This window comes from Bartonella florencae, from assembly GCF_000312525.1.
Classification (GTDB): domain Bacteria; phylum Pseudomonadota; class Alphaproteobacteria; order Rhizobiales; family Rhizobiaceae; genus Bartonella; species Bartonella florencae.
Window position 1 is genome coordinate 92,764 of the sequence record NZ_HE997455.1, and the last position, 57,671, is coordinate 150,434.

A 57,671-nucleotide genomic window follows, 5' to 3' on the forward strand; every position below is an offset into this window, starting at 1 on the left:
AACGTAATGGCACTGTTATTGTGAGAAGTTACTGTTACATTTTTTGAATTAAATGACCCTCCAGAGACTGTTACTATAGAGTGATCATCTGCACCTATAGCGATTTCTGCTTGTTTTACGGTGACATTTTTTAACGTGACTTGACTGTTATTGATGGCATTTACTCCCAAAAATGAGGATGTATCACCTTCTTTTTTTGATATTGTCACACCTTCCAGTTTGTTTTCTTTACTGTTGTTTAAAAAGTTCGCACCAATTGCAATATCACCCGCTACTGTGATAGAACCACCGCTCATTTTGATTGTACCGCCATCTTGTGCAAAAAGCCCGATTGCAGCATCATCAACTGTTGTGCTTTCGTGCAATTCAATCATGCTGTTAGGACCGATAGATCGTGCACCAAATCCTTCTATATTTGTTTTTAGAGAAACATCTGTGACCTCGATGTGTCCACCCTGTACTGCAGATAATGCTGCTTGATTTCCTGTTACTGTTCCTCCAGTCATCTCGACTTTGCCGCCATCTGCTGCACCAAGGCCAACAAAAGTACTTTCAACTGTTGTATTTCCACTTAGTTTAATTACGCTATCAGAATCGCTAGCACCTGCACCGGTTCCTCCGTCTCCTGTCGCTTTTAAAGTAGTATCTTTTATCTCGATATATCCTTTATTTTTTGCAAGAGATGCCGCTTGATTTCCGGTTACATTTCCCCCCGTTATTTTAATTGTGGAGTTTTTACCTTCTACAAGAAGCCCTGTTCCATCAGTTGATGTAATTGCAGCACCACCTTTTTCACCTTTATTTAAAATAACAGAGCCACCGTTTAAACTATGCACGCCTTGGTTTTTTCCATTAAATTTTCCCCCAAAAACTTCTAGTTTAGAATTATTCGCAAATATGCCTGTTTCTGCTTTAGTGACAATTACATTTTTTAATGTGACTATGCTGTCATTTGCGCCGATTCCAAATAGCAGTGATTCTTCATTATTACTACTGGATATCGTCACTCCATCCAGTTCGTTTGCATCACTCTTACTGTTTAAGAAAGCAGCCCCACCTCCAGAAGCTGTAATAGATCCTCCGGTCATTTTGATTGTGCTATCGTTGTTTGCAGTTAGTCCGACTACAGCATTTTCAATCTTTGTATTTCCTTGCAGTTCAATCGTGCTTTTATCTCCAGCAGTGACGACTACACCAAAACCTTCGTCATTTTTCGCTGACAGAACGACATTTTTGACCGTAATATGTCCGCCATTACCTGCAAATAATGCCATTTCTTTTGCATTTACTTTTCCACCGGTTATATTGATTATGCCATTGTCTTTTGCTTCAAGACCAAGATTAATGTCAAAATCAGTTCCTTGGATGGTTGTTTTATCCCCCGTTAATGTGATTATACTATCCTTGCCTTCAGCTGTTACAGCTGCTGGTGATTCTAGAGAAGGTACGCCTAGAGAAGAAGTGGCCGATCCTTCGCTGGTATTTTTATTTCCGGTTACTGTTAAATTTTCACCAGTGATTTTTCCACCTTTTTCTGCGTGAATAATTTCATAGGCTTTTCCGGTTTCTCCAGTGACTACTTGCCCTTCTCCAGAAACTTCAAGAGTTTCAGCATGGACATTGAATTGGATATTCAACAGCACAATAGCTGCTGTCGCCATAGATGACAGAAGGAATCTTTTATACACGAATACTCTCCTTTTAAAGCCCCTAATATTTACTTCCCCGCAGTCTTCAAAAGAAGAACAGAAATAGATATTGCTTTTCGTTAATTACTCATAGCTTTGATAATTTATTTTGTTTTCTCTGTCAAAGTTAAAGTTGAATTTATCGTTAAATACGCAATATTTAATTTAGCAAATAATGTATTTTTATTATACTTAAAAATAAGTTTTTATTTTTAAGCGGAGACAATCTTCCCCTCCAGACAATTCATCAACATGAGTGTTCACATTGGGAATTTACACTAGAGCCTCGCAGCCAATATGGCATGATAGAAGCACGGTATTTTGATTGCGCAAAAGGACAACAAGCACGTCGTTACGCATCGCACAGGGTATACGGGCCCCATTCGCCGTTTGCGGACGTGTGCTACCCCTGTGAGGTCGAAGCACAAGCTGCTTGCTCCTTCCCAGAGTCGGATAGGCTTTGCCGTGCGATGGGTAGTGGTTCTTTAAGCCTCGAGGGATACGCCCTGAAATCATGGCGGATCAACCGCTTCTCCTGCAAGGGTTTCGCAGAGAAATCAATGGCCCATGGAAAGCCGCAACCGTGACCCACCGCTATGAAAAGCAAAGCGGATACACCACAGAAATAACCTTAGAGGCACCAGATAAGGGAAAAGAGGCTTGAAAAATTAAACATGTTAGAAACAGAAAATCAAAGGTGCAACCTGCTCCTTTGATCGGTCGTGATGTTTCTCTCACTCAAAGTGCAATGTTTGCACTTTGAGTGAGAGAGAGCAGTAGGATCAAGTTGATCTAATTGCATGAGGCCAGCAATAGGGTAATGTCTACCCAATTCCTCAAAGCTTCTTTTGTTTTAATAATGCCTCAGAAATCCGAAAAGCTATCACGCATTTTATGCTAAAAGGAACTATACCATTTTATGCATGCTGCTTCTTAAATCATACGATTCTTTATAATACGATTCCTGCTCATGATTGATCATCAAAAATTGCGATCTTTAAGAGAGAAAAATAAAGACTCATTAAAGAGGCCTTAAATGATCTTTGAAAGGTCTTTGAAGACCCTTTGAGAACCCCTTAAAAATCATGTGAAACAAAATAAATTGCTACAAAACCTAGTGGAAAAATATACAAAACCTGCTGGCAAGCTACACAGTGAATTTGGCTGGGGAACTTGGATTCGAACCAAGATTGACGGAGTCAGAGTCCGCTGTTCTACCATTAAACTATTCCCCAATAAGATAATTTTATCATCTCTAGCAGATTCTACAATGTAGGCAAGCGCAAAAAATCTTTATGATTATTGATAATAAAGAGCGATAGGAATATCATTGATTGTTTTGATCTGAACATCCATATCGTAAATATCTTTAAGAATTTCTGGCCGCATAATTTCTTTGGGAGTCCCACAATAGGCTGCTTTCCCATTTTTTAGTGCAACAATCATATCTGAATAAGAGGAAGCAAAATTAATATCATGCATCACAATCAGAATGGTTTTTTTCAGTTCATCAGCTGTGCGGCGTAGCTGCTTCATCATAGAAACGGCATGTTTCATATCCAGATTGTTTAATGGTTCATCTAAGAGAAGATAATCAGTATCTTGGCAGATAACCATGGCAATAAAAGCGCGTTGACGCTGCCCCCCAGAAAGCTCATCTAAAAAATAGTCTTTTAAATCTTGTAAGCCGAGATAGCGTAGCGCACTGTCGATAAACTGCTTATCTTCTTTATTATACCAACCTTTTGAGTAAGGATAGCGTCCAAAACTCACTAAATCGTACACCGTTAAACGGAAGGATAAAGGATTATCTTGACGCAAAATGGAGAGCTTTTGTGCCAAAATATCATGAGGCATTTTATCAATATCAAAACCGTCGATATTAATTGTACCGCTGTGGTGCGGTAAAAGACGCCTTATCAGCATTAAAAGAGTGGATTTTCCAGAACCATTGGGACCAATGAGAGAAATAATTCCCCCTTTGGGAAGATGAAGGCATAAATTATCGATAATCAATCGTGCTCCGTAAGTCTTGGAAAGATGATTGATCTCAATCATTTTAGTTTTCCCTTCATCAGTAACATTAAGAAAACAATCCCTCCACAAAACTCAATGATAAAACTTAAACGTCCTGCCATGTGAAAAATTTGCTCTAAAATAAATTGTCCCCCTACCAAACAAATAATTGCCAATAATATTGCAATTGGCACAACAACTCCATGTTTTACCTGTGGGGAAAGTTCATAAGCAAGATTGGCAACGAGTAATCCAAAAAAGGTAACAGGTCCTACAAGTGCGGTGGAAATCGATACAAGAATAGAAACAAAAATCAGAATAGCTGTAGCGCTTTTGTGATAATCTACTCCAAGGTTTAGTGCATTTTCTCGTCCCAGAGAAAGAATATCAAGAAGATAGCGTGAGCGCCAACCAACAAGACTCACAATAAAAACAATGATTGTGGCAAAGCTTATGAGCGACGTATTAAATTTATTAAAATTTGCAAACATAATATCCGTTAAATTCATCATTTGGTCTGGATTTAATTGCAATTGCATAAACATTCGTAAACTGAAAAAAAAACCGCCTAAAACAACACCAATTAAAAGTGTTAAGTGAAGCCCTTTTAGACTTCCTGAAAATAGCCAGCGAAAAAGGCTTATGGAAAAAAGAATGAGAATGAGGGATTCAAGAATGAGCTGTCCTTCTTCATTCAAAAAAGGCAAAGAAAGAGAGCCTACAAAATACATCAAAACAGTCTTTATTAAAATATAAAGCTGATCAAATCCCATAATTGAAGGGGTTAGAAGACGGTTATTGACGATTGTTTGAAATAAAACCGTAGAAACGCTTATTGCATAGGCAATAAGAAGCAAAGAGATAAGTTTTGTAAGACGGAATGTCCATGTATAAACATTGATATTCCACGTCATGTAAAGACTAATAACAGTACATGTTATGATGATAAGCGTTGTTAGTACACATATTGTTTTTTTTCTTCTATCCAAGACGTTTTCTCCAGCGTAAAAGCAGTATCATAAAAATAAAACTACCAATCACGCCCATTATGGTGCTTATGGGAATTTCGAAAGATGGGTGAATGATTCGTCCTAAAAGATCACCAATCAAGACCAATCCTGCACCGCTGATGCCTACCCAAGGAGCGGTATGGCGCATATTATCTCCCATGAAACTTGAAACAATATTTGGAATAATCAATCCAACAAAAGGAATACGGCCGACGGTACAGACAATAACAGCAGTGATTGAAGCGACAATAAAAAGACCAAAAAACATGACAACACGATAATTCAATCCAAGGTTATTGGTTAAATCTTCTCCTAAGCTTGCAACCGTAAAGCGATCAGCAGTACAATAGGCTAGAATACAAAGGGGAAGGGATAGCCATAAAAGTTCATATTTACCCTCAAGTATCATGGCAAAACTGCCAAATAAGTAAGCTTGAAGAGAAGGAAGTAACATTTCATAATCTGCAATGGCATTGGTTAAAGAGCCAATAATATAGCTTAACATAATTCCTGTAAGAGGTACAATGAGAGCAGATTTTAGAGGAATACGGCGCAATAAAAATATAAAAAGCAAAGTGCCCGTCATGGCAAAAAGTGTCGCAACGACCATTTTTCCTAAAACAGGAATATCGGGCAGAAAAATCATAATAAAAAGAATGCCAAAGGAAGCAGATTCAACGGTTCCAGCGGTTGATGGCTCAACAAAGCGATTGCGTGTCAACAGTTGCATAATCATGCCTGAAAGGGCAAGTGCTGCGCCTGTCAAAAGTACGGCAATTGTACGAGGAAGCCGTGTTTGCCAGAAAAGAAACCATGCATGGGGATCGGCTGCGAAGAGGTTAGAAGGCGTGACATCAGAATAACCAACAAAAATGCTGAAGATGGATAAAAAAATTAAAAGTGTTATGGTTATCCAGTAATTCTTCACGTTAAATCATTTTCTCACAAAACCTAACAAAAAAGCAAAAGTCGTTTCATAAACAACCTCTGCTTTTAAATTTTATTGATATAGCAAGCAAGCTCTTTTTGTGTGCTTATTTGCTCTTTGTAAAGGCTTCATTGATTTGTTTAGCGGTTTCAAGAAGTCCCGTCAAACCACCACTTGCACGATACCAGCTCCAAGAGTCCAAATAAATAATTTGCTTTTGTTTGCTGGCTGTTGTGCGATGAATAAGTTCATTATTAAGCAGTTGTGCTGCGGATTGTCCTTCCCGTCCAATTGCGGCATCCCGATCAATCACCAATAACCAATCAGGATTAGTCTCAAGAATAAATTCAGGAGAAATGAGTTGTCCATGTTTTTGTACGGTGAGTTTATCGGTTGCAGGGGAAATTCCAAAAGCTGAATGGAAAATATCGAAACGTGATTTTGGTCCAAAAGCACTGATTTTTCCACCAGAGGTCATGAGGACGAGCCCTGTACCTTTTCCTTGGGTATTTTTACGGACCTCAGCTAAAGTTTCATTGAGTTTTGCAATTTCCTTTTCTGCCTCCTGTTCTTTGCCAAAAATTTTTCCAAGGATAGACACATTCCGTTCAATATCTGCAAGAGAGTTTTCATTTCCTACAGTGAGATCAATGGTTGGAGCTATTTTGGATAAATCTTTATATTTGGTTTGAGTTCTCGAGGAAATAATAATTAAATCAGGCCGAAGAGTGGCAATTTTTTCATAATCTGGTTCAAAAAGAGTCCCAATTTTTTCATATTTTTCGTCATTAAATTGTTGCAAATAGGAAGGTTTTTTTCCTTCAGGAATGCCGATAACAGCTTTGATACCAAGACGATTCATATTGTCAAGCGCAGCAATATCAAACACCACCACCTTTTGTGGAGAGGTGGGAACAGAAGTTGTGCCTGAAACATGAACAATTGTTACATTTGTTTGACTACTCGTATTTGCAATACTTGTCTGTGTCCATAAAACCGTCGCAAAGCTAATTGCAACAAGTAAGACAGAAGTCACGCTTTTCATATATTTTATCATCGTGATTTTATCCTTTTATCTGATATTACAAGGGGTTGTGCACTTAAAACTTAACTTAGGCAATTTTATTTTGCGCAAAATGAAGCAACAATAAATAACACTATGTTGTAAAATTGACTAATGTATGTTACAAAATGTTCTCCTATCTCATTTTCACTTAATTCTAGTGTTTTTGCGACATATTTAGAAAGTTTAACATATGATCAATGTATTTAAAAAGCGTACACGTCTGTACGCACTAACAACGAGTGCTCTCTTCTTTTCTTTACAATTACAAATTACGAGTGCGAATGCAATGGCGGTTGAATTGGGCGACTCGTGGGGGAAGAGGATGGACTGGGATCTTGTATCTGCAGCTGATCCAGCTATTCCAGCTATTCCAGCTGATCCAGCTATTCCTGCTGTTCCTGGTCCTGTTCTTGGTCCTGTTCTTGGTCCTGTTCTTACTGCTGGTCCTACTGCTGGTCCTACTGCTGTTCCTGCTGCTGGTCCTGCTGCTGGTCCTGCTGCTGGTCCTGCTGCTGGTCCTGCTGTGCTAATGTCGGGAGAAGCTGGAAATGTGCTAGGTAATTCTAGTGGTGGAGAAGGTCTAGGTGTTGCAACAAAAGGTCCTCTTAAAGATGGATTAAGTTTCAATCTATCCGGTTTTTGGGGGCCGATAAATCCGTCCGTTTCTGGAACTGAGGAGTCCACTTGTGGAGAGAGCGAGAATATTATTGGGGTTTTAGCTAAAGACCATCAGTTAATTTTTGTCAATAGAGAGGACATCTCCAATTCTCTTATAGGAGCTGCAGCCATATCACATTCGGTTATTGCGTTGAAAGATTCAAATATTATTACCCCAGTATTGGGATTGTACAGTGATGAATCTGACATACTGATGGCGTCTGCAATGATAAATCTTAAGGGCAGTGGTATAGGGGCTATGGCGGGAAATAATGGATCTGTTATTTTAAATGGAGTTAAGATTACAGCCGCTGCAGGAGAAGACGCGAAAGATGTGAATAATGGGGGGCAAATTAAGGATATTGGTTTTCTAATACATGGGGGGTTTATTCTCTTTAATAATGGGACTTATACTTGTAGTGGTGATTGTTCTGCTTTGTGGATCAGTAAAGATAGTCCTCTCCTTGGTTTATCTGCTTCATCTCCATCTGCTCCATCTGCTCCATCTGATCCTAGAATGTTTGGAATAAAGGGATTCTTGGCTGATAAAGAAGATGAACGTTGGACTAATGTTGCTACAACTATTAGTTCTATGATGCCTATTATAAATGGAACGTATGATCTTCCTTGGAAGATTAGTGCGAGTATGGATAGGTCAACTATTATCGTGGATGAGAGAAATTCTTATGGTATAGTTTTTAAAAATATTACTGGGGATGTTAAAGAGAGTAATCCGAGCAGGAGCGCGCGCGTGGTTTCGTTGCGAAATACTAACATCAATGTTGAAAAAGGTATTGCTATTTATGGTGAGGATTTGAATGGTTATGTTATTTTAAAAGAAAACTCAAGGATTTCCGGTGATTTATTGTTGAAAGCTAAATCGACTTCTAAGCTATCTGTTTTTTCTCAGAGGTCAACGATTATAGGAGGGGTAAGTATTGAGGACGATGCTGTTGCTAAACTTTATTTATCCGATAACTCACAATGGCTGTTATCAAAAAGTAAAATTTCTTCGTCTTCAGAAAGTCGTGGAGATACATATATTTCGTCTATAAATCTTAAAGATAGTTCTATTAAGTTTATGCATGTACAGAATGCGCAAGATTATCAAAAACTTTATATAGGAAAAGAGGGGAATGGCACGGTTTACAGTGCTGAAGGAGAATCAGGGATTTACTTTAATGTATTTCTGACCCCTGTTTTGAATGATGATAGTCTGTCTGATCAACTTTTTATTCATGGTAATGTTTCTGGACAAACTAAAGTGTATGTGAATAATTCTGTCCGTAGAGGTACAAGTCAGCATGATAATATTATAATAGAAGATACGGATAAATTTCAGAGTATTTCACTTATTGAAGTGCTAGGAGAGGCAAACAAGAGTAGTTTTATTTTAGCAGATAATTATGTCACTCTAGGAAATTTACCTTATAAGTATGTTCTTCATGCTTATGAAAAAGACAGAAAGTGGTATTTCTGCTTAGAAGATGAGAACTATACGACGACTGAAAAGCCTAATACATGTTCTTCAGAAAAAAATGAAAATACTGTTGGAATAAGAGAGTCTATTTCTTCACCGCCTAATCTTGCAAGAGCTGAGTCGCCTGGTAATGGGCTTCCTCCTTCAGCTCCTCTGGATTCTACACGTGAAGTTTCAAATGAGATATCTGAAGGAGATGGTGATACGCCAATAGTGACAGCTACTAGTGATAGACCAGTTCTCTCTTCTGTACCTAGTGGTCTGTCTGATACAGGTGTTGATAATGCTTCTGGTGAAGAATCTGGAGATAGTATACCTTCACCCGTTCCACCTTTTCCATCTAGTGGTTCAGGAACTTTAGCCCCTTCTGCATCTGCTTCACTTGAAGTGGCTGAATTATCTAGTGATCTTGAGGAAGAGGAGGAGGAAGAGGAGGAAGAGCTTGAGGAAGAGGAGGAGGAATCTGGATATGGTACATCTTCACTCGTTCCACCTTCTCCATCTAGTAGTTCGGGAACTTTAGACTCTTCTGCATCTTCTTTACTTGAAGTGGCTGAATTATCTAGTGAGCTTGAGGAAGAGGAGGAAGAGTTTGGGGAAGAGTTTGGGGAAGAGTTTGGGGAAGAGTTTGGGGAAGAGTTTGAAGAATCTGGAGATAGTACATTTTTACTCATTCCACCTTCTTCATCTAGTAGTTCGGGAACTTTAGACTCTTCTGCATCTGCTTCACTTGAAGTGGCTGAATCATCCGCTAATCTTGGGAGATCTGATATATTTGAGGATATAATACCTTCTTTTGTTGAGCTTGAGGAAGAGGATGATGAAGATCTTGAAGAATTTGGAGATGAGGTGTCTGTTTTTTTAACTGGAAATGATTCATCTGCTGATCTTGGGGGATCTGATATATTTGAAGATATAATACCTTCTTCATCTGGAAGTTCAGCATCTGTCGCATCTTCAGAAAGTTCAGTGGGGAGATCTAAAATGCTTGCACCTATAAGATCGGCTGCTGCACAGTCTACTGTAGGAAGGTCTGGTACAGTACAATATATTATTTTTAAAAATCCTGTATCGTCTGATAGATTTGAGGTGCCTTCTGCATCTATTCCGCCTGTTGGTGATACTGGTAAGGAAGCAGTTTCTTCTACATGTGATGATACTACAGGGGAAAATGGTAAGCAGGGATCACAAACTCCTTATTTGTGCAGCGATGGTCAATCTCACACATTAAAAAACCTTACATTGAAGGAAAGTGGTAAAAATCAACATCTTGTGCATGCCAAAAATCAGAATACGGCTATTAAGTTAGAGGCAGCCACAATTCGTGGTACAGATCTTTCTGGCAGTGGAAATATTAATAAAACACAGGCGGTGAGTGCTGTGCTTGCAGAAGACAAGGCAGAAGTTGTTTTAGAAAAAAACTCCACAATTCAGTCTTCTGTGATTGGACTTGAGGCGCAAAGGGGTGGAAAGACTAAGATGGATGATGGAAGGGTCAATGCTCGTTATGTGGGCGTTTTGGCAGATTCTGGGTCATCTGTTAATTTAACTAATACGAAAATTAATATGGTAGGGGATTTGGCTGTAGCGGGGCTGGCTAGTCAAGGTGGTGAAATAACCATGAAATCTGGGGTTATCGTTCAGGCAAAGGGTGTGGCAGTAAGGTCAGAAGCTGAGGGTAGCGTTAAGTTAGACAACGTTAACATTACTGTAAAAAAAGAAGAAGGAAAGTTAGATTCTACAAAGAATTTTGGACGTGCAGCCTTTCTGTTGAGTGATAATGCTTCTGTTGATTTTAAGAATGGAAATGTTGTTACTGATGGAAATGCTTTATGGATTAGGGGGACCAATAATGGTGTTGATACGGGTTCTTCTAGGAAAAAGAGGCCTTCTGAGGTTCGTTCCGCTGTGAATCGCGCGAATATCGAGTTTTCTACTGTTAGAGTGGAGGGTAAAGGAACCTATGGTATCTATTTTGATGGGCTAACACTGAAAGAAGGGAGTCAACAAAATCAAAGTAAGGGTTTAGAAACTCTGAAAGCAAATGTTGTTAAGCGGAATGCTGTTTCCAAACAGGAAAAAACACCTATAAGCATAATAGGGACAGTTTCGTTGAAACAAACTCATTTTGAAGTTGCAAAGGGTATAGCCATCTATGGTAATAATTCTAGTGGTCGTGTTTCATTAAAAAGTAGAACAACTCTTGCTGGTGATTTGTTGTTGAAAGCTAAAAATAATTCTGATATACGAGTCTCTGTTGATCGCTCTATTGTTAAGGGCGGGGTTCGCGTTACTAAAGATTCTTATGCAAAATTAGATTTAGTTAATGGATCAGAGTGGATTATAGAAAGAGATGCTCAAAATAATTTGGGTACGCCAGATTTGGGATATGTGTCTTCTTTAAGTCTTGTAGATAGTGCTATTGAGTTTAAGCTTTTGGAATCTGAAAAGAAATATCAGACTCTCCATATTGGAAACGGGAAAGGCACAGTTTATGAGGCACAGGGGAGTGCTGTAATTTCTCTCAATGCTCGTTTAAATCCTCATGATCCAAGTGACCAACAAGTAACGGATCGGCTTGTCATTCATGGTGATGTTTCTGGAAAAACAAAAATAGAGGTAATAGGAAATGCGGGCAATGTAGGAAATGATCAAGCAAATGCCAAGATTGCTCACAGTGTTTCAGTTATTCAAGTCTATGGTCAAGCAAAGAAAGATTCTTTCCAACTCAAGGGCAATTATGTTGCGCTGAGGAATTCACCTTACAAATACACTCTTCGTGCTTATGGTCCTGAAACGACTTCAAAACAGGAGCATGCTCAGCAGAAGTTTGTTAAGGATGGTGGAGCGTTTTGGAACTTCCGTTTAGAAAATCAGTATGTTAAGTCTGTTGGATTTGCTGCCCTTCCTGGTCAATTTGTCAGGTCTGTTGTGCCACAAGTGCCAACTTATCTGCTCTTGCCTAATAGTGTATTCCATGCTGGTTTGATGGATATTAACAATCAAAACAAGCAGTTAGAGGCTTTGCGGATGACTTCTACTGGAATGGTAGAGATTCGTGAAAATCCTGCTTTATATTTACGCGGCTATGGTGGAAGTTACCGTTATGCTTCAGATTTATCTGCACTTGAATATGGTTATAATGGTGATCTTGACTATCGTGGCGTAGAGGCAGGTGTGCATCTACAAACTATTGAAAATACTGATAGTGTTCTGTCCTTTGGGGTTATGGGAACTTATGGAAAACTTTCTCTGCAGCCTTTGGATGTTGAGCAAAGTCAGAAGAGTGCATTTGATAAATGGACGGCAACAGCATATGGTAGCATGCAGCATAATGCAGGCTTCTATGTAGATGGTCTTTTATCTTATGGTCTGTTCAAAGGGGATGTTCTCACTCTTGCACGGGGCAAGACAGCAACATTGAAAGCTAATCCTTTGAGTGTTTCTTTGATCAGTGGTCAGACAGTTGCAACAGGATATAAAGGCTTTGTTTTTGATCCGCAGGTTCAGGTTGTGTATCAACATCTCCAGTTTAATAAGGCTCGTGATATTGACGATTTTGATATTGAAATGGGTAGTCTTGATCAATGGGTGGCTCGTGTTGGTGGACGTTTAACCAAGAATCCTATAGGTTCTGAAGCTGTGAATGCTGTTGCTTTCTATGGTAAGCTTTATCTTGCTTATGGTTTTGGAGAAAAACAGTCTGTGCATTTCAAGGATGCTTTCAAGTTAGGAGCGTTTGGTTCTTCACTAGAGGCAGGGGTAGGCTTTAATGCCAAATTGTTGTCACAGTTATCTCTGCATGCTGATATTCTTTATCAGCATAAGCTTAATAAGGCTGGTTTTTCTGGAGCAAGTTTCTCCGGAGGTGTACGTTATCAGTTCTAATATAAGATACAGGATATACTTTTTAGAAAAGGCAGCACATTGTGCTGCCTTTTTTCTTTATAACAATTTGTGTTGTTCTTAAAAGATTCTTGTCTTCTTGATATGAATAAAAAAAGACATAGTTTATTGTACGCATGAGCACGTTTTTCTATGCTAAAGTGAATTTCTTAAAATTTGTGCTCTGCTGCTGAAGTGATAGAGTGACTCACTTGTATGGGTTTTTTAAGCGTGCATGAGTCCAGTATGTGTTATGGTATCTTTTTGGATACCATATTGATATTATCTACTATAATATTTGATGCTTTCTAAAGCTCGTTTTTGAGAGTTTTTTTCTGATTTAAATCATTTTTTCATTCACTTTGTTATAGCGTAATTTTTTAAAGTTCACAAGGCTAGATTGTGTCTTTAATTAATTGCACGTATTGATTTTATTTTTTCTTTACAGGCAATACAGAATGCATTATACACGTATAAAGTGCATTGTTTTGTTGTTCTATTATAGATGGTTTTTGAGTGTAGAGATTCTGCCAATTTTATTGGAAATCATTCATTGCACGGTTCAAATGAGCATGGGACATATTCTTTTAGTTACACCTTTTGTATTTTGTGGTGTTCAACGGGATATTTTACGAATGCTTTTGTTTTCAATAAGAGGGGAAGGAAAGTTTCGAGGGAACTATGATTAAAGTGTTTAAAAATCATGTATGTTTATGTGTTTGTACAACAGCTATTTTTTCTCTTCTCCAAAATGGAGTAGTGCTTGGTGGAACTATGGAGAAATTTGGTAGTGTGCCTCTTGATGTTGGATCTATCGAGACTGAGATGCTTATCGTTCCAATTGCCCCTACTAGACCATACAGTTATCTTATCGGTAATTTTGATGGGCATCCTATCAGTGCTCCTCCTATTGCTAAGATTACTCCCCCCTCTCCTATTATTTATGTTGATGGGTATCCTATCTATAGTGATAGGGAGAATAATGTTATTCGTTTTGACTATAGCCGTGAAAGAGGAAGTGCATACATACATGAAGTATATGAAGATGGTGAGCTCATATTACGTGATAATGCATATTTGCATGATGGTGTATACTATATATGCGATAAATGTGAAACAGACATAATTGATAATCGGTCTTATAAGGTTATTCGTGGAGTAATCCCGACGAGCGCTGCTGCTATAATGGTGAAGGGAAAGGGTACAGAGGTTCACGGAAAGAAGGTAAAGGTTAGCGGTGATGTTTCTGATGAAACTTTTCTAATGGGTGCGCATGTATTAGAGAAAGGTAAGATTGTTTTGGATGATCCGATTCTCAAAGGTACAACTATAGCCCTTCGTGCGAGGAAAGGCGTGATTAAGGTAAAGAGGGGAAAGATTGAGGAAAGTCAAGAGGGAGTTGATGCAACAGAGAATTCGCTTGTTGTTTTAGAAGATACAGACATTAAGACTGCTCATGGCTATGCAAGTCTTTTAAGTTATGAGCATTCAGAAGTTCGGATGTCAGCTGGATCCGTTGATTTTATGAACAGCCATGGGGTTTCTTCAGCGTTAGGGGGGAAGGTTATGCTTGATGGGGTTGTCGTTACTGGGAAGGGTAAAAAAGGCGAAAATCATGCGGTCTTTTTAATGGATGTAGGGGGAAAGGTTGATTTTAAAGGGAGGAAGATTGATGTTGAGGATGCGCATGGTATATTGTTAAAAAATTCAGTTAAGCCTTTATATTCTGGACCAGAACAACCTGAAGCAGAATCTGAAACCGAAGATGAAGTGGAAGATTTACCGAATAATTCTTATGTGACTGAAGTTAATCTTAAAGATTCTTCTGTTAAAGTGAAGGGTGAGGGATCTTATGGTATCTACTTTCGGGGAGAAAAGCCTTTGGGTGGAGATGAGGATAAAAAAGAGGAAATTTCATTAGAGGAAGAAAACGCTCCAGCGAGATTAGAAGTTGTTAATTTGGACACAACAAATTTTTCTGTTTTAGATGATGTGGCTCTGTATGGTAGCAATGTTATTTCTGGTGTGGCGAGCTTGATGAAAAGCACTCTTCGTTCAGAAAGTGCATTATTAAAAGCTGAGAAAGGGGCTTCTATAACAGTTTTGGCGGTTGGTTCTACTCTTGAGGGCGGTGCTTATGTTGATAAAAACTCTAATGCCGAACTTTATTTGGGAGATCATTCTGAATGGATTTTAAGAAAATCAGAAGTGAGAAAACATAGTGGATTGAGTTTGATAGATGATTCATCTGTTTCACACGTTACTCTTATGAATGATAGTTCTATTAAGTTTACAAACTTGAAGCCTGAGCAAGGTTACACTTATCAGACACTTAAAATTGGAAATGGCACGGGTGTTGCTTATAAGGCGGGTGATGGAGCGCATATTTTTCTTAACACATATCTGAATAGTGGTGGTGCTCTTGATCAGCAAAAAACTGATCGTGTTTTGATCCATGGCGATGTTTCTGGAGAAACGATGCTCCATGTGCATGCTGTTGCAGGAAGTCCAGGAGGATATACGGGAAGCGGTGGAAATGAGCAAGGGATTTCAATTATTCAGGTTTCTGGAGCAGCAGAGAAGGATTCTTTTAAACTGAATGGTGATTATGTTGCGTTAGATAATGCTCCTTATCAGTATCGACTTTATGCTTATGGTCCAGGGTCTAATTTAGGACAAGCAGATACTGCTCAAAGATTAGTTGAAGGGAGCGGAGAATTTTGGGATTTCCGTCTCGAGAGTAGATCGATAGATTCTGATGCTAAACCTGAACTAGGTCCTGAACCGGAAGTTAAGGCTGTTGTTCCGCAGGTTCCGACTTATCTTCTTTTACCTAATGCCTTAGGTCATCTTGGTTTGATGAATGTTAGCAATCAAAACAAGTGGTTAGAATCATTGCGTATTGTTTCCAGTGGAATGTTAGAAATGCGCGATCGCCCTGCTTTCTTTGTGCGTGGTTATGGTGGTAATCAGCGTTATACTTCGAATCTTTCTGTGCTTGAATATGGTTATGGCGGCGAGTTGGATTATAATGCTATAGAGGCAGGTATTTTGCTAAAAGCAATCGAAAATGCATATGGAGCTGCTTCTTTTGGAGTTATCGGGTCTTACGAAAAATTTTCCTTGCAACCTTTAAATGTTGAACAGAGTCAAAAAAGTACCTTTGATAAATGGTCAGTTGCGGCCTACGGTGGTATGCAGCATGACGCGGGTTTTTACCTTGATGGTCTTGTGTCTTATGGTTTATTTAAGGGCGATGTTCTGACAACTGCGCGTGGCAAGACGGCAACATTAAAAGGAAATCCTTTAAGTGCTTCATTGACAGCTGGTAAAACATTTATGGTGGGAGAGGACGGTTTTGTTTTTGATCCGCAAGTTCAGGTTGTTTATCAATATCTCCAATTTAATAAGGCGCGTGATGTGGATGGCTTTGATATTGAGTTAGGAAAGCTTCATCAGTGGGTAGGGCGTGTTGGAGGGCGTTTAACAAAGATGCTGGTTTCCACTGATAAGGCTCACGTTGTATCTTTCTATGGCAAACTTCATCTTGCTCATGGTTTTGAAGGAAAACAATTTGTGCATTTTAAAGATGCTTTTCAGTTTGGGGCTTTTGGTTCTTCATTAGAAACGGGTTTAGGTTTTAATGCCCAATTGTCTCGAAAGTTTGCACTTCACGGTGATTTGGTTTATCAACACAAGCTAACAAAAGCTGGTTTTTCTGGAACGAGTTTTTCTGGTGGATTGCGTTATCATTTTTAGAGTTGTTATTGTTTAATTTTTGAAAAAACCACAAGTTATGCTTGTGGTTTTTTCGTTCTCTATTCGTTTTTTTATTATAGCTTTTTATAGAGTGTTATTTTGCGTCTCTTTACTATGTTTTGAGGTTGTATACCTTTTGTTTTCTTTGAAAAATTGAATAAATTTGTAGGTTATCGTTTCGAAATCTGTATTTCAGAGTGATTGTTATGTTGTTTATAATATGCTGATTGATAAAGATATTTTTAATAACTCTTGAATCTATAAAAAGTATTCTTTTGCATGAGGAGGATTTGGCAGTTGGATAAAAAATCGTTTAAGAAAAGGTGGCAATATAGTTTTGTGAATTGTGTTAATGGGGAGGATTAATAATATTGAGAACCGGTAAAGAAAATGCTGCTGCTCGTCAGTCCTAATGCGTATTGTACCCGATGGATTTTACTTTATATTTATATCCGCTGCTGTTGTAAAATAAGGCTAGAAAAAATGAGAGATATTTAAGAAAATTAGGGAATAGGAAACATAACGATGTATTGTTTTTTGGCAATGTATTTTTAAAGAATGTGATAAATAACAGGATGGAGCCATGTGCAACCTTTACTTTACTTTACTTTACTTTTTAAAGATAAGGTTTTGAATGCTTTTGAAGAGTGTAAAATCGAATGAAAAGGAGATGATAAAAATGGGAATTATTTTTACACTGTCTTATTCTTTCTAAATTAGATTTTATCCTCATAAGATTAGCCAAACAAATATATGCAACATCTTCTCAAATTTTGGTATACTCAGTTTAGAAAACGTCAATTGTTTCAATACGATATCTATTTAAGTACGTTAACTCTATTTACTCTAGGGATTGACGAGATAGCGGTTACAGTTTGTATTCTTTCATATATGTAAACTCATAAAACTGTTTTTAAGTAACAATTCTAAAGCTGGTTTGTGGCTGTCTTTCCCGTTTTTCAGTTATATTGTTATAAATTTTTTGTAAAAACAACAGATTTAAAGTGTGTTTTTTGAATAATTTTTTAATTCCATATTTACACAAAACACAAAAAATACTAATAATCTCAATATATTTAAATCAAAATGTATTAAATTAATCTCTTTGTTAAGTTTCTTGGTACATTATGTATCACTTTTAATGAGTAGGGGGTAAAAATATGGTGGAATTATGGTCAAAATATTTAAAAATCATCTCTCTTTATGTGCTTGTACTGCAGCGTTTCTTTTCTTTGCATATGATGCTCATTCTAATGTAAATGTACAAGCTGATGCTGCTAGTGCTGGGGTAAAAGCATCTGCTGTTAATGGCGCGGGACAAAGTGATAAGGAAACTCCATGTGTTCAGAAAGAGAGCTCATATTATTGTGCTAGTGGTGATCAAGAGTATAAAATTAATGGGAGAACGTATCAGTTTAATAGTGGTAGTGCTGAGCGAGCCGCTATCGAAGTATCTGGACAAGCGAATTTTTTTGGTGAGAATATAACTGTTAAGGGTGTTGTGGATGAAAAGAAATTTTGGAAATATGGCGTAAAGGTATCAGAAAAGGCGAGAGTCACACTGATTGATTACACGTTGAGTGGGGTTTTAGTAGGGCTCGAATCTCAGGGTTCTACCGTCGGAATATCGGGCGGATCGATTGATGCAATTTCTGATGCAATCAAAGTGGGGGAGTTTGCAGAAAGACAATCTCAAGATGCTGCAGAAAAACAACCTGCAAGTTCAGTTTATTTAATGGATACACGCATTAATCTAGGTGATGTTGGGATTAAAGCAGGAAAAAATGGGCGCGCTGTTTTAAAGGGTGTCTCTATTAGCGGCAAGGGGGGGCAAGAGTTGAATGCAGATCGTCAGAGTGATCATGCTGCTTTTCATATATTGTTCAATGGTTCTGTTGAATTTGAAAAAGATACTGTCGATGTTACGGATGCTCATGGGGTTTTGATTCAGAGAATTAAAGGTTTGCCGATTGGTAAACATTCTAAGGCTAATATTACAGTGGGAGGGAATGCACTTATTAAAGATTCTAATATTACAGTGAGAGGGAATGCAGTTTATGGTATGTACTTTGATAGTGAGGAACAACTAGAAGGTTGGTTAGGGGTGGTTACATTGAAAGATACGCGTTTTATTGTTCCAGATAGTATAGCTATTTATGGAAGTGGACCTGCACGTTCTGTTGTAGAATTAAAGAGTACAAAGCTTTTTGGAGATTTGTTGCTGAAGGCTAATAGGAACTCTTCTATACGTATTTTTGCTGATGCTTCTGAACTTGTCGGCCAAACTCAGGTTGATAACGGTTCTTTAGTTGAGCTTATCTTGGAGAATAATTCACGGTGGGTTTTGTTGCGGCCAAGACATAAAAATTCACAAGGTTTTAATTATACAGGTGTTTCGTCGATTTCATTGCTGCATCTTTTTGATAGTTCTATTGTTTTTCAACAACCAGAAGCTAACATAGTTGATGGTTATCAAACGCTTCGTGTTGGGAGGGGAAGAGATTATATTTATGCGGCGAGAGGTAATGCGCATATTTATCTTAACACATATCTGAATAGTGGTGGTGCTCTTGGTAATCAAAGGACTGATCGTGTTTTGATCTATGGTGATGTTGAAGGAAAAACGACGGTACACGTGCAAAGTGTTGCTGGAAGTCTAGGAGGATATACGGGAAGCGGTGGAAATGAGCAAGGTATTTCAATTATTCAGGTTTCTGGAGAGGCGGAGGAGGATTCTTTTAAATTGGATGGCGATTATGTTGCGCTGGATGGTTTACCCTATCAGTATAGGCTTCGCGCATATGGTCCAAGCTCTGATTTAGGGAAGGCGAATGCTTCTCAAAGATTGGTTGAAGGCGAAGGAGATTTCTGGGATTTCCGTCTCGAGAATGGACCTGCTCCTAATCCTAGACTTCTTGAGCCGCGGGTTAAGGCTGTTGTTCCGCAAGTTCCAAGTTATCTCATCTTGCCGAATAGTTTGTTTCACGCTGGTTTGAGAGATATCAGCAATCAAAACAAGCAGTTGGAGATACAGCGTGCTAATTCTAGTGGAGTGTTGGAAACTCGTGAAAAGCCTGCTTCATTTTTGCGTGGCTATGGGGGGAGTTATCATTATGCCTCAGATTTATCTGCGCTTGAATATGGTTATGGTGGCGATCTAGGGTACTATGCACTAGAGGGAGGTCTTTTGCTAAAAGCCGTTGAAAATGTTGAGAGTGTTGTATCTTTTGGGGTTATGGGGTCTTATGGAAAGCTTTCTCTGCAGCCTTTGGATGTTGCACAAAGTCAAAAAAGTACATTTGATAAATGGACAGCGACAGTCTATGGCAGCATGAAGCATGATGCTGGTTTCTATGTCGATGGTCTTTTATCCTATGGTCTGTTTAAGGGCGATGTTCTGACAACTGCGCGTGGCAAGACGGCAACATTGAAGGGTCATCCTTTGAGTGTTTCATTGATGGGCGGACAAAAAATTACCACAGGGTATGAAGGCGTTGTTTTTGATCCACAAGCTCAGGTTGTTTATCAACACCTTCAGTTTGATGATGCTCGTGATATTGATAATTTTGCTATTGAGATGGGTAAATTTGATCAATGGGTGGTGCGTCTTGGTGGTCTTTTGATGAAGACACTTGCTACCCCTGAAAAGGATCGTGATGTTTCTTTCTATGGTAAGCTTCATTTTGCCCATGATTTTAGCAAAGAAAGATCTGTGCGCTTTAAAGATTCTTTCAAGTTGGGCTCTTTTGGTTCTTCTTTAGAAGCTGGACTGGGGCTTAATGCCCGCTTGTCACAAAATCTCGCGCTTCATGGAGATTTTGTTTATCAGCATAAGCTGAGCAAAGGTGGTTTTTCTGGAATAAGTTTTTCCGGAGGATTGCGCTATCGTTTTTAGTTTGGTTGTATGATGATGAATTCTTTAAAAAGCCACAAGCTGTGTTTGTGGCTTTTTTTCTGTACATTATTTTTTTTTGAAAAACTAAAATCCAAGACAGGTAATGATTATAAAATACTGCTCGTTGAAAAATGAGCTGGTGAAGTTTATCATGCGCAAGGCAATGCGTATCTTTATCTCAAGATATGTCTGAATAAGGGGGGCGCTTCAAGAGCAAAAAAGGGATCGGTTTTTAATCCATGAGAATGTTTCTGGAATAATGATGGTTATATGTGCAGAATGTTTCTGGAAGCTTAGGAGAACATACGGGAAAGCGTAGAAATAACAAGGGAGTTTTCTATTATTCAAGTTGCTGGAAGTGCGAATGAAAACTCTTTTCAGCTGAATGGAGGTTACCTTATGCTTTAAGATTCACTCTCAATATGGCCTCTATGCTTAGATCCAGATTCTTCTTTAGGGAAGGCAAATGCTGAACAAAGAGTTTTCAAAGGGGAAAAAGGGTTTTGCGAGTTGTGCTTCGAAAGTGAGTTTGTTTAATCTCTTTTCTGATTATATGGATTTGCTTTTTGTTTCTGATAGAGATACGTTTTGTCACACTCCTTTCAATAAGACACCCTCTTTTTTGTCGAACCAGTTTCCTAATATTGGCAAAAATGAGGATATATTTGAAAAAGATCTTGAAGAAATTTTCTTTCTGATTTTCTCGGTATGGCTAATTCTTTTTTATTATATTTGTTAGAAATTCTATCACTGAAGTTAAGATTTAAAATCACCTCCTGTTTTTTTCTACCTTCTGCACCATTGAATCTTAGGTTGAATAATCTATTACATCTGTTGTCATGGGGTTTGAGTTTTCAAAGGAACATTTTTCTATGATTAATGCTGTATCTATTCTTGTTTCACCAAGAGAGGCTTCTATCCGCTCTGATTTGGCTTGTTATCTCTAAACTTTCTTCCCATATTAAAAAAATATGAAAGCCGTTGTTCTACAAGTTCTAATTTATCTGCTTTTGGCAAATGGTTTATTCTATACTAGATGGATGAATATAAGCAGTTGGAAAGCCTTGTGAAATGTTTCTCATTGATGGTTGAATATTGGTGAAAAGCCCGCTCTGTTTTTTCATATTTATGGTGGAAGTTATCATTATGCTTGAAATTTATCTGTACTTGAATGGTATGGAGAAAATTTTGCTTATCATGCTGTAGAGGCTCGATTTTTGCTGAAAAATATCGAAAGTGTGTAGAGGCCTACATATTTGGGAGTTATGGGAAGATATGAAAAATTATTTTTATAACCCTTGGATGTTAAAAAAGCCAAGAAAACATATTTAATAAATGCTCTGTTACAGCATTAGCAGTATGACACGGCTTTTATATGCATTGGTCTTTTATCTTATGGTCTTCTATTTGGGTGCGAATGTTCTTACTTTTGCACGGGGGCAAGATAGCCAATATTAAGGGGACTTTTAGGTGTTTTCTGAACTATTGGTAAAGCGTTTATGATGGGGTGTAACAGTTTTATTTTGAATCCGCAGATGCAATTTGTTTATTAACATCTTCAGTTTCGTAAGACACATGGTGTTTATGGTTTTGAGATTGAGATAAGAAGACCAGATACTTGGATGATGGGTGTTGTCGACGTTTAAGCAAGACATTTGCGGTGATTAAATAAATACATTTTGTTTATTTTATTCGTAACTTCATTTTATTTGTTATTTTAGCAATAAACATTTTATGTGTTTTTAATGATGCTTTTCCTTTTGGCGACTTTTGGTTTTTCTCTGGAAGCGGGATTGGGCATCTATGCGCAACTGTTTGCAAAGATCCAATTTCATAATAATCTGATTTATCAGCATAAATTTACGAAAGTGGATTTTTCTAGTACATATTTTTCTAGTGGCTTCAGCTATAATTTTAAATTACATTTTTCTTTTGTGCATTTTGGGTGACAATTATAAGGCATAAATCGTGACTTTATTATGTTAATTTTTTGATTTTATCTTTACATATAATACAAAACAAATTATACAAAATGCCTTAAATGTAGCCATCAGTAGATTTGGCTCTTCAGTTTTCCCTGCAAATGTGAGAAGAAAGTTTATAGTAAGTTATGATTAAAGTCTTAAAGCACCATGTATGTTTATGTGCTCTTACAACGTCTGTTTTTTGCTTTACAACCAATATAAATGCTGAAACACAGGATTCTGAGCCTTCTTGTAGTTCCCTTTTTAAGTTCTATTCATGTGATGTCTTTAAAGGTCCTCACCGGACAACCATCTTGGATGATGTTAGGGGTGATGCTTATATAGCTCCCGCTGATAATTTGGTTATACAGGAAGTTCAAAATATCAACATTGATGGTGGAAAAGAGGTGAAGCCGCAGATTGGAGGTACTTTAGAATTGAAAAACTCTGAAACGGTTACATCAGATGTGCTGGCAAAAAAAAATGGGATGGTTATTCTGAATAATGTTTCTATCACCTTGGAAGATAAAAATATAAAAGGCGACAATGGTAAAGAGGTGAGTAGTAACGGTAAAGATGTATCTCGTGCGGTTTTTGCTGTAGAGCAAGGTGGTTCCCTTTTTGTTAATAAAGGGGAGATTAATGTCACCAATATGTATGGTTTCGTTGGTCAAAATTCGCCAGTAATTTTTGAAAAAGGTTCGTCCAATATAACTGGTGGTTATGTATCTGAGGTTTTTATGAAAGACACAGATGTTACTGTTAAGGGTGATGGAGCATTTGGTTTATATTTTCGAGGAAGCTCTTCACAAGAGGAATATCTAGAGGGAGAGCTTCTTTTTACGTTCGGCGATCTTCAATTTGATAAGACGTCCTTTAAAGTTCCGGATGGTACGGTTATTTATAGTGATGATGCTAGAAGGCATCCTAGTATTACTTTGTTAGAAGGGTCAAGATTTTCGGGTGATCTTTTGTTAGATGTTAAGAATAATTCATTTGTAACGATTGAGGCTATTGCTTCTTCTCTTGTAGGGGGAACGCGGGTTGATAGTGGTTCCTCTGCTGGCGTTGAGTTGTTTGATAATTCACAGTGGACGGTGAAACCAACAAAGCAATCGAATGTTAGCGAAGAAGAGAAGAAACTTCAGCAAGATTCACAACGTTATACTTCATCACTTTCATTGGTAAGGCTCGCTGATAGTCGCATTATTTTTCAGCAACCGACAGACGGTCGTTTTCAAACTCTTCAAATTGGGCCATTGGATGGTGGTGGTCTTATAGATTATGCTTATGCTGCAGCAGGGAAGGCATCTCTTCATGTCAATGCATATCTGAATCATGGTCGTTTGGGTGATACTGGGAAAGAAGGAGGTGAGGCTGATCAGGTTATTATCTATGGTGATGTTTATGGAACAACGACAGTATATGTAAATGAGATTGCACGAAGATCTAAAGCAAGAGGAAAAGCAGAGCAATCAGAAACGAAAGTTGAAGGTGATAACAGCAATCCAGGTGTTTCGATTATTCAAGTTCATGGAAAAGCTGATAAAGATTCTTTTAAACTACCAGGTGGCTATGGAGTACTAAATGGTAAACCTTATCGATATCGGCTTCATGCTTATGCTCCAAAGGGATCAAGTTCAGAAGGGACTTTGACTGTGGATGCGACCAGTACAGATTTTTGGGATTTTCGTCTTGAGCGTGACTATATCAAGTTGAATTCGGCTAAGCTTATTTCTAGGCTGAAAAAACAAGTTCATAGTCGCCGTGTATCTCGTTCCATTGAGTCAAAAACTGAGCGTAATTACGCTGTAGTTGGTTCTGAGAATTTTGCATTTCATCCTGAGGAAGAGGTTAGTGCTGTTGTGCCACAAGTTCCAACATATCTCTTGTTGCCAAATGCTTTGTTTCAGGCTGGTTTAATGGATATTAGCAATCAAAACAAACAGCTAGAGACATTGCGTGATGCTGTTGGAAGTCTTTTGGAAAATAGTAAAAATCCTGCTTTTTTTGTGCGGGGTTATGGCAGCAATAATCGTTATGTTTCAGATTTGTCTGAGCTTCAATATGGCTATGGAGGCAATCTTGGTTATTATGCTGGAGAGGTTGGATTTTTGCTGAAAGAAATAGAGAGTGCGCATCATAGCACAAGTTTTGGCATTATGGGAACTTATGGGAAAATTTCTCTACAGCCTCAGGATGTTATGGAGAGTAAAAAGAGCCTATTTGATAAATGGTCAATTACAGCTTATGGCAGCATACAGGGTGATAGTGGCTTTTATCTAGATGGTCTGTTTTCTTATGGTTTTTTGAAGGGTGATGTTCTTACTCTTGAAAGAGGGAAAACAGCAACATTGCAAGGAAATCCTCTCAATGCTTCCTTTGTTGCTGGTAAGAGATTTATGACAGGATATGACGGTCTTGTTTTTGATCCGCAGGTTCAGGTTGTTTATCAAAATCTGTTCTTTGATAAGACCTCTGATATTGATGGTTTTGATATTGACATGGGAAAACCAGATCAGTGGGTAATGCGTGTTGGTGGGCATTTAAGTAAGACACTTCCTGCGACTCAAACGGGTAACATTATCTCTTTCAACGGAAAGCTTCATCTTGCTCATAGTTTTGGAGAAAAACAGTTTGTGCATTTTGGAGATAAATTCCAGTTGGGTGCTTTTGGCTCTTCTCTGGAAGCAGGAATTGGTTTTAATGCACAATTGTCTTCGAAGTTTGCTTTGCATGGAGATGCAACTTATCAGCATAAGATTAGCAAAGCAGGTTTTTCGGGAGCACGTTTTACTGGTGGTCTTCGCTACCGCTTTTAAGTGTCTATAAAATATAAGGTAAATTTTACATAAGTTATAGATTTTTGTGAGAAGTATAAAATAATATTTAGGTTTTATAATTCTCTCTTTTTGTATGTTTTACTTAGCGTTATTATGAGTATTTTTTATTTTTAACTAAGGGGAGGAGAAGGGGAAGATTGGTAGTAGAGTTATGGTTAATGTCTTTAGAGGTTATAAATTTTTATTTATTACAACGGCTATTGTTTCTTTTTTGCCTATCACAAATATTAATGCCAATCCTAATAATTTGGAAGCTCTCTGTAATGAAGCGCGGAATTTTTATCGATGTAGTGATGGTAAAAAACACACGATTAAAGATAAAACCTATGACTTTACCAGTTATAAAAATACGTCATCTCCATACTCTATTCTTTTCTTGTCTCCCATAGATGTAGAGAAAAAAGGTACAGTTATTGATGCATCTAAAATAACTGTTTTGGGTGGTGATCGAAAGAATGGTGTATATGCATATGCTGCATATGTAAAAAATGGTGCGCAGCTTATTCTAACCGATTCAAATTTTATAAATACACTCGGTTTTATAGTTACTGATGCAGTTATTAGTATGGAAAAAGGAGGCTTCCAAGGAGATAGAAGGGTTGTTTATGCGTCGGGGAAAAAAGCAGATGTTGCTTTAGTTAATGTAAATGTTGAGATTGAGCCGAGCAGTTTAAATGTAAAAGAAATAGCTATTTTTAGTGTCTCTGGTGCATTTGTTAGGATGTCAGGTAGTACAGTTACTTCGAAAGGGGCAGGCCTATTCTCAACAATGCTTGGAGGAAAGTATCTTCTCGATAGCCTCGTAGTTAAGGGAGAAGGAAAAAAGGAGGGTTCTGTAGGCGATAATATATTCCCAGAAGCTTTTGAGGTATCTCAAGGTGGTAATGTTCATTTGAGGGATAGTTCTTTTCAGCTTACCGATATGCATGGTTTTTTGATTAAACATTTTTCAGGGTATGGTTATAATAATGGTAAGTTAATTCAAGAATATGCTTCATCAGATGAATTTAAGAAGACAGATATTAGTATTGAAAGATCAGAAATCTCTGTGCAGGGGGAGAAAGGATATGGTTTTTATTTTGATGGATTAGACCCAGTTAAGTGGGCTAATATATTGGAGTTAACTGATGATAAACGTGCAGAAACGGAAACAATTTTGAGTGGAGAGGTATCTGTTTATTTGTCAGATACAACTGTTAGCGTTCCTGATGGTATTGCTATTTATAGTACGGGAGATGAAGGTTATGGAGCTGAAGCTACCATTGAGTTAATAAAAACAAAGATCTCTGGCGATTTATTGCTGAGTGCTGAAAATAATTCTTTTCTATCGGTGAAAGCAAACGATTCTAATCTTACAGGAGGTATTGATGTTGAGGGTATATCGCGTGTTGATTTAGAGTTAACGCGTGGCTCTTCATGGTCTCTCACAAAAAGAAAACATGTAGATTTGCAGCAAGCATTTCCTGTAGACTCATCACTTTCATCTATAAAACTTTCTGATAGCACAATTTGTTTTGAGAAATTTATATCTAAAGATTATCAAACGCTGTATATTGGAAGAGTGTATATTAAAAAAGGAGGCAATATAAATAACATAATGTCATTAGATAGCGTAGAATCTGATCAAGAAGCCTATAAGGCAGAGGGAAATGTTCAGATTAAGATGAGTGCGTTTGTGAATAATGATGGTTCATTTGATCCTCAGAAAACTGATCGCATTTTGATTTATGGTAATGTTTCTGGCACTACGTTGCTTGTGATGGAAAATTTTTCTAAAACTTCAGAAAAGAAAGTGGACAGTGAAGGATCTCAAAGTGTTTCACTTATTCAAGTTTCTGGAAAAGCAAAGGAGGACTCATTTAAACTCTCTGGAAATTATACTGCAATAAATGGTTTACCTTATCAATATAAACTTTTGGCTTATGGTCCGGACTCTTCTCGTGGGAAAGCAGATCCCCAAAATAGATTAGTTGCGGGGGGAAGAGATTTTTGGGATTTTCGTCTTGAAACTGTTTATATTGATCCTAATTCGAATTCTCCTGAAACTATTTCTTCTTCGTCTCTCCCTGAAGATACTACTTCTGTGCTCTCTGATCCGATGAAACCTTCATCTACAGCTTTTGAGCCTACCTCCTTTACGCCAGCTCTACCTTCACCACCTGCACCGCCAGAGATGGGGGAACCTTCTGCTCCAGATCCTGTGCTACCTTCACCACCTGTGCCGTCAGAGATGGAGGATCCTTCTTTTCCAGATCTTATGCCACCTTCACCATCTGCACCGTCAGAGATGGAGGCTCCTTCTTCTCCAGATCTTGTGTCACCTTCACCATCTACACCGTCAGAGATGGGAAAACCTTCTTCTCCAGATCCTGCCACATCTTCACAATCTGTGCCGTCAGAACCGGTAGATCCCACCCCTCCGACTTTTGAGCCTACCCCCTTTACGCCGGCTTCACTTTCACCATCTGCGCCGTCAGGGATGGGGAAACCTTCTTCTCCAGATCCTGTGCCACCTTCACAACCTGTGCCGTCAGAGATGGGGGATCCTTCTTCTCTAGATCCTGTGCCACCTTCACCATCTGAGTCATCAGGGATGGTGGAACCTTCTTCTCCAAATCCTGCGTCACCTTCACCATCTGAGCCGTCAGGGATGGTGGAACCTTCTTCTCCAGATCCTGTGCCACCTTCACCACCTTCACCGTCAGGGATGGTGGAACTTTCTTCTCCAAATCCTGCGTCACCTTCACCATCTGAGCCGTCAGGGATGGGGAAACCTTCTTCTCCAGATTCTGTGCCATCTAAACCCGTAAAGCCTACACTTCCAGATTCTGTTTCTGTTAAGCCTGATATTCAGCATGAGACGCGAATTAGAGCTGTTGTTCCGCAATTGCCAACGTATCTTTTGTTGCCCAATGCTTTGTTTCAAACCGGCTTGATGGACTTGAGTGTTCAAAATAAAAAGTTAGAAAGCATGCGAGGCACTGCTGCGGGTCTTTTGAAAAGCGATGAAATTTCCGCTTTTTTTGTTCGCAGTTATGGTGGAAGTCACCATTATGTTTCAAATTTGTCTGTTCTTGAATATGGCTATGGAGCTGACCTCGAATATACGGCACTGGAAGCAGGTGTTTTGCTAAAAAAAATTGAAAGTTTATACAGTCGTACATTATTTGGGGTGCTAGGCACTTATGGAAACCTCTCTCTTTATCCTCAAGATGTTGAATATAGTAAAAAGAGTTCCTTTGATAAATGGTCTGTTGCTGTTTATGGAAATCTGCAGCATGATACCGGTTTTTATATGAATGGGGTGTTTTCTTATGGTTTGTTTAAAGGAGATGTTTTTACTTCTGTGCGGGATAAGGTAGCAACATTAAGGGGAAAACAGCTTAATACTTCTTTGACCATTGGTGAAACATTTACCATCGGGTATAAGGGTATTATTTTTGATCCTCAAGTTCAGCTTCTCTATCAGCGCCTTCAATTTGATCGTGTGCATGATGTTGATAATATTGATGTTGATTTGGGAAAATTTGATCAATGGACAGCGCGTTTTGGTGGGTGTTTAAGTAAGCTTCTTTCTTCTTCTGAGGAGGGGCGTGTTATTTCTTTCTATAGTAAGCTTTATCTTTCCTATAATTTTAGAGAGAAAAATGTTGTTTCATTTAAAAAAGATTTCCAGTTAGGTGCTTTTGGCTCTCCTTTAGAGGTAGGGCTTGGTTTTCATGCCCGCTTATCTCCCAAATTTGCACTTCATGGAGATGTAACTTATCAGCATCGGCTTAGTAAAGCAGGTTTTTCAGGTGCAAGTTTTTCTGCTGGTTTGCGCCATCTTTTTTGACAAGATAGGGTGTATATCTTTGTAAAGAAGGTAGCAGAATATGCTGCCTTTAATTTATGCAAATTTCTCTTATTGCTTTTCAAGGGTTCTTTGTTTCTTGATGAAAAAAGTTACAATATATGATTGCTTTACTGATGATTGAAAATGCTTCATAACAGTCTTGTTTTCTTTATTTCACAATGCATGCTGTCAAGATTTCTTGTCATTATAGTCTCACTATGGGTGTGCTGATTTCACTGTGATTTTGAAAATATCCAATGCTTCATGTTCATAGCATCGTATTTTAAAGGGCTATTTGTTTTGTTATTGATGGTTTTTTTATCAATATGAGCGGGATAGAGTTGAGTATTGAGACACTTTTTTCTTATATCAAAACATAAAATCTATAAACTCTTTGTCGAGCTTAATATATGTATTTTCGTTTTGTTCTCCTCTTTTCAATAAAGACGAAAGGGGGAGTATCATAAAGAATATTGTAAAAGATATTTTACTGTGTTTTTATGGTTGTGATTTTTTTGTAAATTATAGGAACCCATACAAATTTTTAAAAAGGATAGATTTTAGTATATTATTCCCTTTTTTAAAAGAAAACAGAAGATATTAAGGTGATGATGTTAAAATTTTGCTGTTTCAAATGATAGTGTTGAGAAAAAGCGTTTATAACCAGAAGATTTGAAAAAATAATTGTTCCTGTTGTGGTTAGAATAGCGTTTAGTGCCTTTGAAAGATTTTTGCAAAAAGCTTGTCGGCGTGTTTTTTGCTAGTTTATTTATAAGTGTGATAAATTTTTAAAACCTTGCAGTGTTTAAAAAATAGTTTCAAGTTGCATATCTTTTGATATTAGCAATGGGCATGTTGGTATCTGTAATAGCTAGTCTGTTATTTGCTAGAAGTTTTAAAGGTGCTATATCTCTCATGGAAGTTTATCGTGTGATGCAGGATTTTATCGAGGCGGGGGTTTTGATTTATAATCTGTTTAAGGGTGATATTTTGCTCTTTCTGGAGAAGAGAAGGTAAAACAGAAATGTTGGAAGGTAAAAATTCAGGTATTTTTAAGATGTTTTCTCGTTTGAGGCGTGTCGTTTTTCTTTAGAGAGAGGGGAGGATTCATTATTACTGAAAGGGTAAGATTTTTTTATCTGTCTTGTTATTGTTGATGTTTTTCTTAAGCAGAGATGTTTATAATTCCACATTCACCACCTTCACTACCAAAGGCTAAGTTATGGCCCGTCTGATCCCAGTTTAGGGCTGAGATTGCACTTTTCCCACAGTCTTTGAGAAGGGCTTCTTTGCCATCGCGGAAATGTGCACATAAAATCATTCCATCATTGAAACCTACTGCGACAATTTCTTCGCTTGGATGGCATGAAACCTTGGTGACAAGTGCATTTGCTCGTGTGCTAAGTTCCAAGGGTGTTTTTCTCATGGGACCATCTTTTGTCTGAAAAGGCCAAACGATTGCTGCGGATGCACCTGATGTTGCGAGCCATTTTCCTTTTGCACTCCATGACCAGCTTTTGACTTTGTTTGGATAGCCACTCATGCGTAAATGTTGGTTATCAGAGAGGCGCCAGCCATGGAGGGCGTTTTCTTGCATAGTGGAAATCACATAGCGGTTGTCTGGTGAAAAGGTGACGCCACAATGAGCGCCTTTCCATACTAATGTGGTTGGGGGGATTTGCGTTGAGAGCCAATGAAGGGTAACCCCATTGTAATGGGCAACAGCAAGTCGTAAACCTTTGGGGGCAAAAGCAAGACCTTCCACACTGCGTTCATGAAGAAGCTCTTGCTGCTCTTTCCCAACATGTGCCCATGTGGTGCGTGAGGAGGAAAAGGCAAAAGCTTTTTGGGGGCCAAAAGCAACGTTGTTGATCCATTTGCGGTCTTGTTTTCCCAGTAGTTCTGTACGACCATCTGCTGTTGTTTGACAAATTTTGCCGTCTTCTCCACCCGTGATGATCGCGGTGTTATCAGGAGAAAAATGGCTTGAAATTATTCCTTGATGCACGTCAAGGATTTGGGGGGAGAGGGTTAAAAAAACAATGAAACCTTCCACGGAAACAAAGGCTGGCTTATGGCCTATAAAACCGCAGGAAAGGCAGTAGCTTTGCAAATTATAGTGGCTAATAGTTGGCATTGTTATTCTCTTATGCACAATTTTCAAAACCAGTTTTCAGTTTTTCGCTATCGAGAGTGCGGCCGATAAAAACAAGACGGCTTTCACGTTTTTCATCTTCACGCCATGGACGTTGATGTTGCCCTTCAAGAATCATGTGTATACCTTGGATGACATAACGATCATCATCTCCTTGAAAGGCAATAATGCCCTTTAAGCGCAAAATATCAGGACCTTTTTGTTGTGTAATCTGTTGGATCCATGGAAAAAATTTTTCTGGTTGAAGAGCTCCTGTTTTTAAGCTCACAGAAGTAATGGTAATGTCATGCATGGCGGATAAAGGGTGATGTTCATGATCATGCGTACATTCAGGACCACACACATGATCTGAATGCTGGTGTTTGTGATCTAAATGTTGATCGAGAAAATGAGGATCATTTTCTAAAATGCGTTGAAGATCAAAGGAACCACGATTGAGGAGTTTTTCCAAAGGGATATTCGCACGTTCTGTTTCATAAAGGATGGCTCGAGGGTTAATGGAAAGAATGAGTGATCGAGCATGGGCACGCTCCTGTGCACTGACAAGATCAACTTTATTTAAGAGAACAATATCAGAGAAGGCAATTTGCTCTTCCGCTTCACGGCTTTTTTTCAGTTGAGAGGGTAAATGTTTTGCATCAACAACTGCTATAACGCTGTCGAGAGCTGTTTTTTCATGGATAGTCTCATCCATGAAAAAAGTTTGTGCAACGGGAATGGGATCTGCAAGTCCTGTTGTTTCTATAATAATGGCATCAAATCGGTGAGAGCGTTGCATCAGACTTTCAAGAATGCGAATAAGATCACCGCGCACAGTGCAGCAAACACAGCCATTATTCATTTCATAAATTTCTTCGTCTGATTCAATGATAAGGTCATTATCAATACCAATTTCACCAAATTCATTAACGATGACGGCATAACGTTTACCATGGTTCTCGCTAAGAATGCGATTGAGAAGAGTGGTTTTTCCTGAACCAAGATAGCCTGTGAGAACTGTAACGGGAATTTTCGTGGGCGTATTTTGTGTCTTTTCCATGAGGGTGCACCTTTTATTGTAATGCATTTATTTCAAATTGCTTGATATCATCAAGTAAATCACGAAGTCCGCAAAGAACATGCGCAAAAATTGCTTCACCTGCTTGGGATGTCGCTTGGCTTGCATTGCCTGCTGCCCCCTGTCTGTTCAAATCACGCATCATCCAGCCAAAGGCATGAGAACCATAGGCACGTAAATAGCGATAATTAGCAATCATATCAGCTTGCTTATTATGAAAATTTTTAGCCTTCTCCATATGTACTTTTTCTGGGGCTAAATAGAGCATGAGGGAAGTTTCTATAAAGCCTCCATGGATATCAAGATGCTGTTGAGAGGGCTCCATAAAACCTTGCGGAAGACCAAAGCGACTCCAGCTTGTTGCTACTGCAAGCATTGAAAGGCGCCTTCGTAATTCAGTGATAACAATGCTTATTAAAGGCGAATTTCCTCCATGAGCATTGAGAAGAAGAAAACGTTTTATTCCTTTATGATAGCAGTTTTCACCAATATTTGTCCATCGCTCAATAGCATCAGAATAGCTGAGGGTTCTTGTGCCAGTAACATCCATATGCTCTACAGAATAACCAATCTTTTCAACCGGTAAAAGTGCGATAGGGAATTGCTCTTTCGTTTGTAAAGTAAGTGCTTTTGCAAAGGCTTCAGCAATAATCCAATCGGTTTCAAAGGGGAGGTGATCTCCGTGATATTCGTGTGCACCTAAGGGCAAAAGAGCAAGAAAAGGCGTATCAGATAGCATAAATTATTGCCTAAAAGAGAAGTTAATGGAAATAAAGTTATCAAAGGCAGGTAAAGTTGCAGCCTTCAATTTAACCTATCTATAAGAGAAACGCAAATAGGAGCGTTTTTGTATCACATAACTATACAGTGGAAGTTAAAAACTTTGAAGATTTTATTGAGAAAAATAACCTCAATTTTTGATATAATATGAGGATGCTTTTAATATCATAATGGGGCTCCTCTTATTCAAAGAGAAGGTATGTTTTATGAGATTTTATGATTTGTGTTCTTGTTTTTGAAAAGTGCGTATTTAATGGGATAAAATACTCCACATCACATAATGGAAATATCATTTTCTTCATTTTTCTTTTAAAAATTCAAGTTTAGATAAAATTTTTAACGTTTCCTTTTTTGCTATAGAGGAAGAATAACAAAAGTATTTCTGTTGTTAGATTGTGATTATTACAGAATTTAATGCAGATTTCTGCCTCTTTATTTCAAGGCGACTTTCTCAATGCGATAAAAAGAGAGAGATGTTTGTTGATTAATTTTACTTTTACGTATTTTACTCTTGAGAATGTTTTAACGAATTTTGGTATTCATGAGAAAAAATGTCTGTAATGAGCAGGATTTTTACATCGGATAAAAGCTACGTAACTGAGGAGAGTTTGATTTATACCATAATTCGATGAAGAGAGAATGCAGTTGAGACCGACGAAACCATAATTAAAATGGATGATAATAGCGTAAATCTTTTGCATTTTGTAATATTTAATTATGTCTTTATATGATATATAGTAATAAATGTTTAATTATATATTTTACTTTTTAATTAAAATATATAAAAATTAATTTTATATTTAAAAATTAAAAAACAGTTATATTATTTATAATATTCATGCAAAAATTGTGAAAGTTTTTGTTCAAAAAGAAATGTTTGTGTTTGCTCCAAAGAAAAATATATTTACTAAAATGATAGGTTTTTCTATGGCCTATAATATTAAAGAAAAGAGGGGTTAAGTTTTGTGAAAGGCAAAAGAAAAAATTGCTTTTCAGTATTGTGGTGGCGATAATTTTTTATGACGATTTTATGTAGTTTGCTTGGTATTCTTGTATTCCTTAGGGTACTGTTGTGGATCTGATAGACCAACTTACTTTACAGGTAAATATAGTTATTTTTGTCAATAATATCTTGAATGCTTTATACTGTATCAGATAAAGGGGTGCTCGGTGAGTTATCCGAAGATATTATGGGCTGTTTTCTTTCTATACGTTAGTGAAGATTTAAAACGATTAACGTCTTTTTAAATTTAATAATTGTTTTAGGGAAGGTTAGTATATCATTTATGAATATCGTTTGTATTTAGAATTGCTTCATAAGTATGTTATTTCTCTTGTTCTACAACAGATTTTTCGAAAATTTTGCTGAGGATAATACAAGAGAGTGCTAACAATAGAAGTCTCTATTGCTTGATAGAGTTTTGCGTAATTGTTTTATTAATATTGGTTATATTCATCTCATTTTTAGGTAAAATTTCTTTACGCAGAAGAGTGAGAGATGTTTTTCTATTCTTAATTAATCTCTTAATCTGTGTTTGTTTTGCGCATTTAAAATAGATATCTTTATATGTAATTCATAATGTATTATATATAACAATATAGTATACCGTATTGTATATGTTTGTATAAATTATTAAATATAAGTTTTGGTTTTTATATATGTAAATATTATTTTACTTTTTCAGTGAAGAAAAAGATGAGAAAAGAAAACTATGTTTAAAATATTTAAAAATCGTGTATATTCACTTTTTTTTACGGTATTTATTCTTTTTTTTGTACAAACTGTAGAGGGGAATGCAAGTTTTGTAAAAGATCAATTTCAAAGAGGGGGGATTTTGGCTACACGAGAAAAAACTGTTGTTATTGAGGCTGTAGATGAACTTCTTGCCCATAAGTTTGAGGGGGAGAGTGCGTTCGATTTTGTGAAAGTTAAAAGGCGTTCTGTATTTTTATCTTTTTGGGATGGGCTAGGTATGATAACATTTATTGCTGCTTTATATTCTTTTTATATACTGGGAATGTATTGTTCGATTTTCTGTTTTTTTTAGGAATGCTCTCTACATTATAGTAAAAAATATCACTGATCTTGATGATTTTTGAAAAATTAATATTTAAAATAGTTTATGTTCTATTGGATAGAAAAATTACTTATGATAGCGTAGAATGTAGTTTTTTGGTTAGTGCTATAAGAGTTCAAAATCCTTTATAAGTAGAACTTAAGTTCCCTCTTATGACGTGTGCTTATTTTACAAAATAAATTAATGCGATCGTTCCTTTTATCAACTTTTAAGGTTACTGTTTATTTCGTGTAGTGATGCTTACATTTATATGTAACGCTGTTTTATTGATAAATGAACCTATCTTATCTTTTTAAATGTTTTTTATAGGGTAAAACAAGAAAGGATAAAACCGAGAAATGTTTATGTATTTGCTGTTCTAACACAAGAGAAAAAATGATAAATATTTATAAATCAATAAATCTATTTTAGTCCAATACATTGTTTATAATGATAATTTATCATTTCTCATGTTGAATGAGAGACCTGAATATCGTAAAATTATTTTTTTGCACATTACAAGTTGAGATAATGTGTGGACAAGAATGCTTTAAGAAAGGAGGAGGAATGCCTTTCATAAATCATTTCAAGTGCTAAAGCTTATCGTAACATTACAAATTGGAAAATGAAATGATGATGTCGATTTGTATCTTTATGAAGTAAAGATAGCAATACATAGTTAGTCTTGTCCCATATTATGGGAAAGTTTACATCATAGTATTTGCAGGTGCTGTTGTGAGATGAGGGGGATGTGCGTTGGAAAATGTCTTTTTGAAATAGCATCTGAATTTGCAACATAAATGTGTTCTATTTTACGTGAAGGTGGAGATTTTGTTAAGGTGATAAGAGCTGCTATACCTTAGCAGAAGAAGGATAATGAAGTAAAAGGTCTTGTTTGGCACGAAGACGTGCAATCCATTGATCTTCACGAATAGCTGTATTATGTATTGTAATGAGTTCATTTTTTTTAATTGCAGCTGTTACTGTTGCTTTTTCCAGAAGCCCACAGGGAATAGCTTGGTGCATGCGGGCTTCTGTATAGCTCATTATCCAAGCGCGATAAGTATAAAGACCGATAAAGTCTAGCTGATCACCAGGATGTAAATCTTTTTTAGCAACAGCACAAACTTCTGCTACGGGGTGATCAAGAGGTGCCATATCTTTTTTGCCATAAAGCATAATTCGTGCACAGGTGAGGGGGACTTCCATTGCTGTGAGATGATAGGGGCGATGAAAGGTGAAATAAGGACCCTGACCAATTTTTAAATCTTCCATACGTTCGCGCAGACGTGGGTGTGCTATTTCTGCAATGACAAAAACACCAGGCGAAACACCTTGACCTGTTGAGTAATCTACAGCACCATAATGTTTTAAAAGCCCTCCATCTTGTTCTGGGATAAGCACTTTGTTTAAATCTTGCAAGGGTGCTTGTGGACCGTGCATTCCTGGGCAATCGGGGAGAAGACCAGTGGCATTGGCAATTGCTGCCATTTCAACCATCGTTTTGGAACCATCAATAAATTCAACCAACATGCGTACATTCATATTACGCCGTAACGCTTCTTCTTCGTAAGCATCAGGTGTGGCATCAAAGAGCAGAGGATTATTTTTTCCCTTGCCAGCTGCTACAATTTTATGCCCAAGGGCTGAAACAAATTCGATAAGCTCCATGCAAGAAGTTGGTTCATCTCCGGCACCAAGTGTATAAATGAGCCCTCGTTTTTCTGCTTCATGTTTGAGATAAGTGCCAATTGTAACATCTGCTTCAACATTCATCATGACAAGATGTTTGTTGTTTTCAAGCGCTTTGATACCAATTTCTGCTCCAGCTTCAGGATAGCCTGTTGCATCAACAATAATATCAATTTGTTCATGGCGCAAAACAAGGTCAATATCATCGGTCGCTGCAATGAAACCTTTTTCAATAGCTTGCGTAAGGGCATGAGCATTTTCGACTTCCCATACATGTCCATCTTCGCCATAGGCTAATGTTGCGGCATCGAAAACACGTGTGGGCGTTCTTGTAGCAACGGCAGCGATTGTTATGCCATTCATATGTGCAACACTTGAGAGCAAATCTGTTCCCATCTCACCGCAGCCAATCAGTCCAATACGAATGGGGGGGTGGTGTTCTGCGCGCTGTTTCAAATCACGCGCTAAACCTGTTAAGCTGACATTGCTTGCCATTGTCTTTTTCCATTTTGGAAATTGCCTTATTAAAAAGGTATTTTCTACTTCATAAGGTGCGTTTGCTTTTGCAAATAATTCATCTTTTATTCTTGATGCTCTAATCAATGGGTTTTATAAAAGCAAGAGGGTTGGAGTACTTTTATCAAATAAAATAGGAAAAGCGTTATGCAGCAAAAAATCGCAGTACAAGATGTCGTCAATTTTATTGGGAAAAAGATAGGTTTATCGAAATGGCGTCTTATTACACAAGATATGATTAATCAATTTGCATGCGCAACAGATGATCATCAATGGATACATGTGGATGAGGAAAGGGCTAAAAAAACGCCTTTTGCTGGTACTATTGCTCATGGTTTTTTAATGTTATCACTTTTGTCTACGCTCGCTTATGAGGCTCTGCCGAAGTTGGAAGGTACAACAATGGGGATTAATTATGGTTTTGATAAAGTACGCTTTATGAGCCCCGTGAAAACAGGTGTACGGGTGCGTGCCCATTTTATGCTAGATGATGCAGAGATTCGTCCTTCTGGTCGCGTTGTTTTTCATTATGGTGTTAGGGTGGAAGTTGAACAGTTAAAAACACCAGCTCTTACGGCTCAGTGGCTTGTTGTTGCTGTGCTTGGAGAAAAATACGCGAATTCTTAAATTGTTTTAGTGTTTTGTTCTGTCAAGTTTTTGCGCAATTTTATCCGAAGACCATTGGGTGGTGACATTGAGAATGATCAAAAGGATGATAACACTTGTCATGATAGAGGTGTTATAACGCTGGTAGCCATAACGAATTGCCATGTCGCCTAAACCTCCTCCACCAAGATAGCCAGCAAGTGAAGTGGCCCCTATTAGAGAAATAACCATAACGGAAAAACCGGTAATCAGGCTGGGAAGTGCTTCAGGAATAAGAACATGACGGACAATTTGCAGACGGCTTGCTCCCATGGAACGGACAGCTTCGATGAGACCTTTTTCCACGGTTTTAAAAGAGAGTTCTGCCATGCGTGCATAAAAGGGAATAGCTGAAATGGTGAGAACAAAGATTACAGAAGGCATTCCTACACCCCTTCCTACCACTATACGCGTAAGTGGGAGAAGATAAAATGCAAGAATAATAAAAGGAATGGCACGAATACTATCAATGATGATGCTCAAAGGGCGATGAATAAGAGATGAGGCAAAAATCCCTCCTCGTGCGGTGGTGTAGAGGAGAAGACCAAGGGGAAGCCCTATAATAAGTGCCATCAAAGAAGCGCTTATCGTCATCAATATTGTCTCAAAAAGAGCGTTGGGGAGTTCATGAGAAAGAACATTAAACATAACCTAAAACCTCGCAATATCGTCCCTTTTCAGTCAACCATTGCACAGCCTTTTTAAGGGCTTCTTTATCTTGGGCTGGAAGACCTAAGAAGAGTCGTCCGATGGTTTCACCTTGAACTGTATCAAGCCCACCATGCAGAATACGTGCTCTTAAACCGATTTCATCTTCTAGAATATGGAGAAAAGGTTGTTGGGCAACTTCACCAGCAATATTGATTTCAATGACAGCTTCTTTTCCTGTGGGTTTAAGATCTTTTGCAAATTTTTCAGGAAGTTGTGGTGTAACAAGTTTAAGCATGGCAATGGTTGTTTCTTCTTGTGGTGATGTGAAAATATCTTTCACACATCCTTCTTCCACAATCTGTCCTTTGTTGAGGACAACAACACGATGCGCAATAGTGCGTACAACTTCCATTTCGTGAGTAATGAGCACAATAGTGAGATTAAGACGTTTATTAATATCGGCGAGAAGTTCTAAAATAGATTGTGTGGTTTCTGGATCAAGAGCAGAGGTTGCTTCATCTGATAACAATATTTTAGAATTAGCAGAGAGCGCGCGTGCAATACCAACGCGTTGTTTTTGTCCCCCTGATAGTTCGGCAGGATAACAATATTCTTTACCAGATAAGCCTACTAATTCAATGAGTTCAAGGGCACGTTGGTGGCGCTGCTTTTTATTTATACCACTTAATTTAAGGGGGAGTGCAATGTTGTTGAGAATATTTTGTGATAAGAGAAGATTGAAATGTTGAAAAATCATTCCAATACGTTGACGATAAGGTGCCCATTGTGTCTCTGATAGATTTGAAATATTGACGCCTTCAAAAAAAATAGATCCTGCATCAATTTGTTCTAATCCATTTAAACAGCGAATAAGTGTCGATTTTCCTGCTCCACTACGTCCAATAATGCCAAGAATTTCACCCGCATGGATATCTAAGGATAGATTATTAATCGCTGGAATATCAGCCGTCTTGTTAAAACAACGGCTGATATTTCTTAAGGAGATAAGAGCGGTTTTTTTCATTCAATATCACCAAGATGTGTGGTAAATTCCCTAAGATTTAGGCACAATTACCAAGATGTAAGGTACAATTACCAAGATACTTGAGCCGCTGGCCCGAAAATTTCTTTGATTTTTGTACGGACAGGTTCGCTATTGTAGGCCGCAACTAATTTTTTGACCCACGGTTCATCTTTTTCGCTCGTGCGTACAACGATGATATTATTGTAAGGATTGTTCTCAGCCTTTTCCCATGCGACAACATCTTGTTGTAAATTTAATCCAGAGACCAAAGCCCAGTTTGTGTTTATAACCGCAATATCAAAATCATCCACTGCTCGCCCTAACATCCCAGCATCGAGTTCACGAATTTGCAATTTTTTAGGATTTTCAATGATATCAAGGGAAGATGCAAGAATATTGTGGGGATCTTTTAGTTTAATCAGACCTAAAGAATTGAGAAGAAGTAAGGCTCTTCCACCATTTGATGGGTCATTTGGAATGCCAACATGTGCTCCATCACGCAGTTCTTTTATGTCTTTTATTTTGTGGGAATAGATACCAATGGGGGCAAGAAAAGTATATCCCACTATTGAAAGTTTGTAACCACGTTGTTCAATCTGATTGTTAAGATAAGGTGCGTGCTGAAAAGCATTGGCATCAATTTCTCCTGCATTAACAGCATCGTTAGGCAGAGTGTAATCAGAAAAATAAACAAGTTCAATGTCTAGACCAGCTTGTTTTGCTTGTGCGGCTGCAACTTTCCAAACAGTGGCTTCATGACCTTCCATAACACCGAGTTTTATCTTTGTTTTGTCTGCTGCCATGGAAAAGCTCATAGACAAAAAAAGTGCAAAAAGAGAAAGGAGTAGTCCGATAGTAGTATTGAGGGATAATTTCTTTAATGTCATGTGCTTTTGTCTTTCTTTATTATTTTCCAAGAGCTGTCTTGAGAGAAGATTCAATTTCTATCTTATTTTAAAGAAATTTCAGCTTATAAAAGCTTTAGAGAATATTCAATCATTTTATTCAAAACAGAGTATTATTTTTCTATTATTGTAAGTTTTTTTTCAAAATAACATCATATGCAAACAGTATTGCTGCAAAATTTAAGAATAAGTTCTTCTCCTATCATTATTTATTTGCGGAACCAAAGACAATTTCAAAACTTCTTTAAGTGACGATTGGAAAAAAAATCCAAATAATCAGATGATGTTTTGGCAGTAAATCCATAAGGAAAATATTGTGCAATCAAGGCAATAGACCGTTTGTATAAGGCGGTAGGGGTAAAATTAAGGAGAGCTTTTCTCAAAATGTGGTGGATCTTAAGAAGGTAAAAATTAATCACCACTTTATTTAAACGCGGCAAATTTTGCAAAGGTGAATATTTTGCCCTTCGCACTTTGGAGAGGAAAAAAAGAATGTTAAAAAAAATTTTTTATCAACCACAATGATTTTATTGGCTTTGGGCGGAACAGGACGAGAAATAACTGCTTCTCATGCCGCTGTTGCAACAGTTGCCAGCGTAGCATCGGGGCAGGCAATTTTACGTACAGGTCCGGCGAAAGCTTACAAAGTTATCGCAACTGTTCCAAAGGGAGAAAAAGTACAAATTGATGGCTGTTTTTCTAATAGAACTTGGTGTTTTCTTCGTTATAATGGAAAAGTTGGTTGGGCATCAGCACGTTATTTAAATGTTAACAATGTGCCCACGATCTCTTTTACAGATAGAAGTGTGAAGCCAAATTCTGCAATAAAAGTAAAAGAGCAAAAAGTAAAACAGGTTATTTCCAATTTTAAAAATCTCGCAGTGCCTCATAAAACACAAAAAAAGGCGCCCAAATTTTACAGAACAGATATGATCATAGATTCCACGGGGGTCAAAAAAAGGGATGAACGAACAATTTTGAATCCATCACAAAAGGCACAAGGTGTTTCTGTAAAACATGTGAACGCTTATAATCCCTTTTTCCCTGATGATGTCAATTTCAAAAATTTTGAGCGCAATGAAACACGTTACCGTATTGTAACCTATCCTGCTCCATAAGAGTAAAAAAATTAGTGTTATGTGGATAACAGAAAAATAATGGCAGCATGAAGCGAAAAATGTTTCATGCTGCCTTAGGTTTTATCAAATTACGAGAAATGAGGAGTTCAGCAATTTGCACTGCATTTAATGCTGCTCCCTTTCTTAAATTGTCAGCAACAACCCAAAAGGCTAGGCCATTTTCAACGGTGATATCTTCACGAATACGGCTAATGAAGGCGTCATCTTCCCCAGTACATTCATAGGGAGTGGTATAACCACCATCTTCGTGTTTATCGATAACTTGGCAGCCAGGGGCATTACGCAGAAGCGTTTGTGCTTCATGAGCGCTTAGAGGTTTTTCAAATTCAATATGAACAGCTTCTGCGTGACCGATAAAGACCGGAACCCGAACAGCAGTGGCTGTTAATTTGATCTTAGGGTCAAGAATTTTCTTGGTTTCAGCCGTCATTTTCCATTCTTCTTTTGTATAACCATCTTCCATGAAAATATCGATATGGGGAATGACATTAAAGGCAATGCGCTTGGTGAATTTTTTTACTGAGATTGGATCTGCAACAAAAACTGCTCGTGATTGTTCAAAGAGTTCATCTATTCCTTCTTTGCCAGCTCCAGAAACCGATTGATAAGTGGATACAACGACACGTTTAATGCTTGCTGCATCATGGAGAGGTTTTAAAGCTAAGACAAGTTGAATTGTTGAACAATTGGGATTAGCGATAATATTGCGCTTGGAAAATTCAACAATGGCTTGTGCATTGACTTCGGGTACAATCAACGGCACATTTGCGTCATAGCGCCAAGTGGATGAATTGTCGATGACCACACAACCGGCAGCAGCAATTTTGGGAGCATATTCTTTGGAAATACTTCCTCCTGCAGACATAAGACACAGATCGGTATCAGAAAAATCGTATGTATCAAGTGCTTTTACTTTTAAGGTTTTATCACCATAGGAAACCTCTTGTCCTAATGAGCGGCGTGATGCAAGAGGAACGATTTCATGGGCAGGAAAACCACGTTCTTCTAAAATTGTAAGCATTTCACGGCCAACATTTCCTGTTGCGCCAACTACTGCAACTTTAAAACTCATTTTTTTCTACTCCTGTTCCTCTCCACATTTCTCCTCTTGAGCTATACTCAGGAGAAGGTAAATTGGTCAAGGAATATTTAGATATCTTGTCGATTTTCAGAAGGTTAATCTTTATGCACAGGTCTCATTTCGCTGGCAGATTAGCTTATTTTGCATGAGAGTGCTTTTTGTATCTTTTAAGAGTAGAGAAAATTTGAATATTTTATGCTAGGCTTGTATGAGAGGATTGCTTCATCTTTCAATTTTCTCAATTCTTTCGCTTTTATTCATTGTATGCTTTAAGATATTTCCTCTTTAGGACATTTGTATTGTGTAACGGTTACACCGTGTATTGTGTTGGTAAAGTTTTTCATATTTGTAACGGCAAGTTTCTTGTAAAAACTCCCATGCCCTGATCTCAAAGTCATATCTGCTTTTTTGTGGCTTTTATATTTTGATTTGAAATAAGCATTCTCCTATTATTAAAGTTTTTTTCTTGCAGAAAGCTTTAAGCGAAATTATGAAAATAAGCTGCTGTTTTCTTCATGAGAAATTAATTGCAAGATTGCTCTTTGTTTTTTGCGGGTAAGCATTCTGAAGTTTTTCAAAAGCAGAGATGCCGCTTTGCTCGATATTCTGTCATCATGGGGATTTGTAGTCTTTTCTTTTGTTGAGAGATCCGCATAAAAGAAGGAGACTGGAACATCCAATATATCGGCAATTTCCTGCAAGCGTCCTGCGCTTACGCGATTTATGCTTTTTTCATATTTTTGAATTTGTTGAAAAGTAACACCTAAGCGACTGCCTAATTGTTGTTGCGAAAGCCCTATGATGTTTCTTCTGAGACGAATTTTTCTCCCACAGAGATATCGTTAAAATGTGGATTTTTCGCACGCACTTTATTCCCCCTAGATGCGAGCGCCCTCGCATTGGTATTCTGGGGTCTGGAAGTGCTGAAACCGAGTCAGCCTCTTGCTTTTAGTGCTGAAAAGCACTTGGACATAACAAGAGCCCTCGGAAATTCTGGGATACCTGCAAAGCGGATTTATTCTGTGTTCGGTTTTAGGGCTTCCAAGCCCTCTTGATCGTTGCGTATACGACCAACATCACGGATTCATTCATAGGGGACTTTCTTTAAATCGTCAATTGGAATTAAAGCGGTTGTGTTTGTTGCTTCTTTGCAAAATTTATAGGCAACTGTTGCAATGGATCTTTGCTGCTTTCATAAGAATTTAGTTCATTTTTTTCTCTTTTTTTGAAAGTCATGAATGCTTAAATGCTGTGTGTTTTAAAGAGGAGGCAGGTTTTTAATTGAGTATTTTATTTGAGAACTTGTTTCTTATGACTTGGTGTATTTTATACGCTATTGGGGGAAGGCAATAGAAGCACTGTCTCTAAAATCATTTTCTTGCACGTCAAAAGCGAGGCTGGCGTGTGGGTAGAAGTGAGGAAAAAGAGGAATAGGATATCTCTTATAAACCGTTTCAGATGTCAAGAGTTTAAGTATTTCTTTAAAAATTTTCTCTTCACTTATTAAGCGATTTATTAGAATATGCGCTTCCTTTGAAGTTCATATCACCAGTTTTATTAAAAGGCGTGTAACTTTAAGTGTAGAAAAGTTTAATATCGGATGGTTGATATGAATTTATTTTTAAAAAAGAGTCCCTTAGTTCTCTTTTCTTCTCTCTTTATTTCTAAAGTTGGCGATTATGCTTATGAAGTTGTTTTTGTTTTACTCGTCTTGGAATTGACAGATAACATCTTTTTTACAGGTCTGGTGTATTTTTTTCGCTTTATTCCTTTTCTCTTTTTGGGGCCTATAGGAGGTTGGTTAGCGGATAATTTTTCTTTGAAGAAAAATATGATCTTAAGTGAATTTGTGAGATTATTTGCTTCATTATTCGTTTTTGTAACATATATAACAGGCACTGCAAATATTATTGTTCTTATTTTTGCAGCAATATTTACAACGATAGGAAGAAGTATTTTTCAACCAAGTTTTCAAGCCGCTATTCCCAGAATGTTTTCAATAAATGAACTTACAAAGGCAAATAGTATTGCACAAATTATAAATGAGACTGCATCTGTTATTGGTCCTTTAGTTTGTTCCCTCCTGCTTTTTTTCGCAAATAAATCGGCAGTCCTCATTTCTGATTTTTTTACCTATCTTATATCTATTATGCTGTTATTTAATCTTATGAATTTAAATTCAAGCAAGAATAAATCATTCAATTTTATAAAAATTTATCGAGAAACAACTTCCTATCTTAAATATCTGTCTACAGAAAATAAACATTTATTTATTACGCTTGTTGGTTCGGCGTTTGCTATTCTTTTTACTGGTGCAATTTTAAGATTTTTAATTCCAGCTTTTGTTCTCTCTATAGGTGGAGAGGACAGCTTTGTGAGTTATATTTTCTCTCTCATTGCTGTTGGAACCATTGTAGGTGGTTTGTTATATAGTAAAATTATCGTCAATATTACATCGTTAAAGCTCATGGCATTTTGGCTTCTCTATGGGGTTATTCTGTTTGTGATGCCTTTAGCTGCAATGCTTTATTTAAAACTTCTTCTCGTATTAGCATTTGTTTTAGGATTTATCGGTGCATTTGTGGATATTAGTTTAGTCTCAGCACTTCAATTATACTCTCGTCGTGAAGATTTTGGTAAGAGTTTTGGGACCTTTTCAACTTTAGCGAATTCTGCGGAAGCCGTGTCTGGCTTTATTGCTGGACTTTTTGCCCTCGTGGGATTGTTAAGCTCTTTTTTAGCTATGTCTGCATTCATTATTTCTACTGGAATTATTGGAGTTATAAAAGTTAAGAAAAATAAAGCTATAGCATCTCTTAACACTGTAGGAGATGATGATCATTGATATATTTAATAGTTTACATGCCATTTCTTTTTTCTAAAACGGCTTGTTAATTCTCTTTGAAACACAAGCTTTATATTCCTCACTGCTTTAACGCGTAAGAGGAAAGGTTTTTGAATTTGAAGAGGTATGCCTCATGCAAAGTTCATATGATCCTTTTACAAAACAATGGATTTTTTTAAAGTGAGAAAATATGAAAAATAGGAACAAAAGAGATCTTTTGATGAAAAAATACTCGAGAACGGTGCGCTCTTATCAAGAAAAATGTATTAAGTGCAGCTTACTCTTATGTGCTCTTTTTTTCATGATTTTGCAAAGGACGGGCTTCGGAGGAAAGCATAATGGGGACACCATCACGAATAGGATAAGCAAGTTTTGCTTTGAGTGAGATTAATTCTTGTGTTTCTCGGTTTAAAGAGAGTGTCCCCCCTGTGATTGGGCAGATGAGCAATTCAAGCATTTTGGGATCAGGGGTCATTTTTTTCATGTTTTATTCCTCATTTGTTTTAATGGTACTCCGCTCCTGTTTGTTTCATCAACGAGTGTTCCGTTAAAGCAAGAAGAGTTTGGGCGCGGCTATCGATATCTGGGGCTTCCAGTAGAGCTTGCTTTTCTGCTGGTGTAAAGGGAATAAGGGCTGAAAAAGCATTCACCAATAGTGGGGTGGGCGCTTGTATGATGCTGTTCCAATTATATTCCATTTCATTTATCGTGAGATATTGCTCAACAATATTGAGTAAATTTTCTCGATTAATGTTTTCTGCAATATTGGTTTCTTGTAAGTCTTTTATATTTGAGCGGACAAGAGCAGTGCGATAGGATTTGGTGTTGGCCAATTCCTGTTCTAAAGTAAAGCGGCAAACACCTTGTAATATAATGAAAAGCTGCCCATTTCCTGTTTCACTATAGTTGGTAATGCGCCCTATACAGCCTGTTTTGTAAAGCTGTGTAGAGCAGCAATCTGGTGTCGATGAAAGCGGTTGAATGATTCCCAGTAAACGATTAGATATCATAACATTTTCAACCATTTCGAGTGCTTCTGGTTCGAAAATATTGAGTGATAAAAAACCACCAGGCAGTAAGAGTGCTCCCTCTAGTGGGAAAAGAGCAATTTGTTTTGGAAGATCATTTTCGCAATTGTAATGGATATTGCCAGCTTTCATGAGTATTTTGTAACCTTTATTTATGAAGTTTAGTATGTAAATAATCGCAATTTATGACACTATTTAGAGACAAAAAATCGAAAAAGAAGAAACTTCAGTTTCTTGTGTGTTAAGATTATTTTTAAATACGTGAAATCTTTCATCTTAAAAGATATGAAACTCTCTGGTTTAAAATCGTTCTTTGCAAGAGGGGTATTGCTTTATGATTTCCTTGAAGGCGCAAGATTTTTCCCTTTTTTCAAAGTGAAATTTTCGCTTTTTTCAAGTTATGTTTTTGTTTATCGCCCGTTTTGTTTATAGGCTTGGCTGTTTTTCTCTTTGGTTTCCTGAAATGCGGACACTTAAACAATTCTCAGTTCTCATAAGGAATGCCATTATAAGTCCTTTAGAGTAGCTTATGCAAGTTTAAAATTAGAATGCTTTCATCACTTTACTAATGACAGCGTAATAAAGATAGGTTATAGATCAAAATCTGTCGGAAAGAGTATTATTATTGTTTCTTTCATTCTTTTGCGGGAGAGCGCAGATTGCGAGCCTTTGTATCTGCCGCCGAAGGGGAAAATAGCCCATAATCTCTCAGGCTCTAGGGACCGTAAAAGAAGAAAGACAGATCTGGAAAGTCGGAAAGATCCGCGCCGAAGGTGTAAGCGAAAGATCTTTTCGCGAGTCTCTCAGGTTTATGACAGAAGGGTGTAGAGACGACCATATTGTGTGGCGTGAGCGCAACTTTGGAGATATTATGGGTACAACACAAGAACTTGAAACATCTTCTTTAAAAACACTTCCCTTACATGAATTGCATGAAAAAGCAGGAGCAAAATTTGGTGCTTTTGCCGGTTGGAACATGCCTTTGACTTACCCTCTTGGGGTGTTGAAAGAGCATCTTCATACTCGTGCACATGCAGGGCTTTTTGATATTTCTCATATGAAATTAATCGCCATTGAAGGTGCGCAAGCAGTGGAGTTTTTATCATATGCTTTTCCCATTGATGCGGCACTTTTAAAGATTGGTCACTCACGGTATAACTATTTGCTGAATGAACAGGCAGGTATTCTTGATGATCTTATTATTACCCGCTTGGCAGAATGCCGTTTTATGTTGGTAGCAAATGCTGGGAATGCAGAGGCTGATCTTGCAGAATTGCAAAAGCGCGCTGTTGGTTTTGATTGTCAAGTTGTTGCTCTTGAGAGGGTGTTGTTGGCACTGCAAGGTCCTGAAGCGGCAGCTGTTATGGCTGATGCTGGGGTGCTGGGTAATGAATTGTTGTTTATGCAAGGATTTGAACCACAACAAGATTGGTTTATTACGCGTTCTGGTTATACGGGAGAAGATGGTTTTGAAATTGCTTTGCCCAAAAGCCATGCACGTGTATTGGCTGAAAAATTGCTACAAGATTCTCGTGTTGAATGGGTTGGTCTTGCAGCACGTGATAGCCTTCGGTTAGAAGCGGGGTTGTGCTTGCATGGTAATGATATTACGCCGGATATCACGCCTATTGATGCTGCACTGATATGGGCTGTTCCTAAAAATGTTCGAGAAAAAGCGCAATTTTATGGTGCAAAAGCTTTTCTTGCAGCGCTGCAAAAGGGACCTTCTCGTTGTCGGGTTGGATTAAAACCGCAAACACGTCAACCTATTCGTGCAGGCGCGGTGCTTTTTGATGGTGAAGGCAATGAGATTGGGGTGGTAACATCAGGTGGTTTTGGTCCTTCTTTTGATGGTCCTGTAGCGATGGGTTACGTTCCTGTTGGTTGGAAAGTGGAAGGAACAGAAGTCTTTACAAAGTTGCGTGGAAAAAAGATCGCACTCTCAGTTCATTCACTCCCCTTTGTTGAACAACGTTATTTTAAAGGATAATTTTTATGTCTAAAACTTATTTTACAGAAGATCACGAATGGCTGCGTGTTGAAGGACAAGAGGTTACTGTTGGGATCACTCATTATGCCCAAGAGCAATTAGGAGATTTGGTTTTTGTGGATTTGCCGCAGATTGGAACACAACTCTCTCAAGGCGATGCTGCTGCTGTTGTGGAATCGGTGAAAGCGGCTTCAGATGTTTATGCACCCCTTAATGGTGAAGTGGTCGAAGTCAATGAAGCACTGGCTGATAATCCTGAATTGGTGAACCAGAAAGCTGAAAAAGAAGGTTGGTTATGGAAAATGACATTGCAGGATGAAACGCAACTGGAAGGGTTGCTGGATGAAGCTGCTTATAAAGTGTTCATTGGATGAGTGTTATGTTAGAGCGTTCTTTTTCTTCTCGCCATATTGGGCTTCGTTCTGATGAAACACAAAAAATGCTTGATGTTTTAGAGCTCGATAGTGTTGATACACTTGTCTCTCAAGCTGTTCCCAATTCTATTCATTTGGGACGTTCACTGAATCTTCCAAAGGCCGCAAGTGAAGGCCAAGCCTTGGAAGAACTCTCCAAAATCATGGAGCGTAATTGTGTGCACAAAAGTTTTATTGGGCAAGGATATCATGGAACTTATGTGCCTCCGGTTATTTTACGAAATCTGTTTGAAAATCCAGCTTGGTATACCGCTTATACGCCGTATCAAGCAGAAATTAGCCAAGGTCGTTTAGAGCTTTTATTTTATTTTCAGACTTTGATTAGTGAACTAACAGGCTTGCCTGTTGCTGCTGCTTCTCTTCTTGATGAAGCAACCGCTTTAGCGGAAGCCAATGCCCTTGCTTTTCGTTTTGTACGCGAGAAAAAAACAAAAATTTCTCTTCAGAGTCTTTTACATCCTCAAACTTTGAGTGTTGTGCGAACGCGTGCTGAAACACAAGGCCTTCGGATTAGCGACGAGAGGGAAATTTGTTCTGATACAGCGGCAATTGTTCTTTCTTGGCCCGATACAAAAGGTTCTTTTAATGATTATAGTGAGGTCATAAAAGAGGCAAAAGCAAAAGGCGCATTGGTTATCGTTGTGGCTGATCCTTTAGCGCTTACCCTTATGGAAGCACCGGCAAAATGGGGCGCTGATATTGTTGTTGGGTCTATGCAGCGTTATGGTGTTCCGATGGGATTTGGTGGTCCGCATGCTGGTTACCTTGCGGTTAGTGATGCACTCACACGGCTTATTCCAGGGCGTATTGTTGGACAGTCTGTTGATACAAAAGGGCGCGTTGGTTTCCGTTTAGCATTGCAAACACGTGAACAACATATCCGACGCGATAAAGCGACGTCGAATATCTGTACTGCCCAGGCTTTATTGGCAAATATGGCAACGGCTTATGCTGTTTGGCATGGGCCACAAGGTTTGCAGGATATTGCTCGGCGGATTCATCATTTAACATGCCGGTTTGTTGCTGGTTTAGAGGCTACTGGTGTTTCTTGTGAAGGGAAAAGTTTTTTTGATTGTGTCAGCGTTGTTGTTAAGGGAAAAGCACGGGAAATTGCACATCAAGCCAAGATGAATGGACGCCTTGTTCGTGTTCTTGATGATGATACCATTGCAATCAATTTTGATGAGTTGTCGACAGAAGAGGATGCTCATGCTTTGGCACAGCTTTTTGGCGCAGAATTAGTTGATGAGGCTTCTCCAAGACTTATGGGAAAAGGACGTGATGCTGCTTTTCTTTCTCAGCCCTTTTTTCATGCGGTTCATTCAGAGACGGATATGATGCGCTTTTTGCGTCGTTTGTCAGACAAGGATTTGGCATTGGATCGGGCAATGATCCCGCTTGGTTCTTGTACTATGAAGCTTAATGCGGCCGCTGAATTGATGCCTGTGAGTTGGCCTACGGTTGCCAATATACATCCCTTTGCACCTCAAGAGGATGTTGTGGGTTATTTGGAAATGATTGAGCAACTTAATGCGTGGTTGTGTGAAATTACCGGATTTGCGCAAGTGTCTTTTCAACCAAATTCTGGTGCTCAAGGTGAATATGCTGGGCTGTTGGCAATCCGCCGATATCACCAATCACGCGGAGAACATCAACGTACAGTTTGTCTTATTCCTGCATCGGCACATGGTACCAATCCAGCTTCTGCTCATATGGCGGGTATGGAAGTTGTGGTGGTGAAATGCTTGAGCGATGGTGATGTCGATGTTGATGATCTCAAAATGAAAGCACAATTGCATAAGGAGCGCTTAGCTGCTTTCATGATCACTTATCCTTCAACCCATGGTGTTTATGAGGAAAGTATTAAGGATATTTGTTCTCTTATCCATGAAAATGGCGGACAAGTTTATTTTGATGGGGCTAATTTAAATGCGCTTGTTGGGTTGGCGCGTCCGGCAGATATTGGTGCGGATGTTTGTCATATGAATCTTCATAAAACATTTGCTATTCCCCATGGTGGTGGTGGTCCTGGTGTGGGGCCCATAGGGGTAGCAGAACATCTTAAGCCATTTTTGCCAGGCCATGAACACGAAGGGACAACTCATGCGGTTTCAGCGGCGCCTTATGGAAGTGCCTGTATTCTTGTGATTACTTGGATGTATATTCGCATGATGGGGGCTGATGGCTTGAAATCTGCAACACAAATAGCAATTTTAAATGCAAATTATATCGCAGCGCGTCTTTCACAGGCTTATTCTATTCTTTATAGAGGAAAACATGGGCGGGTTGCTCACGAATGTATTGTCGATACACGCTTGCTAAAAGAACAGTATGGTGTGAGTGTGGATGATATCGCAAAACGTCTCATTGATTATGGTTTTCATGCACCGACAATGTCCTTTCCTGTGCCTGGAACTTTGATGATTGAACCAACGGAATCAGAGCCAAAGGCAGAGATTGATCGTTTGTGTGATGCTTTGCTTTCTATTGCTGAGGAGGCTCAGAAAGTCGGGAGTGGTGTTTGGCCAAAAGACAATAATCCCTTGGTGAACGCACCACATACATTGATCGATACGGTTGATGATGCTTGGGCGCGGCCTTATTCACGACAAGAAGCTGCTTTTCCCAATAGCTCTCTTGATCCAACAAATAAATATTGGCCACCTGTTTCGCGTATTGATAATGTTGCAGGAGACAGAATGCTTATTTGTTCTTGCCCACCATTGGGAAATAGTTATTAAATTGAGCAAATAATTCTTCAATTGATTTATTTACATTGATGAAAAGCCCACACAATGTGTGTGGGCTTTTTTCTCACCTCTTATGATTCATTGGAGCATCTTCTCTTGATCTTTATTTTTTTCATAAGTCTTCAACTAAGTTGATGATTTCGTCGGGTGTGCTTACACCATACAGTACCCTTAGGAAAAAAGTATAAGCAGCCGACTTATTACCGTATTTGTTGTCGTCCGCTGCCTCTTTATAAGAGGTGTTAATAACAAACATAAAGCGCGTTAAAACATATAAAGTACACCGCAAACGCAAGTCTCACAAACTCTTGTTGAAATACTCTCTATATAGCTATATCATGTTAGGAAGTAGCGACTAAAACAGGAGGAATTCGTGGGTAATATTTCTACGTGTCCTGTTACACCAAACCTGCAGTTGGTATATGTATCAAACATAGAGTATTCTACCGCTTTTTATAAATTCATCTTCAAGAAAGAGCCTGTGTTTATCTCGCCACGCTATGTTGCATTTGCTTCTTCGGGTGACGCGCTCTTTGCACTCTGGTCTGGGGGCGATAGGCCTGAGGAGAATGTGCCTCGTTTTTCAAAAATCGGTATTATGTTGCCTCATGGAGAGGATGTAGATAAACTCTATGCGGAATGGCAAGAGCAAACCACCGTTGAGATAAATGTCTTGAAGGAACCGTATACTGACGTATTTGGACGTACCTTCCTCATCAAAGATCCCGATGGCCATATTATTCGTGTTTGTCCACTGGATTAAAAAGTCTTAAGATTCGATCTTTAATCGCCTGAATTGTAATAATTGTCTGTTTCCAAAACCTATAAGCTATGCACGCTAGAGGCTTACTTGCGGCGTGTGGCTTATTCGTTTGGTATTTTTCTATTACTTTTAACTCCACAATCTTCCTGTTCCCATAGGCGGTCTAATTGGTTTGGGGAGCCGTTGGTGTTATTGTATGGCCAGTGATCAGTACTTGAAAAGGGGTGCGGTATAGGAGCGAGACAGGAAGCTGGCACGATGGGGGAGGGGAATCATTTAGTTCTATTGAATGTTCCTTGCATGCCTTACTGGATGAAGTTCCTGAGGAAAAATTTAACGATTAGTGCATGCAAAAAACGGAACAAAACAGCCAATCAAACTCAAAGGATCAAAAAATTTTTGTTTGAATCGGAATTAAATGGAGTTCTGAAAACTTTTAATATGCCAAAATATTCAAACAAATTTGCTTAATGAGTTTGTTAAACTCTCTAAAGAGAAAAAGGTTTTCTTAAGAAATCCATGAAGATAATCTACTCATAAGCTCTTTTCCAAGGGAGGAATGTATGATGATTTATTTTTTATCAATAAAAATTTTTAATTTGTATAAAAATCATACTTTAAAAGAGTCTCTTTTAATACAAAAGCAAATACAAAAGAGTTTGCAAACAGTTGACTATGGAAATTTTTGCTTTGTATGAAGCACACCGTAAAATGTGCACAACGTCATTTGAAATATCTAAATCATGCTATAATCCAAGTGCACAACAAGCTCATGTGTATTTTAAATACGCTTCAGACGACCAAGAATGGGAAATTTAACAAGTTTTTCTACCTTTTAGACAAAATTTTGTCAAATTTTAAGGCGGAAGAAAAATTATCTTGTGCTATATATTCATGTATCTTTTTGCGATCAATGCCTGCTGTTCGTGTCCAAATTAGCTTCATAAAGTTGATTTATCTAGTTTACTTTGTATTTCTAAGCGCTCTTCATCTGTTTCCGCTTCAATTTCTTCAGAAGATATAACATCACCCGCATGAGCAGAATTTATCCCAAGTTTAACTTGTTCCTGAAACCATAAATCATATGCACTTTTTTCTTTTTGTTCTTTTACGATATCGCCCATGTAATTTCGCAACAATTGTGCAGCAGATCTATCATGTGCCTTTGCTGTTTTAGAAAATTCATTTTTTAATACATCATCAACGCGAAAGGTAAATGTTGTTTTGGCCATCATATTACAACTTTCATGTGTTATAATATAATTACAATGTAACACCTGCTGTTTATTCAAGGAAATGGATTGTTTTTAAAACAGATATTTCACATCTACTTTGTATTTTATATCAAAAAAACGGTGATTTGCATTCTTCTGTTTAAGCATTTTGGTGGAGAATATTGATGAATAGAATTGGGAGGAGAGCATTGGTGGATGCTCCCCTATGTTTGGTCGTGCTGATTACTTTATTTTAATAAATGGTGTGAATTTTTTACTTTGTTTTTTGAAAGCGTTTTAAATGTAAATACGTTTATAGCGGTTACTTAGAGAAGTAAGAATCTCATTGGGAATTGTATTGGCATCGGTTGCTACTTTTTCAAGGGTTTGATGGGGACCAATGAGTTCTACCCAATCACCTCTTTGAGGTTTTTGATCAAGATCGGTAGCATCAACTATGATAGAGTCCATAGAAACACGTCCCACAATGGGGAGTTTGTGTCCATTGAAATAAACACTACCTTTATTCGAAAGAATGCGTGGCCAACCATCTGCATAGCCAATAGAAATGGTTGCAAGAGTACTTGGTCTGCGAGTCATAAAGCTTTCTCCATAGCCAACAGGTATTCCTGCGTCAACAGAACGGCTTTGAAGGATTTGGGCTTCAAGTTTTAAAACGGGTTTAAGAGGTGTTGGTTGTTTGCCACGGGGATCAGCTCCGTAAAGTGCAATGCCAGGACGAACAAGATCAAAATGAAAATCTGAGCCAAGAAAAATGCCTCCAGAATTGGCAAATGAAACCTTACAGACAGGTAACTTTGCAAGGACGTTTCTAAAAGCAGCTAATTGTGTCTTGTTAGATGAATGTATAGCATCCTCTCCATTTGCAAGGTGACTGAGAAGATATTTTATTTCTGCTTTTTCAAAAATTTGGGGTTGTTTCGTGAGTTTTTCTAACTCTTTTTTATCAAGCCCTAATCGGTTCATATTGGTATCTATTTGAATGATTGCGGGAAATTTTTTCTGCTTTTTTTGGCAAAATCTCTGCCAGCTTTCAATTTCCTTCCAGGAATTGAGAACAGGAACAATACCAGATTGTGCAACAAATTCTTCTGCTGTGTGTGGAAGTCCATTCAGAAGAGCAATCATGATATTTTCTGGTAAGATGGTTTTTAATTGAAGTGCTTCTTCAATTTTGGCAACAAAAAAAGTGCGGCAACCAGCTTGATAAAGTGCAGGGGCAATTTTATCTGCACCCAGTCCATAAGCATTAGCTTTGACAACTGCAGAACATTCTGCAGGAGCAACTGATTGTGTTAAAGTTTTATAATTTGCAACAATAGCACCCACATTGATGGTTGCTATAGCTGTAGCAGGAAATAATGCATGTTCTTTATCATTAACGAATTTATTCATTTTAAAATTCTCTCTCGAGTCTGTGAGACACGAAGTTTTTTGGTTATTTCATATCGTTTTCTATGATATATGGAAAGGTGATCTGTAGAGTTTGTTATTGTCAAAGTCATACGCATTCCATCTTGAATCATATGTTATCAAAGTAATCTTTTAAGGTAAAATATTTACCCTCAGATCATAAAGAGATATCGCAGTTTTATTGGTGTAATTATGAATATCTTATCCTTTGACAATTGGGAGAAGAATAGATTTTTTCTGTTTACAGCTATGGTGTGTTTAAAAATGAAAACACATCTGTGTTGTATTATTTTTCATAGTGAAGTCAAAATATTTTAGTATCAATAATACACGAAAGTTCTTTTAAAGATATGCGTGGAGTGCAATTTTAATTTTAATAAAATTGACTTTCTCTGTAATGAATTAAAGATGCGTTTCATGATCAATGACAGAGTCAAAAAAACTCTTTATTATCATTTTTAGTTTGTTTGCTAGGTTATGATGTTTTGTTGGGGGAATTGTCTTTGTCAAAGTATATAGGGTCTCTTCATTTGCGTTTGATCAAATTTTTTCACCAAAAATAATCATACAATTTGACGTTTGGTGCGTTTTTTCTTTGCAACTCATTTTGATATAAAAGTGTGAATGTTGGGGTTTTGGTTTCAAGAAAAATATTGGCAGATGATGATGCAAGTACTATATCACATTGAGGATCCAAAATTTAATATTCAATGAAGATATGAGGAAGAGTTTTATGAATACGTCTGCTACCAATGTTCCATCAAACATCAGCAGCGTTGCTTCAAATTTTCCAATTCCTGAAAATGTGTTCGCACTTACCGTTCAGGAGGTTTATCACTATACAGATCGCTTGTTTAAGTTTCGTCTGAATCGTCCCGAAAGTTTTCGTTTTCGTTCGGGTGAATTTGTTATGATTGGTTTGCCAAATGCAGAAAAGCCAATTTATCGCGCTTATTCGATTGCAAGCCCCTTTTGGGATGAACAGCTTGAGTTTTTTTCAATCAAAGTTTTAGGAGGACCTTTAACTGAGCATCTGCAAAAAATTAAAATTGGTGATACAGTTCTCATGCGCAAGAAAGCCACTGGGACATTGGTTCTAGATGCTCTTATTCCAGGAAAACGTCTTTACCTTCTTTCAACGGGAACGGGTGTTGCTCCCTTTGCAAGCCTTATCCGTGATCCTGAAACTTATGAAAAATTTTCAGAAGTGGTTCTTATTCAAACAACACGAGAAAAGGATGAACTTGCTTATGCAAAAGAACTTGTTGTTTCTTTACAACAGGATCCGCTGATTGGTGAATACGCAAAACAATTAAAATTTTATCCTATGACTACTCGCGAATCCTCTGAGTATATGGGGCGCATTACAACTGTTATGGAGAGTGGTGCTTTTTTTGAAACGACTGGTTTACCGAAAATTTCTCCTAGTGAGGATCGCGTAATGATTTGTGGTTCCATGGCAATGTTAAAGGATTGTGCAAGGATGTGTGAAGGTTTTGGTCTTATTGAAGGTGCAAATAACGCACCGGCTACTTATGTTGTAGAGCGTGCTTTTGTCGGGTGAGAGGGGATTTATGCTATTGCTTGCCTGTAGTGTGTACTTCTTTTTTTAAATAACGATTTTTCTTAAAATTTCCCTTTATGAAGAGGGTGCTGTGATTTGTGGCTTCGATGTGTGAGGGGGGGATTTTTTGAAGGTGCAAATAACGCACCGGCTACTTATGTTGTAGAGTGTGCTTTTGCCACGTGAGAGGAGAGCTGTGTTGCTGCATGTGCTAATGCGCTGATTGCGTTCCAATCACCTGCTGCGATAAGCTGTTTTGGTGCTATCCAAGAACCGCCAATGCAGAAAACATTAGAAAGCTTAAGCCATTGCGTTGCATTTTGGGGGGTAATACCACCTGTTGGGCAAAAGTGGATTTTAGAGAAGGGGGACGCTAAAGCTTGAAGAAAAGAAGTCCCCCCAGCTGCTTTGGCAGGAAAAAATTTAAAATATGAATAGCCCTTGTCTAATGCTTGCATGAGTTCACTTGGTGTGATTGCACCGGGAAGGAAAGGGATTTTACTGTTTTTTGCACAATCAATTAATGCATTTGATAATCCGGGGCTTACGATAAATTTTGCTCCTGCACGTTCGGCTTGTTCATAGTGCAGAGCGCTTAGAATTGTTCCTGCTCCAACAATTGCTTGCGGCACTTCTTGTGTAATTGCTTTTATTGCATCATATGCACTAGGGGTTCGCAGAGTGATTTCAATTGTTTTTAATCCGCCTTTGACAAGGGCACGTGCTAAGGGGGCGGCACTTTGTAGATTGTCAATATGCACAACAGGTATAACAGTCTGTTTCTGGAGAAGTGTTAAAAGGGCATCTATTTTCTGGCACATGATGTTTTTTCTTCTTGGAAAGAATATGGTTTAATATAGTTTGATTAAGCACAATATGTTAAAGAGTAGATGAATAGAACTTGAAATTAAGTGAAACGCG

At 38.0% G+C, this 57,671-nt stretch carries 33 protein-coding genes, 1 tRNA gene, 1 pseudogene and 1 riboswitch; of the genes and pseudogenes, 15 read left to right on the plus strand and 20 right to left on the minus strand.

Going from position 1 to position 57,671, the window contains the following annotated elements; translation table 11 throughout:
• Positions 1–1,661, minus strand: a 1,661-nt coding sequence (locus BN202_RS10005; RefSeq protein WP_034987888.1) for a hypothetical protein, incomplete at its 3' end; no start/stop codon positions are given.
• 209 nt (positions 1,662–1,870) lie between these two features.
• Here BN202_RS10005 and BN202_RS09545 point away from each other — a divergent pair.
• Positions 1,871–2,352, plus strand: a pseudogene (locus BN202_RS09545) (late control protein); the annotation flags it as partial.
• Positions 2,353–2,849: 497 nt separating this feature from the next.
• Here BN202_RS09545 and BN202_RS07940 read toward each other — a convergent pair.
• From BN202_RS07940 to BN202_RS07960, 5 genes are all read right to left on the minus strand, one after another.
• Positions 2,850–2,923: transfer RNA gene (locus BN202_RS07940), tRNA-Gln, on the minus strand.
• A gap of 64 nt (positions 2,924–2,987) precedes the next feature.
• Entirely contained in the window at positions 2,988–3,746 is a 759-nt protein-coding gene (locus BN202_RS07945; protein WP_019220118.1) for an iron ABC transporter ATP-binding protein, read from the minus strand.
• The gene (locus tag BN202_RS07950; RefSeq protein WP_019220119.1) at positions 3,743–4,693 is read right to left on the minus strand and encodes an iron chelate uptake ABC transporter family permease subunit; all 951 of its coding nucleotides are present in this window, start codon (positions 4,691–4,693) and stop codon (positions 3,743–3,745) included. The genes BN202_RS07945 and BN202_RS07950 overlap by 4 nt, the downstream gene beginning before the upstream one ends.
• Positions 4,686–5,642, minus strand: a complete 957-nt coding sequence (locus BN202_RS07955) for an ABC transporter permease (RefSeq protein ID WP_019220120.1) — start codon at positions 5,640–5,642, stop codon at positions 4,686–4,688. The genes BN202_RS07950 and BN202_RS07955 overlap by 8 nt, the downstream gene beginning before the upstream one ends.
• Before the next feature lie 106 nt (positions 5,643–5,748).
• Positions 5,749–6,699: a siderophore ABC transporter substrate-binding protein gene (locus BN202_RS07960; protein WP_019220121.1), complete on the minus strand. Its 951-nt coding sequence runs from the start codon at positions 6,697–6,699 to the stop codon at positions 5,749–5,751.
• Positions 6,700–6,898: 199 nt separating this feature from the next.
• Between BN202_RS07960 and BN202_RS07965 the strand changes: the two genes are divergently transcribed.
• The 5 genes from BN202_RS07965 to BN202_RS08000 all read left to right on the plus strand — a co-directional run bounded on the left by BN202_RS07965 (position 6,899) and on the right by BN202_RS08000 (position 29,026).
• A complete protein-coding gene (locus BN202_RS07965; protein ID WP_034987891.1) occupies positions 6,899–12,733 on the plus strand; it encodes an autotransporter outer membrane beta-barrel domain-containing protein in 5,835 nt (1,944 codons plus the stop codon).
• 678 nt (positions 12,734–13,411) lie between these two features.
• Entirely contained in the window at positions 13,412–16,489 is a 3,078-nt protein-coding gene (locus tag BN202_RS07975) for an autotransporter family protein (protein WP_019220124.1), read from the plus strand.
• A gap of 1,171 nt (positions 16,490–17,660) precedes the next feature.
• Positions 17,661–20,384 carry an autotransporter family protein gene (locus tag BN202_RS07980; protein ID WP_019220125.1) on the plus strand — a complete coding sequence of 908 codons (2,724 nt, stop codon included), beginning with the start codon at positions 17,661–17,663 and terminating at the stop codon, positions 20,382–20,384.
• Positions 20,385–22,494: 2,110 nt separating this feature from the next.
• Positions 22,495–25,170, plus strand: a complete 2,676-nt coding sequence (locus BN202_RS07995) for an autotransporter outer membrane beta-barrel domain-containing protein (protein ID WP_019220128.1) — start codon at positions 22,495–22,497, stop codon at positions 25,168–25,170.
• 172 nt (positions 25,171–25,342) lie between these two features.
• Positions 25,343–29,026, plus strand: a complete 3,684-nt coding sequence (locus BN202_RS08000) for an autotransporter outer membrane beta-barrel domain-containing protein (RefSeq protein WP_019220129.1) — start codon at positions 25,343–25,345, stop codon at positions 29,024–29,026.
• A gap of 1,165 nt (positions 29,027–30,191) precedes the next feature.
• Here BN202_RS08000 and BN202_RS08005 read toward each other — a convergent pair.
• Genes BN202_RS08005 through BN202_RS08015 form a run of 3 tightly spaced genes read right to left on the minus strand, consistent with a single transcriptional unit; the run spans position 30,192 to position 32,977 of the window.
• Positions 30,192–31,163, minus strand: coding sequence for a WD40 repeat domain-containing protein (locus BN202_RS08005; RefSeq protein WP_019220131.1), 972 nt, complete (start codon positions 31,161–31,163; stop codon positions 30,192–30,194).
• Positions 31,164–31,173: 10 nt separating this feature from the next.
• Positions 31,174–32,220 (minus strand): CobW family GTP-binding protein, encoded by a 1,047-nt coding sequence (locus BN202_RS08010; protein ID WP_019220132.1) that lies wholly within the window; start codon positions 32,218–32,220, stop codon positions 31,174–31,176.
• Between the two features lie 13 nt (positions 32,221–32,233).
• A complete protein-coding gene (locus BN202_RS08015) occupies positions 32,234–32,977 on the minus strand; it encodes a creatininase family protein (protein ID WP_019220133.1) in 744 nt (247 codons plus the stop codon).
• Positions 32,978–34,730: 1,753 nt separating this feature from the next.
• On the opposite strand from BN202_RS08015, the gene BN202_RS10095 reads away from it, so the two are divergent.
• The gene (locus BN202_RS10095) at positions 34,731–35,066 is read left to right on the plus strand and encodes a hypothetical protein (RefSeq protein ID WP_019220134.1); all 336 of its coding nucleotides are present in this window, start codon (positions 34,731–34,733) and stop codon (positions 35,064–35,066) included.
• Between the two features lie 861 nt (positions 35,067–35,927).
• On the opposite strand, the gene BN202_RS08025 is transcribed toward BN202_RS10095, so the two are convergent.
• Entirely contained in the window at positions 35,928–37,262 is a 1,335-nt protein-coding gene (locus BN202_RS08025; protein WP_019220135.1) for an NAD(P)H-dependent oxidoreductase, read from the minus strand.
• Between the two features lie 168 nt (positions 37,263–37,430).
• Here BN202_RS08025 and BN202_RS08030 point away from each other — a divergent pair, with 168 nt between their 5' ends.
• On the plus strand, positions 37,431–37,910 hold the full coding sequence (locus tag BN202_RS08030) for a MaoC family dehydratase (protein WP_019220136.1): 480 nt from the start codon (positions 37,431–37,433) through the stop codon (positions 37,908–37,910).
• 6 nt (positions 37,911–37,916) lie between these two features.
• Here BN202_RS08030 and BN202_RS08035 read toward each other — a convergent pair whose 3' ends face one another.
• The 3 genes from BN202_RS08035 to BN202_RS08045 form a co-directional block, all read right to left on the minus strand.
• Positions 37,917–38,576, minus strand: a complete 660-nt coding sequence (locus tag BN202_RS08035; protein WP_019220137.1) for a methionine ABC transporter permease — start codon at positions 38,574–38,576, stop codon at positions 37,917–37,919.
• Positions 38,569–39,603 carry a methionine ABC transporter ATP-binding protein gene (locus BN202_RS08040; protein ID WP_019220138.1) on the minus strand — a complete coding sequence of 345 codons (1,035 nt, stop codon included), beginning with the start codon at positions 39,601–39,603 and terminating at the stop codon, positions 38,569–38,571. Before BN202_RS08040 ends, BN202_RS08035 begins: the two co-directional genes overlap by 8 nt.
• A 68-nt stretch (positions 39,604–39,671) precedes the next feature.
• Positions 39,672–40,490 (minus strand): MetQ/NlpA family ABC transporter substrate-binding protein, encoded by an 819-nt coding sequence (locus BN202_RS08045; protein ID WP_019220139.1) that lies wholly within the window; start codon positions 40,488–40,490, stop codon positions 39,672–39,674.
• Between the two features lie 539 nt (positions 40,491–41,029).
• On the opposite strand from BN202_RS08045, the gene BN202_RS08050 reads away from it, so the two are divergent.
• The gene (locus BN202_RS08050; RefSeq protein ID WP_019220140.1) at positions 41,030–41,626 is read left to right on the plus strand and encodes an SH3 domain-containing protein; all 597 of its coding nucleotides are present in this window, start codon (positions 41,030–41,032) and stop codon (positions 41,624–41,626) included.
• Positions 41,627–41,690: 64 nt separating this feature from the next.
• On the opposite strand, the gene BN202_RS08055 is transcribed toward BN202_RS08050, so the two are convergent.
• On the minus strand, positions 41,691–42,719 hold the full coding sequence (locus tag BN202_RS08055; protein WP_019220141.1) for an aspartate-semialdehyde dehydrogenase: 1,029 nt from the start codon (positions 42,717–42,719) through the stop codon (positions 41,691–41,693).
• A 497-nt stretch (positions 42,720–43,216) separates the two neighbouring features.
• Entirely contained in the window at positions 43,217–43,549 is a 333-nt protein-coding gene (locus tag BN202_RS08060; RefSeq protein ID WP_083859173.1) for a helix-turn-helix domain-containing protein, read from the minus strand.
• Positions 43,550–44,337: 788 nt separating this feature from the next.
• Here BN202_RS08060 and BN202_RS08065 point away from each other — a divergent pair.
• A complete protein-coding gene (locus BN202_RS08065; protein WP_034987951.1) occupies positions 44,338–45,573 on the plus strand; it encodes an MFS transporter in 1,236 nt (411 codons plus the stop codon).
• Between the two features lie 283 nt (positions 45,574–45,856).
• Here BN202_RS08065 and BN202_RS08070 read toward each other — a convergent pair whose 3' ends face one another.
• Together BN202_RS08070 and BN202_RS08075 are read right to left on the minus strand one after the other, a co-directional pair.
• The gene (locus BN202_RS08070) at positions 45,857–46,057 is read right to left on the minus strand and encodes a Trm112 family protein (protein WP_019220144.1); all 201 of its coding nucleotides are present in this window, start codon (positions 46,055–46,057) and stop codon (positions 45,857–45,859) included.
• A gap of 19 nt (positions 46,058–46,076) precedes the next feature.
• Complete coding sequence (locus tag BN202_RS08075; protein ID WP_019220145.1) at positions 46,077–46,733, minus strand: LON peptidase substrate-binding domain-containing protein; 657 nt, start codon at positions 46,731–46,733, stop codon at positions 46,077–46,079.
• Between the two features lie 503 nt (positions 46,734–47,236).
• Positions 47,237–47,336, plus strand: a riboswitch (glycine riboswitch).
• A gap of 136 nt (positions 47,337–47,472) precedes the next feature.
• Between BN202_RS08075 and gcvT the strand changes: the two genes are divergently transcribed.
• The 4 genes from gcvT to BN202_RS08095 all read left to right on the plus strand — a co-directional run bounded on the left by gcvT (position 47,473) and on the right by BN202_RS08095 (position 52,538).
• Positions 47,473–48,591, plus strand: coding sequence for a glycine cleavage system aminomethyltransferase GcvT (gcvT, locus tag BN202_RS08080; protein ID WP_034987954.1), 1,119 nt, complete (start codon positions 47,473–47,475; stop codon positions 48,589–48,591).
• A gap of 5 nt (positions 48,592–48,596) precedes the next feature.
• Positions 48,597–48,965, plus strand: coding sequence for a glycine cleavage system protein GcvH (gcvH, locus tag BN202_RS08085; RefSeq protein WP_019220147.1), 369 nt, complete (start codon positions 48,597–48,599; stop codon positions 48,963–48,965).
• A 5-nt stretch (positions 48,966–48,970) separates the two neighbouring features.
• Entirely contained in the window at positions 48,971–51,766 is a 2,796-nt protein-coding gene (gcvP, locus tag BN202_RS08090; RefSeq protein ID WP_034987958.1) for an aminomethyl-transferring glycine dehydrogenase, read from the plus strand.
• Positions 51,767–52,148: 382 nt separating this feature from the next.
• Positions 52,149–52,538, plus strand: coding sequence for a VOC family protein (locus BN202_RS08095; RefSeq protein WP_034987924.1), 390 nt, complete (start codon positions 52,149–52,151; stop codon positions 52,536–52,538).
• Positions 52,539–53,479: 941 nt separating this feature from the next.
• Here the strand turns inward: BN202_RS08095 and BN202_RS08110 are convergent.
• Positions 53,480–53,770, minus strand: coding sequence for a CopG family ribbon-helix-helix protein (locus BN202_RS08110; protein WP_034987961.1), 291 nt, complete (start codon positions 53,768–53,770; stop codon positions 53,480–53,482).
• A 279-nt stretch (positions 53,771–54,049) separates the two neighbouring features.
• A complete protein-coding gene (alr, locus tag BN202_RS08115; protein WP_019220154.1) occupies positions 54,050–55,168 on the minus strand; it encodes an alanine racemase in 1,119 nt (372 codons plus the stop codon).
• 751 nt (positions 55,169–55,919) lie between these two features.
• On the opposite strand from alr, the gene BN202_RS08120 reads away from it, so the two are divergent.
• A complete protein-coding gene (locus BN202_RS08120) occupies positions 55,920–56,750 on the plus strand; it encodes a ferredoxin--NADP reductase (RefSeq protein WP_019220156.1) in 831 nt (276 codons plus the stop codon).
• A gap of 155 nt (positions 56,751–56,905) precedes the next feature.
• Here the strand turns inward: BN202_RS08120 and eda are convergent, their stop codons facing one another.
• On the minus strand, positions 56,906–57,571 hold the full coding sequence (eda, locus tag BN202_RS08125; protein WP_019220157.1) for a bifunctional 4-hydroxy-2-oxoglutarate aldolase/2-dehydro-3-deoxy-phosphogluconate aldolase: 666 nt from the start codon (positions 57,569–57,571) through the stop codon (positions 56,906–56,908).
• Positions 57,572–57,671 lie beyond the last annotated feature (100 nt).

Coding starts and splice junctions, on each gene's coding strand:
- BN202_RS07960 (WP_019220121.1), bottom strand. CDS start 6,699: ATGATAAAATATATGAAAAGCGTGACTTCTGTCTTACTTGTTGCAATT.
- BN202_RS08000 (WP_019220129.1), top strand. CDS start 25,343: ATGGTTAATGTCTTTAGAGGTTATAAATTTTTATTTATTACAACGGCT.
- eda (WP_019220157.1), bottom strand. CDS start 57,571: ATGTGCCAGAAAATAGATGCCCTTTTAACACTTCTCCAGAAACAGACT.
- BN202_RS08050 (WP_019220140.1), top strand. CDS start 41,030: ATGATTTTATTGGCTTTGGGCGGAACAGGACGAGAAATAACTGCTTCT.
- gcvP (WP_034987958.1), top strand. CDS start 48,971: ATGTTAGAGCGTTCTTTTTCTTCTCGCCATATTGGGCTTCGTTCTGAT.
- BN202_RS07980 (WP_019220125.1), top strand. CDS start 17,661: ATGGTCAAAATATTTAAAAATCATCTCTCTTTATGTGCTTGTACTGCA.
- gcvT (WP_034987954.1), top strand. CDS start 47,473: ATGGGTACAACACAAGAACTTGAAACATCTTCTTTAAAAACACTTCCC.
- BN202_RS08010 (WP_019220132.1), bottom strand. CDS start 32,220: ATGGAAAAGACACAAAATACGCCCACGAAAATTCCCGTTACAGTTCTC.
- BN202_RS07965 (WP_034987891.1), top strand. CDS start 6,899: ATGATCAATGTATTTAAAAAGCGTACACGTCTGTACGCACTAACAACG.
- BN202_RS07945 (WP_019220118.1), bottom strand. CDS start 3,746: ATGATTGAGATCAATCATCTTTCCAAGACTTACGGAGCACGATTGATT.
- BN202_RS08110 (WP_034987961.1), bottom strand. CDS start 53,770: ATGGCCAAAACAACATTTACCTTTCGCGTTGATGATGTATTAAAAAAT.
- BN202_RS08075 (WP_019220145.1), bottom strand. CDS start 46,733: ATGAAAGCTGGCAATATCCATTACAATTGCGAAAATGATCTTCCAAAA.
- BN202_RS08070 (WP_019220144.1), bottom strand. CDS start 46,057: ATGAAAAAAATGACCCCTGATCCCAAAATGCTTGAATTGCTCATCTGC.
- BN202_RS10095 (WP_019220134.1), top strand. CDS start 34,731: ATGTTTAAAATATTTAAAAATCGTGTATATTCACTTTTTTTTACGGTA.
- BN202_RS08120 (WP_019220156.1), top strand. CDS start 55,920: ATGAATACGTCTGCTACCAATGTTCCATCAAACATCAGCAGCGTTGCT.
- BN202_RS08040 (WP_019220138.1), bottom strand. CDS start 39,603: ATGAAAAAAACCGCTCTTATCTCCTTAAGAAATATCAGCCGTTGTTTT.
- BN202_RS08025 (WP_019220135.1), bottom strand. CDS start 37,262: ATGGCAAGCAATGTCAGCTTAACAGGTTTAGCGCGTGATTTGAAACAG.
- BN202_RS08030 (WP_019220136.1), top strand. CDS start 37,431: ATGCAGCAAAAAATCGCAGTACAAGATGTCGTCAATTTTATTGGGAAA.
- alr (WP_019220154.1), bottom strand. CDS start 55,168: ATGAATAAATTCGTTAATGATAAAGAACATGCATTATTTCCTGCTACA.
- BN202_RS08055 (WP_019220141.1), bottom strand. CDS start 42,719: ATGAGTTTTAAAGTTGCAGTAGTTGGCGCAACAGGAAATGTTGGCCGT.
- BN202_RS07995 (WP_019220128.1), top strand. CDS start 22,495: ATGATTAAAGTCTTAAAGCACCATGTATGTTTATGTGCTCTTACAACG.
- BN202_RS08065 (WP_034987951.1), top strand. CDS start 44,338: ATGAATTTATTTTTAAAAAAGAGTCCCTTAGTTCTCTTTTCTTCTCTC.
- BN202_RS08005 (WP_019220131.1), bottom strand. CDS start 31,163: ATGCCAACTATTAGCCACTATAATTTGCAAAGCTACTGCCTTTCCTGC.
- BN202_RS08015 (WP_019220133.1), bottom strand. CDS start 32,977: ATGCTATCTGATACGCCTTTTCTTGCTCTTTTGCCCTTAGGTGCACAC.
- gcvH (WP_019220147.1), top strand. CDS start 48,597: ATGTCTAAAACTTATTTTACAGAAGATCACGAATGGCTGCGTGTTGAA.
- BN202_RS08045 (WP_019220139.1), bottom strand. CDS start 40,490: ATGACATTAAAGAAATTATCCCTCAATACTACTATCGGACTACTCCTT.
- BN202_RS07975 (WP_019220124.1), top strand. CDS start 13,412: ATGATTAAAGTGTTTAAAAATCATGTATGTTTATGTGTTTGTACAACA.
- BN202_RS08035 (WP_019220137.1), bottom strand. CDS start 38,576: ATGTTTAATGTTCTTTCTCATGAACTCCCCAACGCTCTTTTTGAGACA.